Origin of the sequence: Microbacterium sp. NPDC089320, assembly GCF_040684875.1 — a bacterium.
GTDB lineage: Bacteria > Actinomycetota > Actinomycetes > Actinomycetales > Microbacteriaceae > Microbacterium.
The window spans coordinates 1-57,671 of sequence record NZ_JBFBGY010000004.1 but is presented as its reverse complement, the minus strand read 5'-3'; the positions used below and the strand labels follow the sequence as shown (position 1 = coordinate 57,671).

The following is a 57,671-nucleotide window of genomic DNA, read 5'->3' as shown; positions in this document are numbered from 1 at the left end:
CGATCGCGTAGGTGCGCGGCTCTCGCCAGGCCGACATCGCGACGTGCATCCGCTCACGCCAGTGCGCCTTCTCGGCGTCGTCGGCCGCGGGGTCGAGTGCCTCTTCGCGTCGGGGCACGTTCGCGATGCTGGCGATGCCGATGGCGGCGATCGCGACGGCGATGACGAGCGTGTGAGTGAAGACGTTGATGTGCAGCTGTGCGGCCAGGGCTCCCAGAGCTGCGCCGATCACGGTGCCGAAGCTGAAGAACGCGTGGAACAGCGGCAGGATCGTCTTGCCGGAGTGCTGTTCGATCGCGGTGGCCTCGACGTTCATCATCACGTCGACGCAGCCGTTGCCCAGCCCGAACAGCACGAGACCGATGAGCACCACCGGATATGAGCCGAGCACGTTGGCGCCGATGCCGATGAGGGCCACGCCCGAGGCGAAGGTGAAGATCGACACCATCATGCCCAGGCGTGCGCCGGTGCGGGCCATGATCGCCGGACTCGTCGAGATTCCGATGATCGAGGCGATGCCCGCCCCGAGCAGCAGCATGCCCACCTGGGCCTTGTCGACCTCGAGGGCGGTCTTGATGTCGGGGACACGCGACGCCCAGGTCGCGATCGAGAGGCCGCTGGCGAGGAAGATCGCGAAGATCGCGGTGCGCCAGCGCACATACTGCGATCGAGAAAGAGCCGTGTCCATATCGCTCAGCATATCGAATCGATTCGATGATCGGGAAGGCGGGGAGCTATCCTCGGAGTATGACGAGCCACGACAGCCCGCGTCGAGCGACGATCGCCGATGTCGCACGCGAAGCGGGAGTCGCCACGTCGACGGCATCCGTCGTCTTCAGCGGCAAGGCCAACGTCGCGCCGGCGACGCGCGAGCGGGTGCTCGCTGCAGCGGCGGCCCTCGGTTACGCCGGCCCGGACCCGCGCGCGGCCTCATTGCGGCGAGGACGCAGCGGCATCGTCGCCGTCGTGCTCGAGGGACACCTGCGTGCGGCATTCCTCGACCCGGTGGCCACCGCGATGATGGACGGACTGACCGACGGGATGGCCGACCTCAGCGCCGGCATCCTCCTGATGCGCGATGAGCCGGGAGACGACGGATCGTCGCTCTCGAACGCTCCCGTCGACGCGGTGGTGCTGATCGGGTGCTCCGGGCGCGCCAAGGCGTCGCTCGACATCGTGCGCAGTCGAGGTCTGCCGGTCGTCGTGATCGAGGGCGACGCCGGGGAAGGGATTCCGAAGATCCTGCTCGACAACGCCGCGGCGGCGGCGGACGTCGCGCGTCACCTGCGCGACCTGGGGCACCGAGACGTCGCACTCATCACCCTGCCGCTCGACACAGGTCGCGAGCGGGGGCCGGTCACGCCCGAGCGCATCGACGCGGCGACGGTGGATGTGACCATCGACCGCCTCGCAGGCATGCGCGAGATCTTCCCCGACGCGCCTGCGATCTCGGCGGGAGGCAGCTTCATCGACGAGGGGCTCCTCGCCGGGCGGCGCCTGCTGGCGGATGCCGAGACGCGGCCCACCGCGATCCTCGCGCAGAGCGATCTGCTCGCCGTCGGCATCATCCGTGCGGCGGAGGAGCTGGGCCTGCGGGTGCCCGAAGACCTCTCGGTCGCAGGATTCGACGGGATCGCAGCCGACGGGCTCGGGGACCTCGTGCTCACCACCAGCGTGCAGCCGGCGGTCGAGAAGGGGCGCGCCGCGGGCGAGCAGGTCGCACGGATGCTGCGGGGCGAGCCCGGCCTCACGCTGCATCTCACCTGCCGATTCCGCGCGGGCACGACCACCGCGGCGCCGGCTCGCTGAACCCCGCTCGCCGCGGGCCGGTCACCCGTGCTGCGGTCCCAGAGGCAGTGCCTGGCTGCCGAAGTCCAGGATCGTGTACCGGCCGCAATCGATGACACGCTCGGGGTCGACCGTCGGCGGCAGATCCCAGGGCACCGTCTGCGAATCCTCGACGAGGAACGACACCTCGCCGACGTCGAAGTCCGTGCGGTTCACCAGCCACGCGTAGCCGTTGAGCTGATGATCGACCTGGACGAGTCGCGAGGGGTCGGCGAGATGCAGCTTGGGCAGGCGGACCGTCCAGAACTGGCCGGCCCCCGTGCGATCCGAGGCGTCGACCCAGGCGGTCACGCACGCGAGATCGACGTCGGGGCGGTCGGCGGCAACCGCCAGGCGCGGGATGCTGAGCCCACCGACGAGGAGCAGCACGACGACGGTGAGTGCGGCGGCCGAACGGCGCAGACGCGCGGGGATCCCCCATACGCGCGGCGCCGCGACGAGCACGAGCACCGGGGCGAAGGCGAGAGGCTGGAGGTAGCGGGCGGCGTGCGTGCCCAGCGCGACGGACCCGACGACGACGACGAGCGGGGCCGCCCACGACATGGCGGCGACGAGACGGGCTCCGGGCTCGCCGCGTCGCACTGTTCGCACGATGGCGACGGCGACGAGAGCGAGGACGAGAAGCGTCCCGGCCGATCCGGGCAGGCTCTGACCGCGCTCGACCACCAGTCCTGCGTAGTAGACCACGGACTCGCGCCACTGGTCGGGGTGCACGTAGTCGATGCCCGTGTTGGTGATCCATGCCGCAAGAGGAATACGAGCCAGCAAGCCCGCGGCCGTGCCCGCGAGCAGCACAGTGATGAGGATCGGCACCGGCCTGCGCCGCGCGGGCGCGGCGGCGGCGCCGCCGGCTACGACGATCGCGAGCGGGATCGTCGCCCAGACCGCGTAGAGCGGGTTGGAGAGCGTCGATACGAGGGCGACAGCGCCGAGCCACAGCAGAGCCCAGACGCGGACGTCGTCGCTGTCGATCGCTCGCCGCACGATGCCGACGGTCGCGACGGTGCCGATCACGGTCGCGGAGTAGTAGGTGGTCGTCAGATGCAGTGAGGCGAGATCCAGCGCGTCCCGAGACGCCGAGAGATCAGTCATCGCGAGGACCGCGAACATCGCAAGCGCGGCCACCGACCAGGCGACAGGGGCCATGCCCTCTCGACGGCGGCCGGCGACCAGACGGATGGCTCCATAGAGGGCGAGCAGATTGACGAGCGCGCTGACCGCGAAGAGCCCGTTCGCGCTCACGGGCACCACTGCCCCGATCCCGGTGAACATCGCGGTCTCGGGCAGGAAGAGCACGCTCGACATCGCCCAGTCGAGGGGCTGGCCCGAGAGCACCGAGCGGGCGAGCATCGCGACGATCAGCGAATCGCCGTCACGGAAGAGCAGATCGGTGCGGGGCGACGAGGCGACGGCGGATGCGGCGACGATCGACACGGCGGCAGCGCTCAGCCAGCCGGCCAGCTCGCGCGCCCACGTCCGAGTCACGGGGCTACTCTGCCACGGCGCTCCCGGAAGGCCCGGACATCGGGACGGTCAGGAGACCTGCGAGCGCAGGTCCCAGATCTGCTCCAGGGGAGCGGTGCCCTCGGCGCCGTCGGCATCGCGGAAGAGCTCGACGAATCGGCCGATGTCGGCCTGCCAGGCGTGATCTGCCGGATCGTCCTTGAGCGCTGCGACTGCGGCATCCCAGTCGTCGCACTCGACCAGGTGGAAGAGGCGCCGGCCCGACCGCCAGATCGTCCAGTCGTGGATGCCGATGCGCGCGAAAGTCTCGGCGAGGGCATCCGGGATGCGGGCGTGGTTCGTGCGGTAGTCGTCGACCGCGCCGTCGCGGATCTCGGAGTGCAGTGCGATGCGCATGAGAGGCCTTTCTGAGGTCGGACAGGGACGGATCGCCGTCGCGACGGGCGTCGCGCCGTCACGTCCCTCTCACAGCATGGCACCGCGAGCCGGGCGGCGAACAACGCCTCCGAATGATCCGATCATCGGATTCGGATCGCGCAAAGTGCCCGAAAAACCGGGGGAAACCGACCATTCGCGCGATCCCAGGCCGACATCATCGGTCCGGAACCGCGAAATATCAAGGTAAACTCGATATCGACACCCGCCCGCCTGTGCCGCCCCGGCCGACGAGCCTCGAGGAGCCGCGTATATGCTGATGCTCCTCGCCGTGTTCCTCCTCGGGTCGATCCTGATGCCCGTTCTGGTGCGCTGGCTGGGATCTCAGGCATTCGCCATCGCTGCTCTCATTCCGGCTGCGGCATTCATCCACGCCCTCGTCCTCACCCCTCAGGTGCTCGACGGGCCGACGCCCTTCGAGTCGGTCCCGTGGATCCCGCAGCTCGGACTGGACCTGTCCATGAACATGGACGTCCTCGGCTGGGTGCTGACCCTCATCGTCACCGGTGTCGGTGCCCTCGTGCTGCTCTACTGCCGCTGGTACTTCCACGACGACTCCGCCGGCATCGGCCAGTTCGCGGGCGTCCTGCTCGGGTTCGCGGGTGCGATGTACGGCCTCGTCCTGACCGACGACCTCGTGATGCTCGTGATGTTCTGGGAGGTGACGAGCATCCTCTCGTACCTCCTCATCGGCCACTACCGGCGTCGCGCTGCCAGCCGACGAGCAGCGCTGCAGGCGCTGCTGGTCACCACTCTCGGCGGACTCGTGATGTTCGTCGGAGTCGTGCTGCTCGTGGTCGACGCCGGCACCTCGAGCATCCGCGAGATCCTCGAGATCGCGCCGACGGGGCCCATCGTCGATGCGGCCGTCGTGATGCTCCTGGTCGGCGCGATCAGCAAGTCCGCGATCTTCCCGTTCCACTTCTGGCTGCCCGGCGCCATGGCGGCTCCGACGCCGGTCAGCGCCTATCTGCACGCCGCGGCGATGGTGAAGGCGGGCATCTACCTGATCGCGCGCTTCGCTCCGATCTTCGCCTTCACGGGTCCCTGGCGACCGATCATCATCTCGCTCGGAATCGTCACGATGCTGCTCGGCGGGATCCAGGCCTTGCGCGAGACCGACCTCAAGCGCATCCTCGCCTTCGGCACCGTCAGCCAGCTGGGCTTCTTCTCTGTGGTGATCGGCTATGGCACGCAGGCGAGCGCCCTGGCGGGTCTCGCTCTCGTGATCGCGCACGCGCTGTTCAAGTCGGCGCTGTTCCTGATCGTCGGTGTGATCGACCGTCAATTGTCGACGCGTGACATCACCGAGCTGAGCGGCGTCGGGCGTCAGGCGCCCGTCATGGCGACAGCGGCATTCATCTCGATCGCGTCGATGGCCGGTGTGGCGCCGACCCTCGGGTTCGTCGCGAAGGAATCCACCCTCACCGCGCTCCTCGACGACGCGCTGCACGGATCACCGTGGGGACTCGTCGCCATCATCGGTGTCAGCCTCGGGTCTATGCTCACTGCGGCATATGGCATCCGCTTCCTGTGGGGAGCCTTCTGGACCAAGCGCGACGCAGCCGGCGATCGACTGCCGGACACGGCCTGGCCCGACCCGCCCGTCGGCTTCCTCTCGGCTCCGATCATCCTCGCGGGCCTCACGCTCGCGGCCGGCATCGGCGCCCCGGCCCTCGACGTCGCCCTGCAGGGATACGCGATCACCGCCACACCGGGTCTCGATGCCGAAGGCGTCGCGGCTGAGGGGCCCGGCCACCTCGCACTCTGGCACGGTCTCGAGCCGGCGTTGGGCATCTCGATCCTGTCGATCCTTCTCGGCGCCGCCGTGTTCCTCCTCACGCTGCGCACGGGATGGGACCGCAAGGCGCGGCTGATCCCGTTCACCGCTGCGGACGTCTACTACCTGGTCATGCGCGGCGTCGACCGCCTGTCTGTGATGAGCACGACGCTGACTCAGCGCGGCTCTCTGCCGGTCTACGTGGGCACCATCTTCGTGGTGTTCGTCGCCGCCGAGATCACGGCCCTCGTCGCCAGCGACGTCGATCGCTTCCAGCTGTCGGCGTGGCACACGCCCGCGCAGCTCGTGGTCGCGCCCATGATGGCCGCTGCCGGCGTCATGGCGGTGCGCGCGCAGAAGAGGTACACCGGGGTCGTGCTCGTCTCGATCACCGGGCTCGGCATGGTCGTGCTGTTCGCGACCAGCGGCGCTCCCGACCTGGCGCTCACTCAGATCCTGGTCGAGACCGTGACGATGGTGACCTTCGCCCTGGTGCTGCGCCGCCTGCCTGCCCGCATGGGCGAGCACAACGCCTCGGTCGGGCGGATCCCCCGCGCGCTGCTCGGCGTCGGAGTCGGGCTCACGATGGCGCTGGTCGCGGTCGTCGCGACGCAGTCGCGTGTCGCGGATCCGATCTCCGCCGCGTTCCCGAAGCTCGCCTACGAGATCGGCCACGGCAAGAACGTCGTCAACGTCGCTCTCGTCGACCTCCGCGGCTGGGACACCATGGGCGAGCTGTCGGTGCTGGTTCTCGCCGCCACCGGCGTCGCATCCCTGGTGTTCGTCACACACCGTGCCGACATGCTCGCTGCGACCAAGACGCTGCCCAAGGCCCGTCGTCGTCGCACGCTCAGCCGCCCCCTCGTCGAGACGACCGAGGGCGTGCGCTTCCAGACCGACGAGAACGAGAGCAGCCCCCGCGCCTGGCTCGTCGGCGGCCCGAAGATGAAGCCCGAGAACAGGTCGATCCTGCTCGAGGTGATCGTCCGCATCCTCTTCCACACCATCATCGTCGTGTCGATCTTCCTGCTGTTCGCCGGCCACAACCTGCCCGGAGGAGGCTTCGCCGGCGGGCTCGTCGCGGGCATGGCCCTCGTCATGCGCTACGTCGCGGGCGGTCGTTGGGAGCTCGGCGCGGCTGCGCCCACGGATGCCGGACGACTGCTCGGCGCCGGTCTGATCCTCGCCGTCGGCACGGCGGTCGTGCCGCTGTTCTTCGGCCTGTCTCCGCTCACCAGTCACTTCTGGGAGTGGGAGATCCCGGGGATCGGCCACATGGAGTTCGTGACCTCGACCATCTTCGACGTCGGCGTGTATCTCGTCGTGATCGGGCTCGTGCTCGACGTGCTGCGCAGCCTCGGAGCCGAGGTCGACCGTCAGGCGCAGGAGTTCCGCGAGCGGGGGGTGACCATCTGATGGATGTCTCACTGACCCTGATCGTGATCATGGCCGTGCTCTTCGCCTGCGGTGTCTACGCGATGCTCGAGCGCAGTCTCACCCGCGTGCTGATCGGCTTCCTGCTGCTCGGCAACGCCACGAACCTGCTGCTCCTCATCGTGATGGGCGTCCCCGGCAACGCGCCGTTCTTCGGCACCGAGGGAGAGCTCAGCGACCCGCTGCCCCAGGCGCTCACCCTGACCGCCATCGTCATCACCTTCGCCGTCTCGGCATTCCTGCTCGCGCTCATCTACCGCTCGTGGCAGCTGGGCCAGGCCGACACCGTGGAGGACGACGAGGCCGACATCGCACTCCGCGAGCGCACGGATGCCGACGAAGACCTCATGGACGACGAGGCCGACGCCGGCGACGACGAGGCCACGACCGACTTCGTGGGCGTGCAGACATCGCCGATCACCGTGCTGCACATGCGCGATCACCCGTCCATCCATGACGACGCGCCGACGGACCGGCCCACGACTCCGCGATCCGACCCGACCCCCGATGTGGATGCGGGTGAGGGGGAGCACGTCCTCGACGGCGAATCGGCCCCGCCCGACGAGGCCTCCGAGGACTCATCGCGCGACTCCGGATTCCGGACGGATGCCGACACCCACGCGTCCGAGGCCCACGAGACCGATGCGGCGGACGCCGCTCGAGATACGGCGGTCGACACGGCATCCGATGACAGCGCACCCGAGCACACCGACGATGGGGAGGACCGCCGATGAGCGCTCTCGTCCCCCTGCTCGTCGCGCTGCCGCTGCTCGGCGCCGCCGTGACCCTGATCTTCGGGCGCAATCCGCGCCTCCAGGCGTTCGTCACCGTCGCGACGCTCGCGATCGTCTCGCTCATCGCGGCCGTGCTGCTGGTGGTCGTCGATGCGGGCGAGCCCCTCGCGGTGTCGGTCGGCGGATGGCCCGTGCCGTTCGGCATCGTGCTCTATGTCGACAGGCTCGCCGCCCTTCTGGTGCTCATCTCGAGCATCGTGCTGCTCGCCGTGCTGCTCTTCTCGATCGGCCAGGGGGCCGCCGACGGCACCGATGAGACGCCGATCTCGATCTTCAACCCGTCATACCTGATCCTCGCCGCCGGAATCTTCAACGCGTTCATCGCGGGCGACCTGTTCAACCTCTATGTCGGATTCGAGATCCTGCTCGTGGCGTCGTATGTGCTGATAACGCTCGGCAGCACCGAGTCCCGCATCCGCACCGGCGCCGTCTACATCGTCGTCTCACTGGTCTCCTCGATCCTGTTCCTCGCCTCGATCGCGATGATCTACGGCGCCCTCGGCACCGTGAACATGGCCCAGATCGCCGAGCGCATGACCGAGCTCCCGCAGGAGACGCAGCTCGTGCTGCACCTCATGCTCGTGGTCGCCTTCGGCATCAAGGCCGCGATCTTCCCGGTGTCGTTCTGGCTGCCCGACTCGTACCCGACGGCCCCCGCGCCGGTCACCGCGGTGTTCGCGGGGTTGCTGACCAAGGTCGGCGTCTATGCGCTGATCCGCACCGAGACGCAGCTGTTCGCCGAGAACAGCATCGACACCCTGCTGCTGATCATCGCCCTCGCGACCATGGTCGTCGGCGTGCTCGGCGCCGTGGCGCAGGCCGAGCTCAAACGAATCCTGTCGTTCACGCTGGTCAGTCACGTCGGCTACATGATCTTCGGTCTCGCGATCGCGACCCCGGCGGCGATCGGCGCGACGGTCTACTACATCGTCCACCACATCATCGTGCAGACGACGCTGTTCCTCGCGGTCGGTCTGATCGAGCGCCGCGCGGGAAGCACGTCCATCCTGCGGGTGAAGGGTCTGCTCAAGGTCGCACCCGTCATCGCGGTGCTCTACTTCATCCCGGCTATCAACCTGGGCGGACTGCCGCCGTTCTCGGGGTTCATCGGCAAGTTCGCGCTCTTCGAGGCAGCGGCATCGGTGGGCACCCCGCTGATGCTGGTGCTGATCTTCGGCGGCATCGTCACGTCGCTCCTCACCCTGTATGCGCTGATGCGCGCCTGGAACCTCGCGTTCTGGCGCGAGGAGGAGGACTCGGCCGAGACCGAGGGACGCATCTCGTATCTCGGCAACGCGCCGGCGGCGGACGAGCAGCAGGAGCGCCGCCGCATCCCCCGGATCATGACCGTGGCCACCGCCGGAATGGTCGGCGTCACGATCGCGCTCACGGTGTTCGCCGGTCCGCTTTATGCGCTGTGCGATCGCATCGGTGCAGCGCTGCTCGACCCCGTCACCCTCGTGCAGCTGGAAGACGAGGTGGAAGCATGAGCCCCACCGAGACCGGCCGTCACTTCTGGCGCGACATCGGCGTGCAGCTGCCGTTCCTGGCATGGCTCGTGGTGCTGTGGATGCTGCTGTGGGGTCAGTTCACGGTGCTGGCGTTCGTCTCGGGCCTGGTCGTGGCGGTGTTCGTCACCCGTGTCTTCCGTCTGCCGACCGTCGAGCTCTCCGGGCGCGTCAACATCTGGTACGCCTTCCTGCTGATCGTGCAGTTCCTCTTCGCGATGCTGCGCGGTGCGCTCGCGGTGACGGCGCAGGTGTTCGACTTCCGGCGGCAGCCCGGCGCCGCGATCATCGCGGTGCCTCTCCGCTATGCCGATGACCTGATGATGACGCATGTCTCGGTCGTGTCGTCGCTCGTGCCCGGCTCGCTGATCGTCGAAGCGGATCGAGACCGACAGGTGCTCTACCTGCATGTGATCGGCGTCCGCTCGATCGACGACGTCGAGAAGCAGCGCGAAGTGGTGCTGCGGTGGGAGCGACGCGTGGTCCGTGCGCTCGGCGCCCCCGAGCAGTACCGTGCACTCAAGGCGGATCAGCGCGCGGAGCGCGCTGCGGCGACGAAGGGCGGTGTCCGATGAACATCCTGCTGCTCGTGATCATGGTGGTCTTCGGCATCGCAGCGATCCTCACGATCGTCCGCATCGTGAAGGGACCGTCGATCCTCGACCGCGCCGTCGCCTCGGATGTGCTGCTCACCGAGGTCATGTGCGTGCTGGGAGCCGAGATGGCCATCAACGGTCACACCCGCAGCATCCCGGTCATGCTGATCATCGCCGCGGTGGGTGTCTTCGGATCGATCTCGGTCGCCAGGTTCGTCGCGAGAAGGGACAACACGACGCCATGAACGTGTTCGGCCTGACCATTCCCGACGGCGTGATCGACATCGCCGTCCTCGTGCTCATCCTGCTCGGCGCGGTGCTGTGCCTCTCGGCCGCCGTGGGGCTGCTGCGCTTCCGCGATGTGCCGTCGCGCCTGCACGCCGCGACCAAACCGCAGGTGCTCGGCCTGGTGTTCATCTGTCTCGCGATCGCGCTCGCGCAGCGCACCGTCGGCGGGATCCTGTTCGGACTCGCGCTCGTCGCTCCGATCGTGCTCATGCAGTTCGCGACCGCGCCCCTGTCGGCGCACATCGTGGGTCGGCAGGCCTACCGGAACGGCACCACCGACGAGCGCAGCCTCGTCGTCGACGAGCTCGCGGAGTCGAAGCAGACTCCTCCAGCCGCGGGCTGAACGAGAGGGCGACGAGATGTCAGCACCGCAGGGATGGTACGACGCCGGCACGCCCGGCCGGCAGCGCTGGTGGGACGGCGTGCAGTGGACCGCGCACGAGCGGGAGACCGCGCCCACGTCGCCGGCGATGGGCTGGTATGAGGTGCCGGGTACGTCGGATGTGCGCTGGTGGGACGGCACGATGTGGGCGCCGTACCGCATCCGCGACGGCAGGCCGCGCCCGGACGTCTTGGCCGTCGAGCCTCCCGAGATGGGGTTCGTCCTCGGCATCGTGTTCTTCGTGCTCGCCATGCTGCAGCTGAGTGCGGCATTCGCCACTCGGAGCACCGGCAATCTCGTGCTGCCGGTGCTGCTGCTGGCGGCCGCGGTCATCTGGATCGTGGGAGCCGGGTACACCCGCGGACTGCGCCGGGTCGCCGCTCCGCAGACGGCGCCGGTCGTCGATCCGGTCGCCCGCCCGCTGCCCGGCGAGGTCGAGGGGCCGGACGCCGGCTGGTACCCGATGACGGGGCAGGTCAGCCGCTGGTGGACCGGGTCCCGGTGGAGCTGGTACATCGCGTCGAAGGTGGGCGCGCGTCCCGGGCACGCCGGACCCCGCGGCTACCTCGTCTCGATGATCGCGGGCTGGGTGATCGCGGCGATCGCGGTCGTCGGGCTGATCGTGGCCGTGGCGGGCGCCGTGATGGAGCAGGGGTGGTACTCGGGAGGCATGATCGCGATCGGCATCATCGTCGCCCTCATCTTCGGCGGTCTGGCGGCGTTCGCCCTGCTGCTGACCCGATCGCGCCGCAACGCGATGCTGCTTCCCTCGACACCGCCGCCCGTGCGCTGATCACTGCGGACGAAGGTCGCTCGCGACTCAGAGGCTGTCGGCGAAGCTCTGGATCAGCCGAGCCGCGGGCTCGGAGTCGCTGATCAACGTGCCGTGGCCGTGATCCGGAATGATCTGGAGGTCCGCCCCGGGGATCTCGTCGATGATCTCCTGGCACCAGCTCATCGGCGCCAGCGGGTCGTCTTCTCCGCGCAGCACGAGCACCGGCTGGTGAATCCTGGCGAACGCGTTCTCCGGCTTGTGCACGATGGTCGCGCGGATCTTGCGGATGAGATGCGGTCCGCCTCGGAGATACTCGCGCGCACCGCGCCAGATCACCAGCGGACGCTCGCCCACCAGGTCGCTCAGCAGGTATCGCGCCTGCGAGGCGACGTTGCGTGCGGCCTTGTTCACCGAGGGGCCGGCGAGGACCACGCCCTCGACGAGGGCGGGATGCCGTGCGGCGAGCTCCGCAGCGATCTGGCTGCCCATCGAGTGCCCGATCACGACGACCGGGCCCTCGCCGGCGTGCCGCAGATAGGCGGCGACGAGATCGGCGTGCCGTTCCATGGTGAAGGTGCGTGCGGGCTCGGGCGCCTCGCCGAAACCGGGAAGATCGAGGGCGATCACGCGGCCACGCAGGCGCTGTACGACGTCGAGGTAGACGCTGCGGCCCATGCCGATGCCGTGCAGCAGCAGGAACGTGCGCGGGCCCTCGCCGAAGGTCTCCGCGATCAGCGTCGCCCCCGCGTGCTCGAACTCGAGCAGGGTGACGGGGGTGCCCTTCGGGGCGAGATAGCTGGAGACCACCCACCAACGCTAGCCGAGACGGACGGATGCGGTCGACCGCGGGCCGGCGTCGCGTGCGGGCGCGGGTCGGGGAGCGTCGGTGACCCGTGTCAGGATGAAGGGTGACTTCGCCCCGCCCCGACCCGGATCCGATCGAGGCGTCGAAGCCGGGTCTGATCGGCCGACTCCGTGCGAGCCTGAGCGACCCGGTGCTGCGGGCGCTCGTCACCGCGACGGCGGTGTCGCGCATCGGCCGCGGCGTCTTCTTCGCCGTGACGGTGCTCTTCTTCACCCAGATCATCGGGCTCTCTCCGGCTCAGGCGGCGGTCGTGCTCGCGGTGTCGAGCGGGTGCGGTGTGATCGCGTCGTTCCTCGGGGGCTGGCTCGCCGACCGATGGAGTGCTCGCCGCCTCGCGTTCGGCTTCGAGGTGTGCGGCGGTCTGCTGCTGGCGTCGTACGCGTTCGTCGGGGATTTCGTGTCGGCGCTCGTGCTCGCGAGCCTGTCGGGCTTCTTCGACTCGCTCGGATACTCGTCGCGTTCGGCGATCATCGCCCGCGGGTTCGCCTCCGAGCGGCGGGTGCATGCGCGCGCGGTGCTCCGCACGGTCACGAACCTCTCGATCGCGGCCGGCTCCGGCCTCGGTGCCGTCGCCCTGGCGCTCGGGACGCCCGAGGCGTACAGAACGGTGATCGCTGTCGCCGGCATCCTCGGCGCACTCGGATCGCTGCCGCTGCTGCGACTCACCTCGGCCGTCGACGCACCCGCCCGCACGCCCGTCACCGGTCAGCTGACTCCGACCGGTTCGATCGACACCGAGGCCGCAACTGCCGCACTCGCGGAGCGCAGGGACTGGAGTCGACGGTCGCCGTGGCGCGACCCGAGATACCTCCTGCTGAGCGTCCTCTCGGCGGTCTTCGGGATGCAGTTCGGCGTCGCCGAGTTCGGCGTGCCCCTGTGGATCACGCAGAACACCAACGCCCCCGAGGTCATGGTGGCGGTGCTGCTGATCGTGAACACGACGCTGGTGGTGCTGTTCCAGGTGCGCGCATCGCGGGGCACGCACGACCTCGCCACGGCCGGGCGGGTCACCATGGTCGCGGGCTGGCTCATGGTCGCCGCGTGCCTGATCTACGCGCTGGCGGCCGGACTTCCGGCGTGGGCCGCGATCGTCATCCTCATCGCCGGAATGATCGCGCACACCTTCGCCGAGATCCTGTCGCAGGCCGGCGCCTGGGGGCTCAGCTTCGAGCTCGCCGACCCGGTGCGGGCGGGCGCCTATCAGGGCGTCTTCGGCATGGGCTTCTCGCTCGGAGCCCTCGCGTCGCCGATCGTCGTGAATGCCACGGCGATCACGTTCGGCCTCGCGGGGTGGGCCATGCTCGCGGCGATCTTCCTCGCCGCGGCGATCGGGATCTGGGCCATCGCACGCCGTGCCGCCACATCCGCCGCGGCATCCGCCCCCACGACAGCGACCGCCTGAGGCCGAGGCAACCCGTCGACGGCGCCACTCGCGAAGGCCGACCTATCCGCCGGGCGTCAGCACCAGCGTGTGTCGTGTCGCCGCATCGACTGCCTGGTCGGTGAAGGCCCACGGTCTCTGCACGCCGGCGGCCCAATCGGACGTCTGGTCGACGTAGTGCTCGTCGAACGCGTGTCCGGACGCGCCGGTGAGGTGGATCCACGTCGACGCGTCGAGGTCGGAGAGATCGACCACCATGCGCATGGACGGCACGGTCGTCGTGGCGTACGACGTGCCGAGTTCCCACCCGGTCGCGTTGACGACCGAGGCGCCGCCGCTCACGGGGTAGGGGCCCCGGTTGAAGAGCGCTTCGATCGGAGCGATACCGGAGGATCCGAGCGTGTCGCTCGTGAGGGTGATCGCGTGCAGGTCGCCCCACTTCCATGCCGTGACGACGTCGCCCTGCAGGGCAGAGAGCTCCTCGTAGGCGTCCTCTGCCGACCGGGCGAGCATCTCGTCCATGCCGGCGACGTCGATGCTCGGGTTGGTCCAGAGCGGGTCGTCGGGGTCGTCGAGCAGATCGGCGACGACGGTGAAGAGGCGCCCCTGGCCGTCGATCGGCAGAGGCTGGTCACGGTTCGCGAACAGGTTCTGCACAAGGTTCGACCACAGGACGTTCGCGTAGGCGGCTGCTGCCGAGTCCGCGTCGTTCTGGGCATCCCAGGTGCGCAGCAGCGCGACGGCATCCGCGGGCCCTGCGCCCGTCACCTCGACGTCCTCCATCGCGGATGCCAGGCGTTTGCCGATCCACATCTCGCTGTCCATCTGGATCTCCCGCATGTCATTCGCGGTGAGCGGCGCGGCGGCGGCGCGGCGCTCGATCAGGTGCGCGATGCGATCCGCCCGGTAGCCGTAGTCCCAGTCTCGCGAGAGGAAGAACGGGTAGTCGTCGGTGACGATCGCGTTGTTCGCGGTCACGATGTACCCGGATGCCGGGTTGTACGACACCGGGAGCTCGTCGAACGGGATGAAACCGGTCCAGTCGTAGCTGCTGTCCCAGCCCGGCTGCGGCATCCAGCCGTCGCCCGCTCCCCGCACAGGGAGGCGTCCGGGCGTCTGATAGCCGATGTTTCCCTCGACGTCTGCGTAGATGAGGTTCTGGGCCGGCACGTCGAACAGCGCGGCCGCCGCACGGAACTCCTCGAAGTCCTGGGCCGTCGACAGCGCGAAGATCGCGGTCGCGGCCGTGCCGGGATCGAGCGCCGTCCAGCGCAGGCTGACCGCGTACTCGGCGTCCTCGCCCTCCGGCGCGGCACCGGTGGGCGCCGGACCCATGGCGCCGCCGGCCGCGAGGCCCGGCTCAGGGTCGTCGGCGATGGCGGTGAAGTCGTCGGTGAGACCCGAGATGATCGGTCCGTGCGCCGTCGACCGGATCGTGAGGTCGATGTCGTCTCCGCCGGCCACCGTGATCGTCTCGGTGGTCTCGTCGATCGGCACCAGCGCGCCGTCGCGCCAGTACTGGTCGCCCTCGATCCGTTCGATGTAGAGGTCGGTGACGTCGGTGGTCAGGTTGGTGAAGCCCCAGGCGACCTGCTGGTTGTGGCCGATCACGATGCCGGGCAGCCCCGAGAACGAGAATCCGCCCATGTCGAACGGGCACTCGTCGGTGACCTCGCTGCACCGGAGCTGCACCTGGTACCAGACCGAGGGGAGTGATGCGCCCAGATGCGGGTCGTTGGCGAGCAGTGGCATTCCCGTCTCGGTGAGGTCGCCGGACACGACCCAGGAGTTCGACCCGATGCCCTCGCCGACATCGCCGACGAGCAGGCTCGCCGCCTCGATCACGTCCGATGCCTCCTGCCACTCGATCGTCGTGGCGGCCTGCTGCATCTCGCCGTCGTTCCCGTCGGTCGTGAACGCGGCGGGCTCGGCTCCGGACGCGAGGGCCGGAACGGTCGAGATCTCGGGCACGATGACCGGGTGATCCTCGAACGGGTACGGCGGGTACAGCTCGTCGAGTGTCGTGGTGATCTCGGCCGGGTCGGAGGCCTCCGACAGCTGCGCCGCCAGAAGCGAGCGTTCGACCTCGTCCTCGACGTTGCCACGGAGATCCCAGGCCATCGCCTTGAGCCATGCCACCGAATCGGCGGCTTCCCAGGGCTCGGGCGCATACTCGGGATTCTGTATTCCGAGAACGGCATACTCGAGCGACAGCTCGGCGCCCGAGCGCGACGAGAGGTAGGCGTTGACGCCGTCGGCATAGGCGTCGTAGTAACCGCGGGTGATGTCGTCCATGGCCTCGACCTCTGCCTCGGCGACCTTGCGCCAGCCGAGCGTGCGCAGGAACGCATCCGTCCCGGCCTGCGACTCACCGAACATCTCGGCCACGCGCCCCGCCGTCACGTGTCGCCGGAAGTCCATCTCGAAGAAGCGATCCTGCGCGTGCACGAAGCCCTCGGCGTAGAACAGATCGTGCGAAGAGTCGGCGGTGATCGTCGGGATGCCGCTGGCATCGCGCTGCACGGTGACGTCGCTCTGCAGCCCGTCGAGCGACAGGGTGCCGTCGGTCTGCGCGAACGAGCGCTGAATGGTCCAGGTCACGAAGAAGGCACCCGCCACCGCGACCACCACGATCGCGGCGACGACCAGGAAGACGATGCGGCCGATGCGCGCAGCCAGGGTGGGGCGCGACGGGTCGACGATCTCGGGCGAATGGGTTGTCATCTTCGAGAACTCTTTCGGGTGGCATGGCGGGACTCAGTCCCAGCGAGTCCCAGAGCGCGTCTCAGTGACGCTTCCGGAATACTACCCACAAAGCCGTCGCGGGCGGGGTGTTCTCGTCCCCGCCCGCGGTCTCAGCCGATCAGGCTCGGCTGCAGGTCACGAAGCGTGCGTCGGTGCGTCATGCGGGTGACTCCGACGGCAGCCAGCACCAGGGCGCCGACCAGCCAGATGCCCAGCACCACCAGATCCCAGCCGGCCCTGCCGAGGTTTCCTCCGTACATCAGCTGCCGCATGGCATCGACGACATAGCCGAGCGGCAGCACATGATGCAGCGCGGCGAGCGGGGCGGGGAGTGTCTGCCAGGGGAAGGTGCCACCCGCCGTGACGAGCTGCAGCACCATGAGCACGAGACCCAGGAATTGCCCGACTGATCCGAGCCAGACGTTGAGGGCGAGGATGATCGCCGCGAAGGTGGCCGACGCGAAGATCATGACACCCAGAGTGCCGATGGGGTTGTTGAAGGTGAAGCCCAGCGTGATCGCGAGGACGCCCATGAGCCCGAGCATCTGCACGGCACCCAGCATCGCCGGGGTGAGCCAGCCCGCGAGCGTCACTCGGATCGGAGAGTGCAGCGCGGTGACCGCGCGGCGGGAGATCGGCTTGACGATGAGGAACAGCGCGTAGATGCCGATCCAGGCCGACAACGCGGCGAAGAAGGGCGCGAGACCGGCGCCGTAGTCCTCGGCGGAGGCGACCTTGTCGCTCGAGACCTTCACCGGATCGGCGATCGTGTCGGCCTGCAGCGCGCGAAGGTCGGGCGTCGAGACGGGGATCTGCGCGACGCCGTCCGAGAGCCCGTCGCGCAGCTCGGCCGTGCCGGACGCCAGTGTGCCGAGCCCGTCGCGCAGCTGGGCTGCGCCGTCGTTCGCCGCCGCCGCACCCGTGGCCACGCTCTGCGCGCCGTCGGCGACGGTCTGCGCGCCGCCGGCGAGTTGCGAGGCGCCGGATGCCACCGACGCCGCTCCCGCGGCGAGCTGGTCGACCTTGTCGACCGCGTTCTGGACCGTCGAGTTGCCCTCCTGCAGTCGAGTCGCGAGCGGATCGAGGGTCGTGAGGACTCGATCGATCTCCTCCTGAGTCAGGCCCTGATCCGTGAGGACCGTCGCGATGTCCTGACGCGCCTGGGGCAGCGCATCCGTCGCCTGCTGCACGGCCGACCCGGCGCGGTCGGCGACGTCGGCGAGCTGCCGGTTGCCGTCGCTGACCTGCTGAGCACCTGACGCCAGAGTCGCTGCGCCACCCGCGAGCTCAGACGCCCCTCCGGCGAGCTGAGACGAGCCTGCGGCGAGCTGAGAGGTGCCGTCCGCGAGGGTGGCGCTGCCGGATGCCGCGCTGTTCGCGCCGTCGGTGAGCTGGCTCGCCCCGTCGACGGCGGTCACGAGATTGTCTCGCACGTCGCTCAGGCCCGTGAGCAGGCGCTCGGCGGCCTCGCTGCCGACCATCTCGGCCACCGAGCTGCGGATCTTCTCCACGGCCTGCGTGCCCATGGATGACGCGAGGTAGTTGTTCGCGTCGTTCGTCTCGAGCTCGATCCTCGCCTGGTGCGGGTCATCGCCCGCGGCGGAGGTCAACGCCGTCGAGAAGTCGGCGGGGATCGTGACGGTGAAGTCGACGGTTCCCTCGCGCAGTGCGTCGGCGGCCTCATCGGCAGACATCCGCTGCCAGTCGAAGGCGTTGCCCTCGATGAGGTTGTCGGCGACCTCCTCGCCGTAGTTCACGGTCTCGCCGGTCGCGGCATCCGTGCCTGTGGTGGGGGCGGGGGCTCCGCTGTCGTCGACGACCAGGGCCACCGGGACATCGGGGAACTTGGCATACGGGTCCTGGTTCGCCCACAGGTACAGGCCGCCGTAGAGGATCGGCACACACACGAGGGCGATCAGGGCGATGACGCCCATCTTGCTCGCGGTCAGGCGCCGCAGCTCGGCGGCGATCATGGCGGGAACCTTCATCGCTCGCCTCCGTTCTCTGTCGTGTTCGGGTCGGGTTCTGCGGGGTCTGCGGGTTCTGCGGATGGGTCTTCGCCGTCAGCCGGGGGAGAACCCAGAGCATCCGTCGCCTCATCGGCGTGTTCGGGGTCGGCGCGCCGTGTCTCGGGGCGATCGTCCGGGTTCTCCGCCGCGGGCTCAGCGTCGACGGGCCGGTCGAGCACGAGCGGCTCGACCGGGCCTGAGGCGTTGATCGCCTCGAGCTCGTGCATGCGCTCGAGGGCGACCGCTGCGGATCCGCCGATGACGACGAGCATCGCGTAGCCGCGATCGGCGAATTCCGAGGCGATGCGCCACCAGCCATCGGGGCTGCCGCCGTGACGGTCGGGCGAGACGAGCACGATGCCTTCGGTGCCCTCGCGCAGGATCGCGAGCTCGCAGAGGATGCGCACCCGCGCGGCGGGGTCGACGTTGCCGATCGGCACCCCGGAGAGCTCGCCGAAGCCGAGCTGATTCAGCCAGCGCCGTGCGTGCAGGGGGGTGGCGCCGACACCGGCGAACATGAGCTCTTCTCCCACCACGCCGGCGAGGGTGATGTCGGGGTGGGGATCGCTCACGTCGGGGGCGTCGACGAGAGCGATCGTGCGGCGCAGCGCTCGGTTGTTCGCGTCGCCGTCGATCGTCACGCGCCCGGTGTCGGGGCGCATCCGTCCGCTGGCGATCAGACCGAGCACCGTCGGGCGCTGCTCGGTCTCGGCGAGGGCGAAGCGCACGGCTCCGCTGTGGAACTCGAGGCTCGTCGCCGGCAGTGCCTGACCGCCGCGTCCCTTGCTCACGTCATGCAGGGTGACCCTCATGAGCTGACCTCCTGCGATTCGACGATGTCGGGGTGTGCGGTCAGCAGGTCATCGGCCTCGCGCCACGAGAGCCCCGCGATGCTGAGCAGAGTGCGCACGGCGAGATCGACGGCACCCGTGCTCGACGCGTCCGTGCGTGAGACGACCGTGCGCGCGACCTCTTCGATGAGGCGAGCGAGGGTGGGGGCGGTGAGATCGGTGCGGAAGCTGCCGTCCTCCTGCCCGCGACGCGCGAGGGCGGCGACGGTGCGGCGCAGCGGCGCGAGGGCATCAGCGGTGTGCTCGACATGGGCTTCGTCGAGCGCGAGCGCTGCCGCGACCTGGACGTGCGCCGCCTCACGCCAGAGCTGCGCGGCGAGACGGGCGAGGGCGAGGCGCGAGTCGGAGTCGGAGACCGATTCGGCGATCGCGTTGAAACGCTGTGCTCCGACCGAGATCAGCTCGCGGATCAAGGCCTCGCGGTCGTCGAAGTGGCCGTAGAGCGTGCGACGCGAGAGGCCGGCACTGCGGGCGATGACGTCGATGGACGCACGCGGGTCGGTGGCGAGGGTCGCTCGGGCCGCGTCGAGGATTCCGGCGCGGTTCTCGACGGAATCGCGGCGGGGGGCACGGGTGGTCATGTCTCCATGATACGTATTGTGCACAGCAGTGTGCAAGATAACTCGGTGGACTCACAGACACGAGAAAGGGGGCGGATGCCGCAGCATCCGCCCCCTTCCGCAGAACCGAGAACGTCAGTCAGTGCCGGAGTCGAAGGCCGCGCCCTCGGACGCGGTGTCGACCGCGTCGGCGAAGTTCTCGTCGACCTCTTCGACGGATCCCGTGATCTCACCGGACTCGCCCGCGGTGACGCGTCCGACGAGCTCGCCGGTCGCACCGCCGATGAGGCCGAGGCCCGCGTACTGCTCGAGGCGCGAGCGCGAGTCGGCGATGTCGAGGTTGCGCATCGTGAGCTGGCCGATGCGGTCGACCGGGCCGAAGGCGGCGTCGCCCACGCGCTCCATCGAGAGCTTCTCGGGTCCGTACGACAGGTTCGGCGACGTCGTGTCGAGGATCGTCCAGTCATCGCCGCGGCGCAGACGGATGGTGACCGTGCCCGAGATCGTGAGCCCGACCCAGCGCTGGATCGACTCGCGCAGCATGAGCGACTGCGGCTCGAGCCAGCGGCCCTCGTACATCAGGCGACCGAGACGGCGACCCTGCTCGTGGTACGTGGCGAGGGTGTCTTCGTTGAGGATGCCGTTGACCAGGCGCTCGTACGCGATGAACAGCAGAGCCATTCCCGGGGCCTCGTAGATGCCGCGGGACTTCGCCTCGATGATGCGGTTCTCGATCTGGTCGCTCATGCCGAGGCCGTGGCGTCCGCCGATCGTGTTGGCCTCCTGCACCAGCGACACCGGGTCGGTGTACTCGACGCCGTTGAGGGCGACCGGGCGTCCCGCCTCGAACGTGACGGAGACGTCTTCGGTCTCGATCGCGACCGAGGGATCCCAGAACTTCACGCCCATGATGGGATCGACGGTCTCGAGCGAGACGTCGAGGTGCTCGAGCGTCTTGGCCTCGTGCGTGGCGCCCCAGATGTTGGCGTCGGTGGAGTACGCCTTCTCGACCGAGTCGCGGTAGGGGAAGTCATGGGCGACGAGCCACTCGCTCATCTCCTTGCGGCCGCCGAGCTCGGTGACGAAGTCGGCGTCCAGCCACGGCTTGTAGACGCGCAGGCGCGGGTTGGCGAGCAGCCCGTAGCGGTAGAACCGCTCGATGTCGTTGCCCTTGTACGTCGAGCCGTCGCCCCAGATGTCGACGCCGTCCTCCTTCATGGCGCGCACCAACAGCGTGCCGGTGACGGCGCGGCCGAGAGGAGTGGTGTTGAAGTAGGTGCGCCCGCCCGAGCGGATGTGGAAGGCGCCGCACGAGAGGGCGACGAGACCCTCCTCGACCAGCGCCGTCTTGCAGTCGACCAGGCGCGAGGCCTCGGCGCCGTACTCGAGCGCGCGACCGGGGATCGACTCGATGTCGTCTTCGTCGTACTGCCCGAGATCACCGGTGTACGTGTAGGGGACGGCACCCTTGTCGCGCATCCACGCGACGGCGACGGAGGTGTCGAGTCCTCCGGAGAAGGCGATGCCGACGCGCTCGCCGACGGGAAGTGACTGGAGGACCTTGGACATGCTTCCCAGTCTATCGGCGGCGTGTCGGCTGTTTCGGACGGGGTGGCGAGTCAGCCGGCGACGACAGCGCCGAGGTCCTCGGGATGCGCGTCGAGTCGCGCGAGCTCGCGCCGTTGATGCGCGGCATAGCCCGCACCCCACCTCGTGAGAGCGTCGACGAGCGGCATCGATCCGCGACCGAGATCGCTCAGGCGATACTCGACCTTCGGGGGGACCTGTCGGTAGACCGTGCGCAGGAGCAGCCCGTCATCCTCCAGCTCCCGCAGCTGTCGGGTGAGCACGCGCGCGGTGGGCTCGTCGAGGAGTCGGCTGAGCTCGCCGAATCGCAGCACCTCGTGCTCGTCGAGCAGGCTGAGGATGCTGGGCTTCCACGCCCCGCCGAGCACCGCGATCGAGATCTCGGCGTCGCACGCGTCGCCCCACTCCCGGACGATCCGCTCGGTCTTCTCCCTCATGGCCTCCGCCTTCCGCTCGTGTCGCCATAGTATCCATTCGGTCACTATGTACCTCGAAGGACAGTACTTGTCTGAAGTGTACCGAGAGCACGAGACTGATGCGGTGACCTTCCCGATACAGACGGCATCCGTTCGGCCGCGCGCGACCCCGCATCCGTGGCTCGCCATGATCCCGCTGCTTCTCGGCATCCTGATCGGGGCTCTCGCGATCAGCAGCATGTCGACGGCCCTGCCGGCGATCCGCGGCGATCTCGTGCTCAGCGACAGCGGTGCGCTCTGGCTCGTCGACGTGTACGCGCTCTCGCTCGCGGCAACCCTGATCATCGCCGCGCGGATCGGTGATGCGTTCGGTCGCAAGCGCATCGTGCTCGTGGGCCTCGCCGGATTCGCCGTCCTCAATCTCGTCGGCGGTCTCGCGCAGGACGGCGTGCTGCTGATCGTCGTCCGTGCGCTCCTCGGCGTCGCCGAGGCGTTCGTCGTGGCGGGGGTCGTCGCCACGATCGGAGCGCACTATCACGCACGGCAGCGCGTGCTCGCCTACGGGCTGTGGACCGCGACGTTCGGCACAGGCAGCGCACTGGGGCCCGTGCTCGGCGGACTGGTGACCGAGGGGCCCGGCTGGCGTTGGCTGCTTCTCGGGAGCGTGCCGCTCGCGGTCGTCGCCGGCGTGCTGGCGATCTGGCTCGTGCCCGACTCCCGCAGCTCCCGGCGACCGTCGTGGGACGCCCTGAGCATCGTGTCGTCGATCGTCGCACTCGGGTCCCTCGTCTTCGCCCTGCACGAGGTGATGGCCGCTCCCGTCGCGGCGGCCGTCGCCGGGGTCATCGCGGTCGGGACGCTCGTGTTCTTCATCCGCCGCCAGCGGGCGCTGGCCGAACCGCTCATCGACATGCGGCTCTTCGCGGTTCCCGGTTTCAGCCCGGCGATCGTGCGTATCGTCGCGAGCAGCGGTGTCTCGTCGGCATCCGTGCTCCTCGTGAGCCTGCACCTGCAGGATGCCCGGGGGTTCAGCGCGGCCGAAGCCGGCATCGCGATCCTCCCGCAGGCGGTGGCGATCGCTCTCGGCGGGGTGCTTGCGCCTGTGCTGCTGCGGTGGCTGACCTCGCCCACGCTCACCGTGCTGGCCCTCGTGGTGCAGGGCGCGGGACTCGCCTGGCTGTCGACCGGTGTCGAGCCGGTCGCGATCCCCCTCGTGCTGGTCGGCGCGGGGTTCGGGGTCGCGGCGACGCTCGCGGCCACCACGCTCTTCGACGTGACGACCGACGATGACGCCGGTCAGGTGGGTGCGATCCAGGAGGTCGGGTTCGCCCTCGGCGGCGGCCTGGGCATCGCGGTGCTGGGCACGATCGCCTCGATCGCCGCGTCGCACGGGTACCTCGTCGCCCTGCTGGTCGCGACCGGCGCGGTCGTCGCCGCCGCGCTCCTTCCGCTGTCGAGACGATCCACGCCGAGCGCACCCGAGCGACCCGTCGACGACGCCCGCTGAAGAAAGGCCACCCGTGTCAGCATCACGCCCGACCGTCCACTGGATCTACGCTCACCCCCAGGAGAGCTCGTTCAACGCGCGACTATTCCGCGACGGAGTCGACGCGCTCGCGCGCGACCACGACATCGAGATCACCGATCTGTACGCTCAGGGCTTCGACCCCGTTCTCGCTGCACCGGATCTGGGCGAGCCTCTGGGGCGCACGGGCAGCGTCGTCGACCTGATGGGAGAGGCGTACGCCGCGGGACAGCTGGCCCCCGATGTGGCCGAGGAGCAGCGCAAGCTCGCGGCCGCCGACCTCGTCGTGCTCCAGTTCCCGCTGTGGTGGTACGGACCGCCGGCGATCCTCAAGGGCTGGTTCGACCGCGTGCTCACCAACGGCTTCGCCTACGGCACCTCGGATGCCGAGACGGGGCTGCCGCTGCGGTACGGAGAAGGCCCTCTCGCCGGACGTCGAGCGCTCGTGATCGTGACCGCGGGGGAGGACGAGCGCTCGATCGGAGAGCGGGGCATCAGCGGGGATCTGGACTCTCTTCTGTTCCCGCTCACCCACGGGACCCTCTGGTACACGGGCATCGAGCCGCTCGACCTGCACGTCGTGCACGACGCCGACGGACTGGATGCGGTCGGCGTCGAGCTCGAGAGCGCGAGACTGCTCGAACGGCTCTCGACGGTCGATCGGGAGTCTCCGAGCCGACGCTATCGCCGACTGCGCGACGGCGACTATCACGGCACCAGGGCGCTTCGATCGGACCTTCTTCCCGGGCGCATTGACCTCGGCATCCATCGCGTGGCGGCCGACTGAGCCCACGTGGGCGCCGACGCGCGCGGACGTGAGCCCGCACCTCTGCACGATCCGCTCCCGCCGGTGGCAGAGTGTCGGTGAAGGAGGACAGCATGGGTGGAGCGATCCTGTGGGGCGTGGTCGCCGCGTCGCCCCTCATCGTCGGCGCCGTTCTCGCCCTGTGGCGCACCTGGCCGCCGCGCTGGCTGGGCATCGTGCTGGGCTTCGGTGCCGGTGCCCTCATGGCATCGATCGCATTCGAGCTGTGGGAGGAGGGGCTGGATCTCGCAGGCCCCATCCCGCTGATCGTCGGCGTGGTCGCCGGCGCACTCGCGTACTTCATCGCAGACCGGATCCTCGAAGCGCGTGCCGCCAAGTCGAAGGATCAGGGAGCCGGCGTTCCCCTCGCGCTCGGAGCCCTGCTCGACGGCATCCCCGAGCAGCTGGTGCTGGGAATCGGGCTGGCATCCGGCGAACCGGTGAGCATCGCTCTCGTCGTGGCGATCGTCGTCTCGAACCTGCCCGAGTCGATCGGCTCGGCCGCAGACCTGCTGAAGGGCGGCATGTCGAAGTCGCGTGTGCTGATGCTGTGGGCCGGGATATCGATCATCTGTGCGCTCGCGACCGTCGCCGGCTTCGCGCTGGCCAGCAGCACGGGCGACGACTTCCGGGCCGGCGCGAGCGGTTTCGCGGCGGGCGCCCTGCTCGTGATGCTCGTCGACTCGATGGTGCCCGACGCCCAGCAGAAGGCCAAGCAGCTCACCGGACTGGCGACGGTGCTGGGGTTCGCGCTCGCCGCGGGACTCTCGCTCGCGAGCTGACTGCAGCACGCATCCAGGACCGGCTCGCCGCGGTGCAGATCGTGCTGGGCTACGACGTCGGAACCTCGGACGTCGCTCAGATGACCCGGACGTCCGCCTGCAGCGCCGCGTATGTCCCGAGCGCACGTCGGTCGCAGGTGAGCAGAGTGAGGCCGGCCGAGCGCGCGGCGAGTGCCACGAGCCCGTCGTACACGGCGCCCCCGGCCACCCCCGCCTCGGCCAGCTCGGTCACGGCGTGCACAGACTGATCCGCGGGCAACGCGACGGAGCGGGGGAACTCGTGGGCGATCACTCGGCTCGCGGCGGCGGGACTGAGGCGGCTCCCGCCCGGCAATCTCGTGAGCACGGAGTATGTCTCGAGCAGTGCGTGACCGGCGAGCCCGAGGACGAGTCCGACGCAGGCGTCGCGGACCTCGTCATGGACCGCGCTGTCCTGTGTGAGCAGTGAGATGGCCGCGCTCGTGTCGAGGAGCAGGTCAGCGCTGGTCGGCAAGACGAAGCTCCCGGATGTCGTCCGACGTGAGCGAGTTTCCTGTGCCTCGGATGACGAGGCGTCCGTCTTCCTCCACGAGGTCGTCGGCCGTTGCGACCTCGATGCGGATCCCGGTTCCGTCGATCATGATGTCCACGGGACCCGGAAGGATGCCGAGCCGCTCGCGGATCGACGCAGGGATCACGACTCGCCCCGCCTTGTCGATGGTCGTGTGCATGCCATCACGCTACCATCGCGATGGTACGCGCGACAGGACTCACTGGAATCCCGGGTACTCCTGCAGCTTCTGCTCGTACTCGGCCCGGTCGGCCTCGCTGAGCACGGCGCTCGCGATGACCACCATCTGCAGCCCCTCGAGCGGTTCTCCCGTGCGGGCGCTCTGCGCCTCCCGGGTCTTGAGGAAGTCGCCGGAGGGGTCGTTCGAGAGGTCGAAGATGTTCGCGTAGAACCTCATCGGATCGGGGTAGTTGTCGGTGGTGTACTCCCACGTGTGCTGCTCCCGGGGATCCTCGCTGCCGTAGAGCTTCGCGATCATCGCCGGATCGATGCCCGAGAACTCGCCGTTGAACGAGTACAGCGGAGGCAGCCCGTGCTCGGCGACGACCGAGTCGATCGTCGCCATCACGTCGAGCTTGGTGCTGTAGTCCTGGATCGGATCGGTGGTCGCCCAGCCGACGGAGGTGTACTCGATGAGCATCGACTCGCCCCCGTAGCCGTTGCGTTCGGGACGCAGATCCTCGTCGCCGACCTGCACCCAGTCGTATCCGTACTCGGCGGTGACGCGCGCGCGGATGTCGGCGAAAAGACTGTCGGCTTCTGCCTTCACCTCTTCGAGCGACTGCTGCCTCAGTGCGTCCTGAGGATCGGTGCCCTTGATGCCCGGGTACGCCTCTTCATGCTTCTGCTCGTCGGTCTTCATGCCGTCGTAGCTGCCCGACGCGGAGGTCTGCAGGGCGCCGATGCCGCCGACGGTGGCGACATTGAAGATCAGCGTGATCGCGAGGGCCACGGCGGCCAGGGTGCGACCTCGGGCGGTGAACAGAACGCCGATCACGACGGCGACCACCACGAGCTGCAGCGTCAGCATGGTCACGCCGTAGACCGCGTCGGTCGCGCCGATCGCGAGCATGATGAGGAGGATCAGGGCGAAGAGGATGCCGCAGACCAGGGCGACCCAGCCGAGCGCGTTCGCCGGCTTCTTCTCCTCCGATCCGGCCCCTGCTGCGGTCGCCGTGCCCGACATCGCGGGAGCCCCCGGATGCTGCACGGTGGGGCCGGCCTGACGACGCGCGTTGCGATAGCCGCCTGGGGGCGGAACGGGCGGCGCGCCCTCGGTGCCGGCGACGTATCGCGCCCGCTGCTTCTCGTGATCCATCACCATGGCTTGTCCGTCCCGGAGCCTCCGCCGTCGTCGCCCTGCTGCTGATCGCGCTCCTGCGTGCCCTGCTCGAGCTTGTCCTCGAGCTCGTCGAGCTGATCCTCCGAGGGCTGCGGCTTCTGCTCCTGCTGCTCCTCGGGTGGCAGCTGCTCGTTCTGCTGCTTCTGCTTCAGGCGGTCTTCGAGGTCTTCGCGGCTCTGCTGCATGTCGCGGTCGGGGTCGGACGACTGCTCCTGCGCCTGGTCGCTGTTGCACTCCTCGGGGGTCTCGGTCGTGACGGTGAGAGCCTCTCCGTAGAGTTCAGCGGCTGCCGCGCCGTCGCCGTCCGCGCGCGCGGCGTCACCCATGCGCTCGAGGACGATCGCGAGGTTGATGCGCACGGTGCACACCTCGAGGCCGGTCGCGAGGTCGAGGGATCCCTCGAGTTTCGCCCGTGCCTCGGGCAGCTTCTCGGCGCCGGCGAGCGCCGTGCCCACATTGAACGGCGCCTTGTACGGCTCGAACCAGTTGAGGAACTCCTGGCCGTGGGCGGACGCCTCCGACCCGGCATAGTCGTCGGCCACGTATGCGGTGATCGACTGGTGCGCGAACGCATACATGCTGAGGATCTTGCCGACGAACAGCAGCGCCGCCAGCGTGAGGGGCAGAGTGCCGATCGCGATCCACCGACGGATGCGCCGGCGGCGGCGATTCGAGGCGAGCAGCGCGGCGGCGGCCGACGCCTTCAGCTCATCGGGGCTGTCGGACGGCGTAGCGTTCACGCGGGTGGGCGGATCGGTCATGCGGCACCTCCGTCGGTCCTCTTGCGTGCGGGCGACGCGGTCGGCGCTCGCAGCAGGCGCAGCCGGGCGATGAGCATGCTCGCCCGCATGAGCTCCACTCCGAGCAGTGCCACGACGACGAGGGCGGCGATCCAGTACAGCTCGGTCACGGTGCCGACGGTTCCCGACTTCGCATACGTAGTCGTCGTCGAGGGCGCGTCGGGCAGGGAGAGCGCGGAATCGGCCGTGCGGTGCTGGTAGTCGACCCCGAGGTCCGAGGCGATCGCCTCGAGGTTCGTCTCGTCGATCACCGACAGCGCGTTCTCGCCCTCGTACTCGATGTACTCGCTCGACGAACCGTCGACGCCGCCGGTGGTGAGCTTCATGGGTCCGCCCTCTGCGGTGCCGTAGCCGAGCACGGCCCCCGCGTCCGTGAGGTCGGCGCTGCCGTCGAACGACTCGGGCGCAGAGGCGACCGTCTGCTCGCCGTCGCCGAAGTAGAACACCATGCGCGAACGGTCGGGCGACGACTCGGCCGCGGTCGACAGAGTGTCGGAGAGCAGCTGGTCGGCGATGCCGACGGAGCTGCCGCGCGACTGGCTCGTCACCTCGGGACGCAGCACCTCGAGCGACGAGATGAGCGCCGTGGTGTCGGTGGTGAGCGGCATCCGCAGATCGGCCGAGGCGTCGAACGTGATCAGGGCGAAGCGCGCACCGGGGTACTCGTCGACGATGGCCTGGACGTCGGCGCGCACGCCGTCGAGGCGCGGCTCATCGCCGTTCCAGTCCTCGGCGACGATGCTCGCCGTGGTGTCGACGACGAGCACGATGTCGGTGTCGGTCGCGAGCGTCTCGGTCGCACCGCCGCCGATCCCCGGGCGCAGCAGCATGAAGACGCAGGCGAGCAGCATGACGAGCCGCATGGCCCAGAGCGCCCTTCCGCGGCCCGTCGCCCTGACCAGTGCCATCACCGCGAGAGCGGCCACCGGCACGAAGAGCAGCGCGAGGAGGAAGACGTTCAGCACGGGCTGGAGGATCACAGTCTCACCCTCCACAGCACGACGATGAAGGAGAGCATCGAGATCATCAGCACCACGATCCACAGGTTCGGGGCGTCGGTCCAGACCACCTGGGCCTGGCCCTTCAGCGCCGTGGCCTCCTGCTCCTGCACCTGCGCGACGATGTCGCTCACGGTGGTCGTGTCGCGCAGGCCGTAGGCCTGGCCCCCGGTGGCCTCGGCAGCCCTGGCGAGCTCGGCGCTGACCTCGGCGTCCTTGCCCTGCACGGGATTGAGGGCGAACACGCGCACGTCGTTCGATGCCGCGTACGCGGCGGCCTCGTCGAGCGTCACGATCGAGGCGCCGTTGACCTCGTTGTCGGTGGCGAAGATGATCGAGCGCGACCGCTCGTCGTCGGGGTGGTCGAACGCCATCGCGCACGCCGCCAGGCCGTCGCCGATGAGCGAGGCGCCGTTGCCGTTGAGCGTGCCGACCCAGTGCTCGGGAACCGGCTCGCTGAACTCGAAGCTCTCGCGGATGCTCTGCAGGTGGCTTCGGATGAACTCGTAGTCATCGGTCAGGGGGAAGATCTGCACGGGAGAGCTGTTGAAGATCGTGAGGCCGATGCGCTCGCCCTCGAAGTCCTCGAGCAGCTCCTCGAAGACCGTGAGCACCTCGACGTCGACTTCGCTCATCGAGCCCGAGACGTCGAGGCACAGCATGATGTCGCGGCTCGTGTTGACGGGCTGGATCGTCTGCGACGCCATCGGGCGGGCCGAGACGACTCCCGCCGCCAGGGTCGCGATCACGCCGATCAGCAGGATGCTCGACAGTGCGAGCACCCGTCGGTTCAGTGCCTGCCGGAACGTGGGCAGCGCCCGCAGACGCTCGGCGCGGGCGACGCGAGCGCGCTCGTGCGCCTCGGTCTTCGCACCGCTGCGCAGTCCGACGACGATGCCGAGTGCGATCGCGATGACGACCACGATCGCGGCGACGAGGATGAGCCACCCGTTCGCTAGTGCCATGTGCGCACCACCGTTCGGGCGGCCTCGGCGCCGGCGATCGGGTCGATCGCGGGACCGGGTCGGAAGATGCTGGGGTAGTAGTGCCGACCCATGGCGTCGACGAGCGCGGGGTGGACCCCGCGGGAGACGAGGTCGTCGAGGGCGAGCACCGGGGCCTCGAGTCCGCTGTACTCGTTCACGAACGTGCGCACCGCGCGGCTGAGCTCGAGGTTCGCGTTGCGGGCAGACAGGGCACGCGCCCGGTAGTCGTCTTCGATGCGCTGGATCCGGTCGAAGTACTCCACCCGCAGCTGCGACAGCACGTCGGTCGTCAGAAGCGTCGGCGCCTGAGCGTCGCGCGTGATCGTGAGGTCGCGCCGCGGCCGGGTCAGTGCGACGACCACCCACGCTGCCGCGATCAGCAGCAGCAGGATGCCGAATGCGACCAGGATCCAGCCCCAGCCGTATTGGAAGGGCGGGTAGAGCTCATCAGAGTCGGGCATTCGACCTCCGATTCAGCAGCTGCAGCAGCTGCGAGACGGCGTCGTCCTGACCGGCGAGCACGCTGTGACTGATCTCCATGCGCTTGAGCAGCTCTGCCAGACGGACGGCGTCGGCCTCGGTCTGAGTCGCGAGCTCGCGGATGATGTCGGGGTCGCCCTGCACGAAGTCGGGAACCTCCCACAGGCTGTCGACGTCGCTGCGGATGGTGGCCGTCGCGTGGTCGAGCACCGGATCCGCGTCGCTCACGGTCAGCCACAGCACGTCGTGCTGCACGCGCAGCCGGCGCAGCATCCGTTCGGTCTCCGTCGTGACGGGCGCCTCGTCGGTGATGACCACGACGATCATGCGGCGCGAGATCGTGCGCGTGACGAACGACAGCAGCGCGTCGCGGTCACTCGCAGCCGTGCTCGTGTCGATCGCCTGGTCGATCGTGCGCAGGGCGTGCTCGAGGGCGCCCTCGCTGCGGCCGGGGGCACGTCGGCGGATGCGGTCGGAGTCGCCGTAGACGAGGGAGAAGTCGTCGCCGTGCCGCAGCGCCAGCACGCCGAGCACTCCGGTGGCGAGGATCGCGAGGTCCTTCTTCGACCTCTCGTCGTGCGCGAGGGCGCTCATCGATCGGCCCGTGTCGACGACGAAGAGGACGGTGTGCATGCGCATCGCGCGGTGCCGCTTCACCAGCGGTGTGCCGAGTCGGGCCGTGGCACGCCAGTCGATGTCGCGCACCTGATCGCCGTACTCGTATTTGCGCAGGTCCTCGAAGTCGAGGCTGCGGCCGTGCAGCAGCGACGCGTAGGCGCCGTCGAGCGCGTGCAGCGACTTGCGCGACGAGTGGATGAAGAGCTTGCTCTTCACCTGGGTGATCAGGCTGGCCATATCGGGTCAGGGCGTGGGGACGGACGCGAAGATCTGGTCGATGATCTCCTCGCTGCGGATGCCCTCGGCGTCGGCCTCGAACGTCAGCAGCACGCGGTGGCGCAGCACGAGGTGGCGCAGCGAGCGGATGTCCTCCGGGATCACGTGGCCGCGGCCGTTCAGCAGCGCCAGCGCCCGCGACGCCTGCAGGAACGCGATGCTCGCACGGGGGCTCGCGCCGTACTTGATGTAGCGGGCGCGCTCCTCGCCGATGTAGGGGGCGGGATTCCGGGTGACGTAGGCGATCGAGACGATGTAGTTGCGGATCGCGGGGTCGACGTAGATGCGGCTCGCGACGTCCTGGAGCATGTGCACGTCGTCGAGGCTGATCGCGCTCGACACGTGTCGGTCGGGGTCGAGCACGCCCGAGTCGATGCGGCCGAGGATCTCGAACTCCTCGGCGGGACTCGGGTACTCGACGATCTCCTTGAGCAGGAAGCGGTCCATCTGCGCCTCGGGCAGCTCGTAGGTGCCCTCCTGCTCGATCGGGTTCTGCGTCGCGATCACCAGGAAGGGCTTGGGCAGGTGGTGCACCTCGCCGCCGATCGTCGTCTGGTGCTCCTGCATCGCCTCGAGCATGGCGCTCTGGGTCTTCGCGCTCGAGCGGTTGATCTCGTCGAGCAGCACGAAGTTGGCGTGCACCGGGCCGAGCACCGTGCGGAACGAACCGGTCGCCGCATCGTAGATCTGGTTGCCGGTGATGTCGCTGGGCAGCAGGTCGGGGGTGCACTGGATGCGCTTGAACTGTGCCTTCACGGTGTCGGCGAGCGTGCTGGCCGCCGTGGTCTTCGCAAGGCCCGGGACGCTCTCGAGCAGGATGTGCCCGCCGGCGATCAGCGAGATCAGCAGGCTCATCCGCAGACGCTCCTGGCCGACCATCTTCGCGGAGTACGCGTCGGAGACGGTCTTGAGCACGGCGCTGGCGCGCTGGAGTTCAGCCTCAGAGGGGGCCTCGGACTTCGTGCTCGCTGATGTCGATGCGGAGGGAGCCGCGGCGGCTGCCTCGGCGCGCGTGGCGGGAGCGGGCGGAGGCGGCGGCACGGAGGGTCCGCCGGTCGGTGCAGGGAATGGCTGACTCATGAGTGTCTCCTCGCTGGCGCGGGGGAGGCGCGTCGCGCAGCCCCCCGGGAACAGCGTAACCGCACGGCGTGAGCGACCGGTCAGTGGGTCAGGCGGCCAGACCTCTCGTTCGAATCGCGCACTTTGCAACTTCCGTGGTGCGATTTCTGCAAAGTGCGCGATTCGAAACCCGGGGGTGGGGTCAGGAGAGGGGGGCGGCGGCAGCCGGTGTCGCGCGGCCGCGACGGCGACCGATCCAGACGACCAATGCCGCGACGCCGATGATCGCGACGGCGATGCCGAGGATGTACATCGCGACACCGAGGTACTCGCCGGGCACCCGGTGCGGGTTGAGGAAGGGGTACGGGTACCACCAGGCCTCGCCGGTGGCCGGGGCGATGATCAGGTTCGCGCGGATCATCGTGTAGACGGCCCAGACGATCGGGAAGATCGCGGCGACGAAGACGGTGCTCCACGGCAGCGGGCGCCGGCGAGGCGCGAACAGCACATCGGCCACCAGGAAGAGCGGGATGACGACGTGCAGCACTTCGTTCGACCACGGCACCGTCGAGCCCTGCGGAAGCGCGAACCCGCGCAGCAGCGTGTTGTACACGATGCCGGTGACGATCATGTAGGTGCTCGCGCAGACGAGCAGGATCGCGAACCACCGGGGTTCGGTCTCGGCGTCTCCGCGATGCCGCAGGGCCCAGACCGCCCCGATCGCGAGCACGACGGCAGCCAGCACATTCGAGTCGATCGTGAAGAAGCTGAAGAAGTTCCACCACACCGTCGGCAGGTGGCTTCCCCACGGCGTGGGGTCGGTGGCGGCGATCTGCACGGTGAGAGCGAGCTGTGCGACGATCGCCGCGATTCCCAGCGCGGCTGCCGCCAGTCGTGCGTAGGGCCACCAGGTCGTCATATTCGCCTCCGCGCACACTTTATCGGTCGCATCAGGCTCGGACGCCAGACCGAGATACCGGTGTGACGAAGGCGCTTCCGCTCCGGAATCAGCGCTGGCGGCCCCACTTCATCCGCGTGATGAGCACGCCGAGCAGGCATAGCGCGCCGCCGACGAACATCAGCAGCGTCGGGACCTCGCCCAGGATCGCCCACGACAGGAGGATCGCGAGGGCGGGCACGACATAGGTCGTCGCCGAGGTCTGGCCCGCTGTGCTGCGCTGCAGAACATAGGCCCAGGTCGTGAAGGCGATCGCGGTCGGGAAGATGCCGAGGTACACGACCCACAGCGTCGATCCGAGCGGCGCCGTCTGCAGCGCTCCGATCAGGCTGCCGACCCACGGGAGCAGCGCCACGGTGCCCGCGATCGCGCCGAGGAACGTCAGCGTGGTCGCATCCGACCCGGCGGTCAGCAGGTGCTTCTGCAGCAGGGTGCACCCGGCGTACATGACCGCCGCGAGCAGTGCGAGCAGCAGCCCGGTGATGTCGGGACCCTCGCTCGTCGACGAGTTCATGCCGATCAGCACCACGCCGAGGAAGGCGATCGGTGCTCCGACGATGAGCGGCTTCGGGAAGCCCTCGCGCAGGAACAGCCCGCTGAACACCACGACCATGAGCGGCGCGAGGTTGACCACCATCGCGGCGGTGCCCGCGTCGAGAGTGCGCTCGGCGGCGTTGAGCGCGAGGTTGTAGACGCAGAACCAGCCCACGCCCCAGACCGCCACGAGCCACCAGTGCCGACGCGCGGGAAGACGGATGCCGTGGCGCACCGCGATGATCGCGAGCACGGCGCTGCCCACCGCCATGCGCAGCAGCGCGAGCGCCCCTGGATCGAAGTGCGGGCCTGCGCCGCGGATGCCGATGAACGCCGACGCCCAGAGGACCACCGTCACCAGGGCGGCGACGAGTACCAGTGGCCCCTGTGATCTGGGCGTCGCGGGAGTCAGGGTGTCGTCGCGCGGGACGCGACCGGTCTTCGGCATCCTCCGATCGTGCCACCGGCCACCGACATCGGCGATGCGCCGGAGCGACATCATCCGCTCGTTTTCCGCCAGTGCGTCGCCGGCTCCGCTCGCAGGCGCGCGAATGCAGGACGCAGGCACGGATGCAGGACGAAACACCGACCTTCGACCTGCATCCGTGCATCGGTCCTGCATCCGTGCGGGGTCGCCCCCCCCGCAGACCGGAAAAGGCCCCGTAACACCCCTTCGGTAGGATGGAGTCGCCCGACAAGGGCCAGCTCATCAGCCGGTGCAAACCCGGCGAAAGCAAGGGGGATACCCATGCCAGGAATCGTTATCGTCGGCGTCCAGTGGGGCGATGAGGGCAAGGGCAAGGCCACCGACCTGCTCGGCGAGCGCACCGACTGGGTCGTCAAGTTCAACGGCGGCAACAACGCGGGCCACACCGTCGTGGTCGGCAACGAGAAGTACGCGCTGCACCTGCTGCCTTCCGGCATCCTGTCGCCCGGGGTCACGCCGGTGATCGGCAACGGCGTCGTGATCGACCTCGAGGTGCTCTTCAGCGAGCTCGAGGCGCTGGGCGGCCGCGGCATCGACGTCTCCCGCCTGAAGGTCAGCGCGAACGCGCACATCATCACGCAGTACCACCGCACGCTCGACAAGGTCACCGAGCGCTTCCTCGGCAAGCGCATGATCGGCACGACCGGCCGCGGCATCGGACCGGCCTACGCCGACAAGATCAACCGCGTCGGCATCCGCGTGCAGGACCTCTTCGACGAGAACATCCTGCGCCAGAAGGTCGAGGGCGCCCTCGACCAGAAGAACCACCTGCTGGTGAAGATCTTCAACCGTCGCGCGATCACGGCCGACGAGGTCGTCGAAGACCTGCTGTCGTACGCCGAGCGCCTGCGGCCGATGGTCGCCGACACCGGCCACCTGCTCGACGAGGCCCTGCGCCGCGACGAGGTCGTGGTGTTCGAAGGCGGTCAGGCCACCATGCTCGACGTCGACCACGGCACCTACCCGTTCGTCACCTCGTCGTCGGCCACCGCGGGCGGCGCCTCCACCGGCTCGGGCGTCGGCCCGGGTGCGCTCGACCGCATCGTCGGCATCGTCAAGGCCTACACGACCCGCGTCGGCTCTGGTCCGTTCCCCACCGAGCTGTTCGACGAGCAGGGCGAGTGGCTGCGGTCGCGCGGCTTCGAGTTCGGCACCACCACCGGGCGTCCGCGTCGGGTCGGCTGGTACGACGCCCCGATCACCCGCTACGCGACGCGGGTCAACGGCATCACCGACCTCGTGCTCACCAAGCTCGACATCCTCACCGGACTCGAGCAGATCCCGGTCTGCGTGGCGTATGACGTCGACGGTCAGCGCTTCGACGAGGTGCCGGTCAACCAGACCGATTTCCACCACGCGACGCCGATCCTCGAGTACTTCCCCGGGTGGAGCGAGGACATCTCGACCGCGCGCACGTTCGACGACCTGCCCCAGAACGCGCAGGACTACGTGCTCGCGCTCGAGGGCATGAGCAACACCCGCATCTCGGTCATCGGCGTCGGACCCGAGCGCGACCAGGTCATCGTGCGTCACGACCTGCTCGACTGAGCGCGCTGTGACCCGGTTCTGGCTCGGCGGGTACGGCCCGGCGATGGACGGCTCGGCCGACGGCATCGGTCTGCTCGCGGGCGATGAGAGCGCACCGACCGCACTCGAATACCGGGGCGCGGTCACGCAGACCCCCTCGCCGTCGTGGTTGGCCCCGCATCCGTCGCTCGACGTCGTCTACGCGGCGCTCGAAGGGGATGCCGCGGTGCAGGCGTTCGCCCGCAGCGGCGAGGCGACGCTGCGGCCGCTCGGCGAGCCGGTCGAGGCCGGCGATTCGGTCTGCCACCTGTCGGTCGCGCGCGACGGATCGTCCCTCATCGCGAGTTGCTACGGCGACGGCCGGGTCGTGCGCATCGGCATCGATGCTCACGGGGGCCTGGTGCCGGATGCAGTCAACAAGGCCGCCGAGTTGCGTGCAGCACTGCTCGGCGAAGCGATCGAGACGACCGCGCCGGCGGGTGTCGCCGCGGCAGCATCCGACCCTTACTCCGGAGAGCTCACGGCCGGCGGCGAAGCGCGCGTCTCGCACGCGCACGCGTCGGCGTTCCTGCCGGACGGGCGCATCGCCACGACCGACCTGGGCTTCGATCTGGTTCGGATCTGGCGCCAGGGCGCGGGTGGCCTCGTGCTCGACCACGAGGTCGTGCTGCCGGTCGGCACCGGCCCTCGGCACATGGTCGTGCACCCCAGCGGCCACCTGCACGTGGTGACCGAGTACTCCTGCGAGGTGTTCACTCTCGCCGCCGGTCGCGACGGCACCTGGGCTGTCGTGTCATCGGTGCTCACGAGCCCGATCGCCGAGATCGGCGTGGACTTCCCCGCCGAACTCGCCCGCAGCCGTGACGCGCAGTTCCTGTACACGGCCCTTCGGGGCAGCAACACGATCGCCGCGCTCCGCGTGCGTGGGAGCGGCGAAGCCCTCGAGCCGATCGCCCTCGCCGACTCGGGGGTCGACTGGCCGCGACATCACCTCGTGCATGAGGGCAAGCTGCTGGTCGCGGGGCAGCGCTCCGACACCGTCGCGCTGATCGACCTCGACGAGCGCACGGGCGCACCTCTCGGCATCCGTCACACTGCGCAGGCGCCGGCGCCGACGCACATCCTGCCGGTCCGCTGACTCGCTCGCGGGTACTCAGGGGCGGTGCGGCGAGGCAGGGTGGAGGTGCCCCGTCGGTACTCAACTCGCGCAGAACGGCTCGAACGCGGTCTTCCCCGGTGAGACCGTGAGGACACCCCTGGGAACCCCGACCCAGGGGTGAGCCGGCCAGCTGTGAGGCGCCGCCATTCGCCGTCCGTTCGTGACGGTCGACCCCTCCCCGGTCGATGGCGGCGTCCTCAGTGCCGCTGTGCAACGGGGAGGGCACGCGACGTGCATCCGGCGCTCGAACAGGGCGTCGACCAACGTATGTGATGTATCGGCCTTAACACGTCGCAGGCCGGCAGGGACGCTCCGCCGGCGCGGATAGCCTCCCCAGTGGCAGCGGACAGCGTTGCCGTGATACCGGAGGGAACATCGTGGGGTCTGCGACTGCTCATCGACCGATCTGGGACAGCTGTGGCCTGCCGCCGCCGGTCGAGGTGCGCGAGCCGTGAAGGGTGCAGTCGGTCGGGAACAGCGGATCTCGACGGTCGTCGCGTATCTCGCGCACGGTCTCGACGTGGATCTCGTCGGTCGACTCGGCAGCGGCCGCACGGTCTTCGTCACTCAGCTGGCCGACGCGCTGAGGGAGGCGGGGTGGCAGTGCCTGGTGCTGAGGCCGCCGGACACGGCTGAGGCGCAGCACGTCCACGCGCTGTCGGAGGCGCTGCGTGCGGCTCGCACGGCGGGGGGAGGCCAGGATCGACCTCGCTCGGAGATGTCGGCTGTGGAGAGCATGGTCGCAGCGCGGCAGACCGTCGTCCTCATCGACGACTGGTTTCGGCTGGACGTCGAGAGCTGGGCGGCTCTCAGCAGCGTCAGCGCTCGCTTCCGGGTGCCGTTCGTCGCGGTGCATGACCTTCTTCATCGCGGCACCCGGCCGAATGCTCGGCTGCCGCTGTCGCCGGGGAAGACCCCGGTGACCGTGCGCATTCCGCACTTCAGCATCGAAGAGACGCGCGAACTGGCCCACGAGCTGCTGGGAGCCGCGATGGAGCCGCGCACCGTGACCCGCTTCTATGCGAAATCCGGGGGGATGCCCGGAATCCTGACCACGATGATGATCGTCGCGCGTGTGGAGGGGCTGATCACCCTCCGTGACGGTGCATGGGTCGCGATCGCCGACCTGTGGAGTCCCTCGTTCGAGGGGATCGTACGGCGGCAGCTCGCGAGCCTGACCGCGGAGGAGAGCGATGCCCTGACCCTCGTCTCCACCTCCCGCGCGGTTCACCGGCAGGGCGCGTTGGAACTCGTTCCCGCGCGTGTGCTCGATGCCCTGGAATCCCGTGAGTTCGTTCGGGTCGAGGCACGGTCCGCGCGCGAGTGGCTGACCGTGCACCCTCCGCTGATCGCGGAGTATTTCCGACACGTCGATCGGCGCGCCCGACGAGACCCGATCGTGCTCGCGACAGCGCCCGAGGCGCGGGACCGGTCGGCGGCGATGCTGCAGCTGGAGCCCGTCGACCCGGTGTTCCTCAGGCTGATCGGAGAACGCGTGCAGGAGCGCGTTCAGGGCGCGCGGTCGGCCTGGGACGAGTCCCCGAGCGCAGAGACGGCACTGCGGTACCTCGAGGCGATGAGGGTCGACACCGGAGCGCACACCACGGTGGACTCCGTCGTGAACGATCCGCGCGCCCACTCGGGATCCGAACAGGCGGTCGCCGAGGTGCGCTCCTGGCAGGCGTGGTGGATGGCGAGCGTGCACGGGGACGTGCGGGCCGCGCTGGCTCTCCTCGACAGCGGTGCGACGGGGCACGGCGCGTATGAGCGACTCGCAGACGCGACCAGGGCGTTGCTGCTGGTCGACCTCGGGCGCATCGATGACGTGGACATGGGCACCCTGGGCGATCACGACCTGCTGCCGCCGCGGGTGCGCGCCGAGTTGGCGATCGCCCGGGGTGCCGTGCTCGCCGCCGGCGGGCTGTTCCCCGAGGCGCAGAGCGCACTCGGGTTCGCCCGTGAAGTCGACGTGACTCGTCAGGTCGCCCATGTCGCGGCGCTGACGGCGCTCGTCCACCTCGGCGAGGGTGACTTCGACGCGGCTGCGGACGTCGCGGTCGGGGAGTTCGAGCGGGCGAGAGAGGATCTGGACGTGCCTGCGCTCTGGGCGAGCGGATACATGGTCGGAGTCCTTCTGCACATCCGCGGATATCTGAGCCCGCTGCAGCACCTCGCGGACACATTCCAGGGAATCGGTCACACGCCCGCCTTTCCACGCTCGCCACGGTGCGGCCTCATGACGGCCCTGGCGCCTCTGTCGGCCGTGTCGGGGTGGTCGCCGGGGGACGGGAACGACGACGAGAGCCGAGACGGGGCCTTTCCCTTGATGTCCGCCGGGTGGGCGAGCGCGGAGATCATCGCGCGCGACGACCCGGGCGCAGCGTCAGAGATCCTCTGGGGGATCGCGGACACCGCACGCGATCGAGGGGCGACGTATCTGGCCTGCGCCGCGGGGCAGCGGGCCGTGCAGCTCGTCCCGGATGCCGCTCGGAGCGAACGACTCCGCGGGTGGGTCGCGGACACCGATTCGGCGTCGCTGCGTGCAGGGCAGGATCTCATCGACGCTCTCGCGTCGAAGGATGCGACAGCTCTCACCGACGCCGCCGAGGCCGTGATCGCCACCGGTCGCGTCACTCAGGCGCTGCACGCGCTGACCGTCGCCGCGCAACTCGTCGATGGGGCGGGCGATGGCCACGAGCGCGAGCGCATCGGTGCGCTGCGGGCGCGGTGGGAGACCCGCTTCGACGCGGGATCCTTCGACGATCAGGAGAGCGCCGGACTGTTCCGCAAGCTGACCGGACGGGAGCGCGAGGTCTCCGCGAACGTGGCGGAGGGGCTCACGAATCAGCAGATCGCAGAGCGCCTGCACCTGAGCGTGCGCACCGTCGAGAACCACATCCACCGTTCGATGCGCAAGGTGGGCGTCACGAGCAGGCAGCAGCTGGCTCGGCTGTTCGACTGAGCGGCGCTCACTCAGCGGCGCTCGCATCAGCACTCAACTCGCGATCACGCGCCACTCATGATCGCTCGCACCCGCTGTGCCCGCCGCCGTTCGGAGATGCGATGGATGCGTCAGCCATTCCTGGACATCGCCGCGCCACCGCGCAGTAGGGGAACTTTGAAGATGCGAACTCGTAGAACCGGCAGCGGGCGCCGCCACAGGGCCACCGCCGTGGGCGTGACGCTCGCCATCGCAGCGGGACTGCTCACGCCGATCGCGATCGCCGGCGCCGCTCACGCCGCGACCGAGTTATGGATCAACTCGGTGGGCCTGGAGAGAGCTGCCGGCTCCCTCACCGACGGCAGGTGCGAGTCCACCGTGGGGACGTGCACGCTGCGCGCGGCCATCGAGGAGTCCAACGCCCTGAACGCGCCCGCCGGAGAGGTGACCATCGGGGTCGATCCCGGTTTCGCGGGCGGCAACATCGCGATCGCGGACACCGCCGCTGCGCGGATGAGGAGCACGTCGCTCGCTGCGGCGAACGGTGGGGTGGCCGGAAACGTCGGCGGTGACAACGGTGCGAACTACGAGGTGACTGCGCCGGTGATCATCGATCTGGAGCACAAGGTCACCATCCACCCCGCCGGGGCTGGCGACGTCGGTGTGGTCCCGTTCCATCTCAACGGGCCCGACATCACCATCCGCGCCGTCGACGATGTGTGGGCGGGAGAGACCTCGTTCTACATCGGACCGATGGCCAAGCGCGTCACCCTCGACGACCTCGACATCCGCACCGTCACCTACTATCCCGAGCGCTTCTTCGTCGTGCGAGGCGGCGCTGAGGCGATCACGGTCTCGAACTCCACGATCAGCGGCTTCGCCTCCAACGAGAGGGACTGGAACTGGGGCGTCGTCGACGGCAGCAACGCGTCCTTCCCCGTGAAGGGCCTTACCGTCACCGGCAACACCTATCTCGCCAGCGACACCTCCGGCGCGTGCAACGGAAGCACCGCGGCAGGATGCACCTCGACGCCGGTCGAGGCCTACGAGCAGAACATCACGGAGCTCGTGTTCACCGACAACGTCGCCTCGAACATCAACCGCTCATCCGCCTCGGACGCTCGCGGGCTCGATCTCAGGTACGCCACGGTGGGAAAGCTGACGGTCAGTGGCAACACGTTCTCGGCCCCGTACTACCGCGCTCGTCAGGCGGTGGTGGATCTGGCCTACGCCAACCTCGGCACGTTCGAGATCGTCGGCAACGGCTTCACGCAGATGTCGGGCAACGGCGATGTGGAGGACTCCGCAGCGGCGATCGTGCTCCCCACGGACAAGCGCATCGGCACCCGCGGCACGATCGCCGACAACCAGTTCGTCGCGACGGGAACCATGAACACCCAGGCCGTCTATTGGGACGGTCTCGAGCCGACGGACTCCGCCACGAACCTCGCCGACTCGCACGTCTCGATCGTGGACAACCACGTCGACGGATTCTCGACCAGCGCATCCCGCTCCGGCATCCGGATGCTGCAGACCGGCGTCGTCGAGATCGCTCGCAACACGTTCGGCGCGCGCTCCGGAAGCCAGGTCAACACCGTCCTCGAGGAGTTCTCCGGCAACGGCTCTGTCGCGTCGACCCTCGTCAGCAACCTGAACGCGTCGGCGAACGCGAAGCTCAACACATGGTGGCCGACGGCGCGCAGCAGCGCGAACGTGCAGACCGCCCCGGTCACCGCGGCCGAGTGCATCGCGCCGCTCGAGGTCGCCCCACCCGCCGACGCCGCGAACACGACCGACTACACCGCGGGGCGCTATCCCGCCGTGCCTCTCGCCCTCGACGTCTACTGGACCCAGGGGAACGACGCAGAGGTCTATGTCGGCCGCTACGACGTCACAGCCGACGCGCGTCAGACGCTCCGGATCGCTCTGCCGATGCCCGGCGACGAGCGTCTCGCCACCAACAACGGTGTCGGCCCCGTCGACCCCGTCTCGGGCGCGGTGAAGGGCGCACTGCGGGTGCAGACCATCGAACCGCGCGGGGGCACGGCATCCGCATCCTCGCAGTATTCACGAGTGGCTGTCATCGACGGCAACTGCCGTCCCGAGCTCACCATCGCGCAGGCCACCACCCAGAACGAGGAGACGCACGCCCGCGACCTGCACTTCACGCTCACCTCGTCGATGCACCTCGATGCATCGACGGTGACCATCGATGACGTCGTCGTCGACGCGAAGCGCGCCACGTCCGAGGGCCTCGACGGTGTCGCCGCAGGCATCAGCACCATCGATGCCGCGCGGCTCAACCCCCGTGTCGTCTCGGTCACCGAGATCGCCGGAAGCTCGGCCACGCGGTTCGACGTGGTCGTGCGGGTCGACGACACCGCGCGTGTGAGCCTGTCGATCGGCGCCGGCACCGTCGCGATCCCCACCGGACTGACGAACATCGGCGCAGCGACCACGGGGAACGAGCGCGCCACCGACGACGTCGTGACGTTCGTGAATCCCATCACCGCTCAGCCGAGCAGGTTCGCGCTGGTGACCGGCGACCCCGTGGGCAAGTCGTTCCGCTACATGCTGGCCGCCGGTGCTCCCCTCCCGACGGAGCAGCTGAAGTTCGCGACGAGCGTCGATCAGCCCGAGGGGACGCCGAGGCTCTCGTTGAGCACCGCGGTGCCGGTGGTCGACGGCGGAGCGACCCAGTCGAAGGCCGTCGTCGTGACCGCGGCTGCGGGAGACGCGCCGGCGGGCACGATGACGACGATCGCGGCGACAGTCGTGACCGGCGACAGCAACTACGACGGCCTCCTCGTGCCCGACGTGAACCCCTACCTCTACTCGACCGATCCCATCATCCACATCGCGAAGCGCGCGTACGCCGACGTCGGCGATCCCTCCTCGGCTCAGCGGATCGAGGCCACGGGCACGCCCGTTCCGCGGGACAGTCGCCTCACCGACGGACAGCCGCTGTGCTTCGTGTACACCGTCAGCAACACGTCGGCAGACGACTGGCTCACGGTCCTCCGCGACGTCCAGGTGACCGACTCCGACGAGCGGCTCGGCAAGAGCGGGCTCATCGGCACCGTCCCGTCGCTCGGCATCGGCGACTCCGTGAAGCTGTTCTCGTGCGTCGCCCTCATTCCCGAGGACACCACGGCAGACGGCCCGCGCTCCGAGTCGGGTGGGACCCCGTGACCTCGCGTGAACGACGCATGCGGAGTCTCCGGAGACAGGCCTCCGTGGCCGCGGCTCCCCTCCTGGTCGGGCTGCTGCTCGCCGCCGCATCGGCGGGAGGCACGTCTGCCCTCTGGTCGGCCGGCACGACGGTCGGCGTCGGAGACATCACGAGTGGCAATCTCAGGCTGGTGTCGATGGACACCACCTGGCGTCAGGTCACCCCGGGGACCGGTGACACGGACGAGCGTCCGCTCACCGGAACGCCGGCCGACTTCCGAGCCATGCCCGGAGACGTCGTCACGATCACCCAGCACGTCGAGTCGTACCTCCAGGGAGACAACCTGCACGCGGGACTCGCGGTGGACTACGCGAGGGGGAGCGACGCTGCTCGGGCGGTCGCGGACGGACGGATCTCGCTGTCCTTCCACATCGAGGACGCCGAGGGCGTTCAGGTCGCACCCGAGAACGGGACCTCCCCCTTCGGAACGACGCTCGCGGTGGGCGGCCTGACCGGGACCGACGCAGGGGCGGTGGAGGAGTGGAGGGTCGTCGTCACGGCGAGGATCCTCGGCGACTACGACTGGGTCGACGGTGGATCCGTCGACGACGCCCCCGTCCCGTGGGCAGCCGGCACCATCGTGATCTCCCTCGAGCAGCTTCGCGACCACCCGGGCCACGTCGACGGAGGCACCCCATGAGCCGCAGGAGCGACCGCGCGGCGAGACGGCTGCGCACGCGCGGTCGTGGTCGCGCCTGTGCGAGGGCGGCGGTCGGTGGACTCGTTCTGGGGGCGCTCGCCGCCTCCGCGGCTCCGGCGGCGTACGCCCTGTGGGCGATGAACGACTCCGTCAGCATCGCGACGTTCGATCTCGGCCGCGTCGCCTTCGCGGCCGCTCCGACGGACGGTTCGGCGGGTCTCGTCCGCAGTGAGGACGGCGCCGCCGTCGAACTCACGCTGCCGGGCTCGAGGATGGCCGAGGTTCTGGGCCAGCGGACGCCGGACGCGGGGCCGATCATCTGGACCTTCGATGTCGCCGGGTGGGCGGATGGCATCACCGGCCTCGTCTACGACGTGTCGGTCACCTCGCAGGTCGCCGGCGACGGCTCCGTCCACGACCTCCGCTCAGGTGTCGGAGAAGAGAACACGCTCCTTCGGTATTCGACCCTCAAGGTGTACCCCTCTGACGCCGGGGGCGGCTGCGCCGACGTGCCCGAGACCCCGGAGACACCCGAAGGGGAGACACGGAAGAACGTCATGGTCTTCGACGGTCACGAGCATGAGCTCCAGGCGCCGGGAGCCAGGGGCACCGGCGGATCGACGCAGACCTGGTGCGCGGCGATGGCCTTCATCAACGCGCCCGACGGCGCCTACGTCAATGACGCGTACGCCCTGGCGACCGCCGAAGACGGAAAGGTCTACGCGGCGCTGGACACGTGGAACACCACCGTCGGCTTCCCGCCGTCATTGCCGTTGCTGGGCACCTACGTCAACGAGGTGGAGGCCACGGGCGTCGCGGAGGACCGCACACGTCCGCGTGACGTGGATGTCTGGAGTGCGGCGATCTACCCGGACCCGAGCAGCGAGCCGGACATCACCATCGTGGTCGACCCCGCGGTGACGAACCTCGACGCGGCAGTGGCGCAGCCCGTCGACCACTTCGCGCCCACGACTTCGGACGAGTGACACCGTTCGACACGAACCCCGACGGCCGCCTGGACGTCGGTCGGACCAGTCCTGCGCAGCGGGGCTGCAAGCAGAAAGTGAAACATGGACAACCACGCATCAACGATCGTTGTCACGGAGGAGCGTCCGCGTCGCCGCGGTCTGGTCTGGGTCGGTCTCGGAGCCGCCGCCCTTCTCGCCGGAGGATCGACGTTCGCGCTCTGGAGCGCTGACGACACTTTCGCCGGCGGCGACATCACGGCGGGCGACCTCAACCTCGTCCAGACGGCCGACACCTCGTTCTACGACGTCTCCGCCGACCGCGCGGACGCGACCGACACGCTCGTCGGCACCGACGGCAGCCAGCTCGGACACCTGATCGACGACGCGTCCTGGCGCGCCGTCCCGGGTGACAAGGTCGCCGCCGCGTTCTCCGCCGACGTCACGCTCGAGGGCGACAACCTCGTCGGCAGGCTCTCTGTCGCCGGCCTGGACGCGATGGTCGACGGCAACGCATCCATGACCTGGTCCTACGAGGTCTACAACCAGGGCGTGCTGCTCGTCTCCGAGACCGCCGTCCCCGCGGACAGCAGCCTGTTCTACCTGTCCGCACCCTCCACCGGCCAGGCCGACGGCGTCGACGACGGCGTCGCCATGGTCGCCACCGCGGGTGGCGCTGCCGAGTCGACCGTGTTCCAGATGACCGACACCTCCGAGGACGTCACCGTGGTCCTCTACGGCACGTTCGACAGCACGGCAGGCGACGCCGGCAAGGCCACGGTCGCCGCAGACGGCAGCTACGCGGATCAGACGGAGGCGGCCACGGGCACCCGCCAGGACGCCTTCACCGTCGACACCCTCGCCGAGCTGAAGCTGCAGCTCGACCAGGTCCGCGACACGGGCTCGCAGTTCGAGTAAGCAGATCCGAGCAGTGGGGCATCCGCGTCAGCGGGTGCCCCACGTCAAGGAGAAGAAGTGCCGCGCAACCGAATCAGGCATCCCCGGTTCTCGCCGGGTTCCGGACCCCGTCCGGCGTGGGCGACCCGCTCGCCGTGGCGGTCTTTCGGCGACGTCCTGGGGGCGATGGTCGTCGGCGTCGTCCTCGTCGGCGCCGCGGCCCTGTTCGTCATCCCCCGAATCCTCGGCGGAGACGGTCTCACCGTGCTGACCGGATCGATGGAACCCGCCCTCAGCCCCGGCGACGTGGTCGCACTGCGAGGGATCGCGCAGCAGGACGTCTGCGAGGACATCGCGATCGGGGACATCGTGACCTACCACCCCGCCCCGGATGACCCTGAGCTCATCACTCACCGCGTCACCGCCAAGACCGTCGGGAGCTACGACGACGGCACCTCCTGCCGCCTCATCCTGCAGGGCGACGCCAACTCGGCCCCCGACGAACCCGTCTCGCCGGAGCAGGTGCGTGGTGTCTTCATCTACGGCATCCCCGCCGTGGGCTGGGCGCGGAGCTGGGTCGCCGAGAACAGGATCCTCGTCCTGTCGATCTTCGCTCTCGCGGCAGCGGGGCTCTACGCACTCGATCGGGCACGTCCGCGCACCCGCATCCGCTCTGTCGCGCACGCCCCGACCGCGCCCGACAGCGATCCGTCTGCGCCCCACGAGAACCGGACCGCCGACGTCGACGCGTCGCTCCGAGCTCGCGAGCTGCATCTGCGGGAACGAGAGCTCGCGCTTCGCGAGCGCGAGGTCGCGCTCCTCGAACAGAACCTCCGCTCCACTGCACCCGTTTCACCGTCTCCGTGAGAGGAACACAATGAGCGCCTATGTCGACGCCGCCGGCGACAGCTATTCCCTGAAGCACCCATCGCGTCCGGCCCGCGCAGCACGATCGCTCGGCGCCATCGCCCTCGTGCTGGCTGCGCTCATCGGGCTGGGGTTCTCCGTGGCCCCCGCGAGCGCCACCCTCTTCGGCACCCGCGCTCCGAGCGAGGATGCTCGCGGCGAGTCCGCCGGGGCCGAGACCTACGTCGACGGAGCCGGGGATGCCACCTCGCGAGAAGCCACGCGCGCGGAACTGCTCTCGGGTCGCTGGGACGGCCGCACGGTTCACCTGGATTGGCGAGGCTCCGACTACGACACGGCTCAGGCGAGCTTCGTGGGCGAACGCGTGATCTCGCCGGGCGACCACGTCTTCCGCACTCTCGGCGTTCGCAATGACGGCCCCTCCGATGCAGTCATGAGCGTCGGTCTCGTGCTTGCCGAGACGGTGCCCGTCCTGGCCGTGAATCCGGAGCTCGGTGACGAGGTCACGCTGTTCTGGGACGTCGCCGGCGTGAGGGGATCAGCGCCCTTCTCCGACCTGATCGCTCTCGATGACGGTCGTCCCGAGCTCGTGCAGGTCCAGGTTCCGCGCGGTGCCGACGTCCCCGTGACGGTCGGCTTCGACGTGCCGGCAGTTCTGACCACCGAGATGAACGGCCGCGGTGAATCGAGCGCCCTGCGATTCGACGTCCGCGTGCAGATCGAAGGCGACTCGAGCACGATCCCTCCGACGCTGGCGGCGACGGGCGGCACCGCGGCTCTCGTGGCACTGCTCCTCGCCCTCGCGCTCGGCATCCTCGCTGCAGGGCTGCTCCTGCTCGCAGCCCGCCGTCGCCGTTGCGACGGTTGCGGCGGCTCGATCAGGGGCGGCGCACCATGGGTTGCCCGACGTGCGGCATCCGGCCGGCGACAGTCGCTGTGCCTCGGATGCGCGCCGGCACCCGTTCTCCTGCCGCTCGCCCTCCGGGTCTAGGACGACGGTTCGAGATCGCCGCAGACGTGTCCTGATCCTGCAGACGGACGGTCCGCCGGCGACCCGCCCGGGAGCGTCTTGCACAGCGCGCGTCGGAACACCACCCCGTGACTCGGCGTTGCTTCTGAGCAAGACTGGGCGGCGAACCCGGTGACGAGAGGTGCACGCATGACTGCCGACAAGAACGACGACTACGACCTGATCGTCCTGGGCGGAGGGCCGGTGGGCGAGAACGTCGCCGACCGTGCCGTGCAGAACGGACTCACCGCGATCATCGTGGAGAGCGAGCTGGTCGGCGGTGAGTGCTCGTACTGGGCGTGCATGCCGTCGAAGGCGCTGCTGCGCCCGGCTCAGGCGCTGCGGGCGGCGCAGAACGTCAAGGGCTCTGCCGAGGCGGTGACGGGCGCTCTCGACGTGCGCGCCGTGTTCGACCGTCGTGACTCGTTCACGAGCAACTGGTCGGACGACGGGCAGGTGAAGTGGCTCGAGTCGGCCGGTATCGACCTCGCGAGGGGGCACGGTCGGCTGTCGGGCGAGCGCGAGGTGACGGTGACGGATGCCGACGGCGGCACCCGCGTGCTCCGCGCCCGCCACGCCGTCGCGATCAGCACCGGGTCGGATGCCGTGATCCCGCCGATCGCGGGCCTCAGCGAATCATCTCCCTGGACCAGCCGCGAGGCGACGAGCGCCGAGGAGCTCCCCGAGTCGCTGGCGGTGATCGGCGGCGGCGTCGTCGCGGTCGAGATGGCCACGGCGTATGCGGCACTCGGCTCGACGGTCACGATCATCGCCCGCAGCGGCCTGCTCGGGTCGATGGAGCCGTTCGCCGGTGAGCGGGTCGCGGCAGGGCTGAAAGAGCTCGGAGTCGATGTGCGCACCGATACCGGCACGACCAGCGTGACCCGAGGCGATCAGGGAGTCTCGATCGTGCTCGACGACGGCTCGACGGTCACCGCCTCAGAGGTTCTCGTGGCGACGGGGCGGTCGCCGCGCAGTGGCGACATCGGCCTCGACCTCGTGGGCCTCGAGCCCGGCCGCTGGATCACGGTCGACGACACCATGCGCGTTCCCGGATCCGACTGGCTCTATGCGGTCGGCGACGTCAACGGTCGCGTGCTGCTGACGCATCAGGGCAAGTACCAGGCGCGGGCAGCCGGCGACGTGATCGCCGCCCGCGCGAAGGGCGAGGAGGTGGACGATGCTCCCTGGGGCCGCCACGTCGCCACCGCCGACAGCGCCGGTGCCCCGCAGGTGACCTTCTCGTTCCCCGAGGTCGCCTCGGTCGGGAAGACCGAAGCCGAGGCCCGCACGGCCGGCACAGACGTGGCCGTCGTCGACTACGACCTGGGTTCGGTCGCGGGTGCGAGCCTCTATGAAGACGGCTTCGAGGGTCAGGCCCGTCTCGTGATCGACAAGGAGCGCGACGTGATCATCGGAGCGACCTTCGTCGGCCCCGAGGTCGCCGAGCTCGTGCAGACGGCCACGGTGGCGATCGTCGGCGAGGTGCCCATCGCCCGGCTCTGGCACGCGGTTCCGGCGTATCCCACCATCAGCGAGATCTGGTTGCGCCTGCTCGAGTCCTACGGGCGGGACTCGGCGTGAGCGCACCGGGCGGATGCCGGGAACGGATGCCGTGCGTGGCCATCCGTTGCGGCGTCCGCTCCGAACAGCAGGGGACAGGCCTGGCGCGATCGGCGTGCCCGGAGCAGGATTGTTTCTCACATTGACGACCGGGACCACAACCCCCGGCCGAATGTCGCACACCTCTTATACGCTCGAACCCACATCCGAGGAGGCAGGACCATGAAGGCTGTACTCGCAGGAACCGTCATCGCCGAAGCCGACGAGAGCGATCTCGCGCGCATCGAGGGAAACTGGTATTTCCCGCCGGCGGCGATCACCGAGGGCGTGCTCGTCGAGAGCCCCACTCCGTACACGTGTCCGTGGAAGGGCGCGGCTCAGTACTTCTCCGTCCAGGCCGGTGGCGAGCTGCACACCGATTACGCCTGGTCGTATCCGACGCCGTACCCGAGCGCCTTCGACCGCGTGGGCAAGGACTTCTCGGGCTTCGTCGCCTTCGACCCGCGGGTCGAGGTCTCTGAGTGACCTCTGTATGCCGCAGTCGGGGCGCTGACGCGCGTCTCGTCGATCGATCGACCGGAGAGCAATCGTGATCGAGTTCCGCAACGTCACCAAGCAGTTCCCCGACGGCACGACCGCCGTGAAGGATTTCAGCCTGGTGCTGCCGTCGCGCAAGACGACGGTGTTCGTCGGATCCTCCGGGTGCGGCAAGACCACACTGCTGCGCATGATCAACCGCATGGTCGAGCCGACCTCGGGCGAGGTCGAGATCGACGGCGAGAGCGTGCTCGGCGGCGACCCGGTGGCTCTGCGCCGCCGCATCGGCTACGTCATGCAGAACTCCGGTCTGATGCCGCACTTCACCGTGATCGACAACGTCGCCACCGTGCTTCGACTGACCGGCGTGAAGAAGGGGCCGGCGCACGAGCGGGCTCGAGAGCTGCTCACGACGGTCGGACTCGACCAGTCCCTCGCCGATCGCTACCCCAGCCAGCTCTCGGGCGGCCAGCAGCAGCGCGTGGGCGTGGCCCGCGGCCTCGCGGCCGACCCGAACATCCTGCTGATGGACGAGCCGTTCGGCGCGGTCGACCCGATCGTGCGGGCCGACCTGCAGCAGGAGACGCTGCGACTGCAGCACGAACTCGACAAGACGGTCGTGTTCGTCACACACGACATCGACGAGGCGTTCCTGCTCGGCGACCAGGTCGTGATCCTCGACAAGGGTGCCCGCGTCGTGCAGGTGGGCAGCCCCAGCGAGATCATCGAGAACCCTGCCGACGACTTCGTCGCCTCCTTCATCGGAGCCGACCGCGGGCGCCGGGCGCTGCACCTCAAAGAGACTCCGCACGGCACCGTGGTGGTCGACTCCGAGGGGCGCACGCAGGGAGCGATCGTGTCGGCGCCCGAGACGGTCGACGGACCGCTCGGAGGGCCGGATGCCGCCGCCCTCGGCGCTGTGCAGGGCGAACGCGCGTGAACTGGGTCGCGAACAACCTCGGGTTGATCCTCGAGCTGACGGTCGTGCACCTGAGGCAGAGCATCATCCCGATCGTGCTCGGCTTCGTGCTCTCGCTGCCCCTCGGGTGGGTGGCCTGGCGTTTCCGGCTGGTGCGCGGGCCGATCATCGTGCTCACCGGGCTGCTCTACACGATCCCCTCGCTGGCCCTGCTCATCCTGCTTCCCTCCGTGGTGGGCTACTCGGCGCGCACCGAGCCCAACCTCATCGTCGCGTTGACCATCTACGCGATCGCGATCCTCGTGCGCGGCGTCTCCGACGGGCTGGACTCGGTCGACGACGACATCCGCCAAGCCGCGACGGCCACCGGGTTCGGACCCTTCCGCCGTTTCTGGGCGGTGGAGTTCCCGCTCGCCGGGCCCGTCATCCTCGCCAGCCTCAGAGTGACCGCGGTGAGCACGATCTCGCTCGCGACCGTCGGCATCCTGATCGGCATCACGAACCTCGGCTATCTCTTCACCAACGGCCTCGACCGGCGCATCATCGCCGAGGTGTTCGCCGGGATCATCGCCGTCGTCGTGATCGCCCTGGTCATCGACCTGCTTCTGCTCCTCCTCGGGCGGGCGCTCATGCCCTGGACGCGCGCCACCACGCGGGCGAGCGCGGTTCGTCCCGTGGCTGTGGGGGCTCCCGCATGAACCTGTTCCTCGAGGCCTTCGCCTGGATCGTGGCTCCCGCCCAGTGGACGGGCAACTACGCGCTGCCCAAACTGCTCGGCGAGCATCTGACGCTGACCGTGATCTCGGTGGTCATCGCGACGGTGATCGCCGTGCCGATCGGCTGGCTCATCGGCCACACCGGCAAGGGTCGCGAGATCGCGGTGGCCGTGTCGGGGGCCGCCCGAGCGATCCCCGCCTTCGGCCTCATGATCCTGCTGGTGCTGCTGCTGGGCGTGCTGCGCATCCCCGAGGCGGCCATCACGACGTTCGTCCTGCTGGCGATCCCTTCGCTTCTCGCGGGTGCCTACACCGGACTGGAAGCCATCGATCGCCGCGTGATCGACGCCGCGAAGGCCATGGGGATGACCGGCTGGCAGGTGTTCTGGAAGGTCGAGGTGCCGCTCGGTCTGCCGCTGCTGGTCGGCGGTCTCCGCGCGGCTCTGCTGCAGGTCATCGCCACCGTCACGATCGCGGCCTACGTCGGTCTGGGCGGCCTCGGCTACCCGATCATCCAGGGCATCCCGCTGCAGCGCTTCGATCAGGTGCTGGCGGGCGCGATCCTCGTGGCCGTCCTCGCGCTGATCGTCGATCTGCTGCTCGCCACCGCCCAGCACCTCGCCGTGCCGGCAGGGCTCCGCACGGGAGGCGGCGCCTCACGTCGGCGGTCGCGCCCACTGGCACCCGCCGCCGAGCCGTCGACATCCGACGCGGCTCCCTCCCCGACCGCCGCATCGCAGGCGGCGACCGTCTGACCCTCGCACACAGCATCCGCAACGCAGTCCCCCAGAGAAGAGGAAAGTCCATGTTCACAGCACGAGGAAAGCGCTCCGCAGCCGTCATCGGCCTCGTCGCAGCCGCCGCGCTCACCCTGTCCGCCTGCGGTTCGAGCGATTCGCTCGGCGAGTCCGGCGATTCGGGCGAGAGCTCGGGCGGCGGCGACACCATCGTCGTCGGCTCGCAGGCCTACTACTCCAACGAGATCATCGCCGAGATCTACGCCCAGGCGCTCGAGGGCGCCGGGCTCGAGGTCGATCGCCAGTTCAGCATCGGACAGCGTGACGCCTACATGCCCGACGTCGAGTCCGGCGACATCGACGTCTTCCCCGAGTACACGGGCAGCCTGCTCGAGTACATCTCGGACGACGAGGTCACCGTGACCAGCCCCGATGACGTCTTCGCAGCCCTGCAGGACGCCCTGCCCGACAGCCTGACGGCTCTCGACTTCGCCGAGGCATCCGACCAGGACTCCTACACGGTGCTGAAGAGCTTCGCCGAGGAGAACGGTCTGACGACCATCGGCGACCTGTCGAAGGTCACGTCACAGGTCACGATCGGCGCGGCACCTGAGTTCGAGCAGCGTCCGTACAGCCCGTCTGCGGCCAAGGAGGTCTACGGCGTCGACCTGGCGTTCTCGGCCACCGGCCCGACCACCCTCGAGTCGCTGCTCGCGGGCGAGATCCAGGTCGCTGACATCTACACCGCCGACCCGGCCTTCGAGACCGAGGAGATCGTCGCTCTCGAAGACCCCGAGAACCTCATCATCTCGTCGAACGTCGTGCCGATCGTCTCGAGCGACATCGCCGACGAGGTGTCCGACGTCCTCAACGCCATCAGCGCCAAGCTGACCGGTGAAGAGCTCGTCGCGCTCAACGTGCTGAGCACGGTCGACCAGCAGTCGTCTGCTGACATCGCGAAGAAGTGGCTGGCGGACAACGACCTCAGCTGATCCGACTCGTTCCACCACGATGCCCGGCCCCTCCTGGGGGGGCCGGGCATCTGTCGTCTCGCGCCGGAGGCGCTAGATCCGAGCGTCCTGTCGAGGGACGAGAACCTGTTTGATGATGATGAGGATGGATGCCGCGACCGGCACGGCCACGAGTGCACCGAGCAGACCGAGGAGCGTGCCGCCGGCCAGGGCTCCGATCACGACGAGCGCGCCGGGCACGGCGACAGCCTTGTTCATGACGCGCGGGGTGATCACGTACGCCTCGATCTGCATGTAGACGAGGTAGACGATCGCGAAGACGAGCGCCGCGATGGGGTTGGTGAAGAGGGCGAGGCTCGTGCCGATGATCCAGAAGATCACCGATCCGACGAGCGGGATCAGGGTGATGCAGAAGGCGACGGTCGCCATGAGCGGCGGGAACGGCAAGCCGAGGAACAGGTACAGCAGGAACGCGAGCAGGGCGTTGCAGAACGCGAGCACGACCATTCCCATGACGTAGGCGCCCACCGAGTCCGTGATCTGCTCGGTGATGTCGCTCGCGCGCTCGCGGTCGCGGGCGGGAGCGAGGCGCAGCAGGCCCGCCTTGATCGTCGGCAGGGTGGCGACGAAGTAGAGCGTGAGCACGAGCACCACGATGATGCCCGAGATGGCGTTGGCGATCGAGGCGCCGACCTGCAGCGCGCCTCCGCCGATCGCCGCGATGTTGCCGGGATCGGTGAGGAACTTCTGCACGTCGGCGACCAGATCCTGGAACTGGTCGCCGAACTGGTCGTCGAGGGTCGCGTAGATGTCGCTGCGGGTGAAATCCTGGATCATCCCGGGCACCGACCGCACGAAGCTCGCGATCTGGTCGATCACGACGGGCAGCACCATCCACACCACCAGCCCCGCCACGACGATGAGCCCGAGGATCGCGACAACCACCGAGATCGCGCGCGAGAGGCCGCGGCGCTCGAGGAAGCGCACCGTCGGGTCGAGTCCGAGGGCCGCGAACAGTGCGAGTGCGATGTAGATGAGCACGGTCGAGAGGTTCGCGATCGCCAGGCCGAGGACGATCGCCGCGAGACCGCCGAGTGTCACGAGGAAGCCGAACACGAAGGGGCGATCGATGCGGGTCCAGAACGAGCGGCTCGGCGTCATCGGCTCGACGACGCCGTGATGAGCGGCCGGGGCGTGCGGGGCGTGCGGGGTGGGCGACGCGTGCGGGGTGGTCGTCGCAGCCGGGGCGTGCGGGGTGGTCGTCGCGACGGAGGCGTCCGTCGAGGGAAAGCTCGTCGAGGCCGCGATGTCGGGTGCCGAGGAGGGTTCGGATGCGGCAGCAGACGCGGGCTTCGACGGTTCCTGCTCTTCTCGGCTCATGTGCTCACGATAGCGGCCGAGCGCGGGTCCTTCCGGGAGGCATCCCCCCTTCGGGGTGGGGTCGTTCTGCCCCGTGTTTCCGTAGAGTAGGGGGCATGACCGCCGCCGAAGACCCTCGAGCTGAACTCCTCCGACTGCGCTCGAGCATCGACAACATCGACGCCGCACTCATCTTCATGCTCGCCGAGCGCTTCCGCGCCACGCAGCAGGTCGGACAGCTGAAGGCCGAGCACGAGATGCCGGCATCCGATCCGGGGCGCGAGGAGCAGCAGGTCGCACGTCTGAAGTCGCTCGCCGAAGAGGCGCACCTCGACCCGGAGTTCGCAGAGAAGTGGTTCAACTTCGTCGTGGCTGAAGTGATCCGCCATCACACCGAAGCCGCCGAAGGCCGATGATCCGGCCTTCCGAGCGAGTGACAGTGTGTGCAGCACTCACTCGCCCGGGGACCGAACTAAGTTTATTGAATAAACTATGACCGAGCGTACGCAGAACCACCAGCACTGTCAACCGATTCCTCACCCGGAGCCGGCCCCATGCTGAACGGCGATGACGCACTCGACACCCAGGCGTCGGTTCGCCGGGCCAACCTCCGCCGAGCGCTGCAGCTGGTGTTCCGCAGCCCCGGCTCGGAGACGAGGGCGGGGATCGCCCGAGCCACAGGACTCACGGCGGCCACCGCGTCGTCGCTCGTCGCCGAGCTCATCGAGCTGCACCTGGTCGTCGACGGCGAGCAGGCGGCCAGCACGGGAGGCAAGCGGGCGACCACGCTGAGCATCGACGCTGCGCATCACCTCATTCTCGTGCTCGTGCTCCGACCGACCGACGCGCGCATCGCGCTGGTCGCTCTCGACGGCACCGAGGTCGAGACCCGCCAGGTCGCCTTCTCCGACGAGTCGCGGGTGCGGATGCTCGACTCCGCGCTGACCGATATCGCGACCGAGCACGCCGGCCGTCTGCTCGTCGCGGGGGTGCAGCTTCCGGGAACCACGGACGGCCGCCGCGTGTTCGAGAGCGTGCAGCTCGGATGGACGGACGTTCCCCTGGCCGACCGCTTCGAACGTCTGCTCTCGGTTCCCGTGCTTCTTGTGAACGACGTCGACGCGGAGGCGATCGCCGAAGCGGCCCGCGAAGACGAGTCATCCGGCTATCGGCTGTTCATCCACATCGGCACCGGGATCGGTGCGGCAGTGACTCTCGATGGCGAACTCGCACCGGGCCCACGAGACCGCGCGGGAGAGATCGGCCACGTGCAGGTGCAGTTCGGCGACGACGCGCGCGCGTGTCGATGCGGACGTCAGGGATGCCTGGAGTCGGCGTCATCCATGACGGCGATGCTGGGCGACGACTTCGATGACGCGATGGATGACGAGGCCATCACCGCGCTGGCGGCGTCGGCCGATGAGAACAAGCTGGCAGAGGGCGCTCGCGCGCTCGCACGCACCATCAAGCTCATCGCGGCCGTGCTCGACGCAGCCGAGGTCGTCATCGGGGGTCCGGCGCGAGCGCTCGGCGACCCCTTCCTCCGACTCGTCCAGGCCGAGATCGACTACACCGCGACGGGCACCGCCGACGTTCCCGTGCGGTTCGCCGATGCTGACGCCTCGATCTCGACCGGAGTCGGGCAAGTGGCGCTGTCGAACGCACTCGGGGTGCGCTGGAGTCCGGCGCAGCTGCGCGCAGCATCCGCCCCTCCGCGCTCCTGACTCCACGCGCTTCGAATCGCTCACTTTGCAGAAAAGCGGCTGCCGAAACTGCAAAGCAAGCGATTCGAAAGGGGTTATTTCACCGAACCGGCGGTCAGGCCGCCCACGAGGCGCTTCTCGATCAGCATGAACAGGATGACGACGGGCAGGATCGCGACGATCGAGACACCGAACACGTACTGCCAGCTCGTCTCGTACTGACCGACGAACTTCGTCAGCGCGACAGAGAGCGGCTGGTTCTTGTCGGTCGAGAGGATCACGAGCGATGCGGCGAACTCGTTCCAGCAGGCGACGAACGTGAAGACGATCGCGGTCACGATTCCCGGCCACACCAGCGGCAGGTTGATCTTGAACAGCACGGTGAAGCGGCCCGCTCCGTCGATCTGCGCGGCCTCGTCGATCTCCTTCGGGATGCCGGCGAAGAAGGAGTGCATGATCCACACGGCGAACGAGAGGTTGAACGCGGCATTGATGAAGATCATCGCCGCCCAGGTGTCGCCGAGGCCGAGCGTGGTGAACTGACGGAACAGACCCGAGGTGAGCACCGCGGGCTGCAGCATCTGCGTCACGATCACCAGGAACAGGAACACCATGCGGCCCGGGAATTTGAACCGCGCGGTGTAGTACGCAGCGGGGAGCGAGACCAGCAGCACGAGCAGCGTCGCGAACACGGCGATGATGATCGTCGAGATGAGGTTGTACGGCAGCGGCGTCTCGGGAGTCGACCACATCGAGATGTAGTTCTCCCAGTGCCACTCGACCGGCAGGTAGGTCGGGTCGACCGAGCGGATCTGCGACTTCGTCTTCACGGAGCCGAAGAACATGATCAGGTACGGCAGAACGAAGATCGCGAGCACCAGGATGCCGGCGGCCATGCGCAGGATCACCCGCGGCAGGGTGACCTGGTCTTCGGTGTAGCGACGCTTGCGTCCGGGGATGCGGGGGGCGGCGTCGTCGCCGGCGGTCGTGACGAGGGCGGTCTCGGTCAGGGTCATGATCAGACCTCCTTCATGGGCTTGACGGCCTTGACGTAGATCGCGACGATCACGATCACGATGAGGAAGGCCACGACCGAGAGCGCGCTCGCGACGTCGACCTTCTTCTGCAGCTCGATGTACTTGAAGATCATCGTCATGATCGTGTCGGCCCCGTAGCCGGGGATCGACCCGGTCATCACCTTGAGGATCGGCAGCGAGTTGAACACGTTGATGATGTTGATGAGCACGGCGACCGCAAGGGCGCTGCGCAGCTGGGGGAGGATGATCGTCCAATAGGTGCGAGTCGCTCCGGCGCCGTCCATCTTCGCGGCCTCGAGGGTGTCGGCCGGAACCGTCTGAAGCCCCGCGAGGATCGTGTAGGTGGTGAAGGGCAGCGAGACGAAGATCGCGATCACGATCGACCAGGCGAAGGCGGTGGTCGGGTTCTTGGTCCAGCCGTAGCCGACCGCGTCGTCTGCGAGTCCGATGTCGTAGAGGAACTTGTTGAACACCCCGAAGTACGGCTCGAGGCTGTAGTAGAAGACCATGGTCGTCATCACGACGGATGCCGCCCACGGCACGATGACCGCCATGCGGACGATCTGGCGACCGGGGAAGGCCTTGTTGAGGATCTGCGCGAGCCCGAGCGAGATCAGCACCGTGAAGGCGACCACCACGACGACCCAGACGATCGTGCGGAAGATGATCGGCCAGAACTCGGCGAACGTGAACACCGTCACGAAGTTGTCGAAGCCGACCGAGCCCTTGTCGAGACCCGAGAGCGAGATGTCGCGGGTGGAGTTGAAGAACATCACCCCGGCGGGGAACAGCACCACGCCGATGATGAGGAGGAGGGCGGGAGCGATCCAGGGCAGCGCCTGGAGCAGGTCCTTGCCGCCGGGCTTGCCGCGGGCAGCGCCCGCTCGGCGACCCGGGGTGGGGGGGGGGGCGGGGGGCGCCCCCCCCCGGGTGGGGGGGTGTTGTGTGGGGGGGCAGGGGGTTACCCCAACGCG

Annotated in this window: 52 protein-coding genes and 1 pseudogene (1 of these 53 running past the window's edge); 29 read left to right on the top strand and 24 right to left on the bottom strand. The window is 69.0% G+C overall.

Features of this window, described 5'->3' with window-relative positions; genetic code table 11:
- Positions 1-688, bottom strand: partial view of an MFS transporter gene (locus AB0N61_RS12030; RefSeq protein ID WP_363364333.1) — the 5' portion only. It extends 563 nt beyond the left edge of the window; the window shows 688 of its 1,251 coding nt (coding positions 1-688); the start codon lies at positions 686-688; its stop codon lies beyond the left edge, outside the window.
- A 59-nt stretch (positions 689-747) separates the two neighbouring features.
- On the opposite strand from AB0N61_RS12030, the gene AB0N61_RS12025 reads away from it, so the two are divergent.
- Complete coding sequence (locus tag AB0N61_RS12025; protein WP_363364331.1) at positions 748-1,809, top strand: LacI family DNA-binding transcriptional regulator; 1,062 nt, start codon at positions 748-750, stop codon at positions 1,807-1,809.
- A 21-nt stretch (positions 1,810-1,830) separates the two neighbouring features.
- On the opposite strand, the gene AB0N61_RS12020 is transcribed toward AB0N61_RS12025, so the two are convergent.
- Together AB0N61_RS12020 and AB0N61_RS12015 are read right to left on the bottom strand one after the other, a co-directional pair.
- Entirely contained in the window at positions 1,831-3,333 is a 1,503-nt protein-coding gene (locus tag AB0N61_RS12020) for a hypothetical protein (RefSeq protein WP_363364329.1), read from the bottom strand.
- 48 nt (positions 3,334-3,381) lie between these two features.
- Positions 3,382-3,708 (bottom strand): L-rhamnose mutarotase, encoded by a 327-nt coding sequence (locus tag AB0N61_RS12015; RefSeq protein ID WP_167947419.1) that lies wholly within the window; start codon positions 3,706-3,708, stop codon positions 3,382-3,384.
- Positions 3,709-4,000: 292 nt separating this feature from the next.
- On the opposite strand from AB0N61_RS12015, the gene AB0N61_RS12010 reads away from it, so the two are divergent.
- From AB0N61_RS12010 to AB0N61_RS11980, 7 genes and pseudogenes are all read left to right on the top strand, one after another.
- The gene (locus tag AB0N61_RS12010) at positions 4,001-6,943 is read left to right on the top strand and encodes a Na+/H+ antiporter subunit A (protein ID WP_363364327.1); all 2,943 of its coding nucleotides are present in this window, start codon (positions 4,001-4,003) and stop codon (positions 6,941-6,943) included.
- Positions 6,943-7,443: pseudogene (locus AB0N61_RS12005) on the top strand (Na(+)/H(+) antiporter subunit C); the annotation flags it as partial. The gene AB0N61_RS12010 and the pseudogene AB0N61_RS12005, both read left to right, overlap by 1 nt.
- A 248-nt stretch (positions 7,444-7,691) precedes the next feature.
- On the top strand, positions 7,692-9,245 hold the full coding sequence (locus AB0N61_RS12000) for a Na+/H+ antiporter subunit D (protein ID WP_363364325.1): 1,554 nt from the start codon (positions 7,692-7,694) through the stop codon (positions 9,243-9,245).
- Positions 9,242-9,838, top strand: coding sequence for a Na+/H+ antiporter subunit E (locus tag AB0N61_RS11995; protein WP_363364323.1), 597 nt, complete (start codon positions 9,242-9,244; stop codon positions 9,836-9,838). Before AB0N61_RS12000 ends, AB0N61_RS11995 begins: the two co-directional genes overlap by 4 nt.
- Complete coding sequence (locus tag AB0N61_RS11990) at positions 9,835-10,104, top strand: monovalent cation/H+ antiporter complex subunit F (protein ID WP_167947411.1); 270 nt, start codon at positions 9,835-9,837, stop codon at positions 10,102-10,104. Before AB0N61_RS11995 ends, AB0N61_RS11990 begins: the two co-directional genes overlap by 4 nt.
- Positions 10,101-10,490 (top strand): monovalent cation/H(+) antiporter subunit G, encoded by a 390-nt coding sequence (gene mnhG / locus AB0N61_RS11985; protein ID WP_363364321.1) that lies wholly within the window; start codon positions 10,101-10,103, stop codon positions 10,488-10,490. The genes AB0N61_RS11990 and mnhG overlap by 4 nt, the downstream gene beginning before the upstream one ends.
- Positions 10,491-10,506: 16 nt before the next feature.
- A complete protein-coding gene (locus AB0N61_RS11980; protein WP_363364319.1) occupies positions 10,507-11,322 on the top strand; it encodes a DUF2510 domain-containing protein in 816 nt (271 codons plus the stop codon).
- A 27-nt stretch (positions 11,323-11,349) separates the two neighbouring features.
- Here AB0N61_RS11980 and AB0N61_RS11975 read toward each other — a convergent pair whose 3' ends face one another.
- Entirely contained in the window at positions 11,350-12,111 is a 762-nt protein-coding gene (locus AB0N61_RS11975) for an alpha/beta hydrolase (RefSeq protein ID WP_363364318.1), read from the bottom strand.
- A 101-nt stretch (positions 12,112-12,212) separates the two neighbouring features.
- On the opposite strand from AB0N61_RS11975, the gene AB0N61_RS11970 reads away from it, so the two are divergent.
- Positions 12,213-13,571 carry an MFS transporter gene (locus AB0N61_RS11970; RefSeq protein WP_363364316.1) on the top strand — a complete coding sequence of 453 codons (1,359 nt, stop codon included), beginning with the start codon at positions 12,213-12,215 and terminating at the stop codon, positions 13,569-13,571.
- 42 nt (positions 13,572-13,613) lie between these two features.
- Here AB0N61_RS11970 and AB0N61_RS11965 read toward each other — a convergent pair whose 3' ends face one another.
- From AB0N61_RS11965 to AB0N61_RS11940, 6 genes are all read right to left on the bottom strand, one after another.
- Positions 13,614-16,274 (bottom strand): penicillin acylase family protein, encoded by a 2,661-nt coding sequence (locus AB0N61_RS11965; RefSeq protein ID WP_363364314.1) that lies wholly within the window; start codon positions 16,272-16,274, stop codon positions 13,614-13,616.
- 131 nt (positions 16,275-16,405) lie between these two features.
- Positions 16,406-18,283: a YhgE/Pip domain-containing protein gene (locus AB0N61_RS11960; protein WP_363364312.1), complete on the bottom strand. Its 1,878-nt coding sequence runs from the start codon at positions 18,281-18,283 to the stop codon at positions 16,406-16,408.
- Positions 18,280-19,095, bottom strand: a complete 816-nt coding sequence (locus tag AB0N61_RS11955) for a hypothetical protein (protein ID WP_363364311.1) — start codon at positions 19,093-19,095, stop codon at positions 18,280-18,282. Before AB0N61_RS11955 ends, AB0N61_RS11960 begins: the two co-directional genes overlap by 4 nt.
- A gap of 17 nt (positions 19,096-19,112) precedes the next feature.
- Positions 19,113-19,736 carry a helix-turn-helix domain-containing protein gene (locus AB0N61_RS11950; RefSeq protein WP_363364309.1) on the bottom strand — a complete coding sequence of 208 codons (624 nt, stop codon included), beginning with the start codon at positions 19,734-19,736 and terminating at the stop codon, positions 19,113-19,115.
- Between the two features lie 114 nt (positions 19,737-19,850).
- Positions 19,851-21,284, bottom strand: a complete 1,434-nt coding sequence (argG, locus tag AB0N61_RS11945; RefSeq protein WP_363364307.1) for an argininosuccinate synthase — start codon at positions 21,282-21,284, stop codon at positions 19,851-19,853.
- Positions 21,285-21,334: 50 nt separating this feature from the next.
- The gene (locus AB0N61_RS11940) at positions 21,335-21,739 is read right to left on the bottom strand and encodes a helix-turn-helix domain-containing protein (protein WP_167947397.1); all 405 of its coding nucleotides are present in this window, start codon (positions 21,737-21,739) and stop codon (positions 21,335-21,337) included.
- A gap of 103 nt (positions 21,740-21,842) precedes the next feature.
- Between AB0N61_RS11940 and AB0N61_RS11935 the strand changes: the two genes are divergently transcribed.
- The 3 genes from AB0N61_RS11935 to AB0N61_RS11925 all read left to right on the top strand — a co-directional run bounded on the left by AB0N61_RS11935 (position 21,843) and on the right by AB0N61_RS11925 (position 24,830).
- Complete coding sequence (locus tag AB0N61_RS11935; RefSeq protein ID WP_363364304.1) at positions 21,843-23,225, top strand: MFS transporter; 1,383 nt, start codon at positions 21,843-21,845, stop codon at positions 23,223-23,225.
- 13 nt (positions 23,226-23,238) lie between these two features.
- Positions 23,239-24,030, top strand: a complete 792-nt coding sequence (locus tag AB0N61_RS11930; RefSeq protein ID WP_363364303.1) for an NAD(P)H-dependent oxidoreductase — start codon at positions 23,239-23,241, stop codon at positions 24,028-24,030.
- Positions 24,031-24,122: 92 nt separating this feature from the next.
- Positions 24,123-24,830: a hypothetical protein gene (locus AB0N61_RS11925; RefSeq protein WP_167947393.1), complete on the top strand. Its 708-nt coding sequence runs from the start codon at positions 24,123-24,125 to the stop codon at positions 24,828-24,830.
- A gap of 76 nt (positions 24,831-24,906) precedes the next feature.
- On the opposite strand, the gene AB0N61_RS11920 is transcribed toward AB0N61_RS11925, so the two are convergent.
- The 11 genes from AB0N61_RS11920 to AB0N61_RS11870 form a co-directional block, all read right to left on the bottom strand.
- Entirely contained in the window at positions 24,907-25,323 is a 417-nt protein-coding gene (locus tag AB0N61_RS11920) for a PIN domain-containing protein (RefSeq protein WP_363364301.1), read from the bottom strand.
- The gene (locus tag AB0N61_RS11915; RefSeq protein WP_363364299.1) at positions 25,307-25,540 is read right to left on the bottom strand and encodes an AbrB/MazE/SpoVT family DNA-binding domain-containing protein; all 234 of its coding nucleotides are present in this window, start codon (positions 25,538-25,540) and stop codon (positions 25,307-25,309) included. Before AB0N61_RS11915 ends, AB0N61_RS11920 begins: the two co-directional genes overlap by 17 nt.
- 39 nt (positions 25,541-25,579) lie before the next feature.
- Complete coding sequence (locus AB0N61_RS11910) at positions 25,580-26,698, bottom strand: hypothetical protein (protein ID WP_363364296.1); 1,119 nt, start codon at positions 26,696-26,698, stop codon at positions 25,580-25,582.
- Positions 26,698-27,483, bottom strand: a complete 786-nt coding sequence (locus AB0N61_RS11905; RefSeq protein WP_363364294.1) for a hypothetical protein — start codon at positions 27,481-27,483, stop codon at positions 26,698-26,700. Before AB0N61_RS11905 ends, AB0N61_RS11910 begins: the two co-directional genes overlap by 1 nt.
- Positions 27,480-28,502, bottom strand: a complete 1,023-nt coding sequence (locus AB0N61_RS11900) for a VWA domain-containing protein (RefSeq protein WP_363364293.1) — start codon at positions 28,500-28,502, stop codon at positions 27,480-27,482. Before AB0N61_RS11900 ends, AB0N61_RS11905 begins: the two co-directional genes overlap by 4 nt.
- Positions 28,499-29,485 carry a VWA domain-containing protein gene (locus AB0N61_RS11895; protein ID WP_363364291.1) on the bottom strand — a complete coding sequence of 329 codons (987 nt, stop codon included), beginning with the start codon at positions 29,483-29,485 and terminating at the stop codon, positions 28,499-28,501. The genes AB0N61_RS11900 and AB0N61_RS11895 overlap by 4 nt, the downstream gene beginning before the upstream one ends.
- Entirely contained in the window at positions 29,476-29,967 is a 492-nt protein-coding gene (locus tag AB0N61_RS11890; RefSeq protein WP_167947383.1) for a hypothetical protein, read from the bottom strand. The genes AB0N61_RS11895 and AB0N61_RS11890 overlap by 10 nt, the downstream gene beginning before the upstream one ends.
- Complete coding sequence (locus tag AB0N61_RS11885) at positions 29,954-30,841, bottom strand: DUF58 domain-containing protein (protein WP_167947381.1); 888 nt, start codon at positions 30,839-30,841, stop codon at positions 29,954-29,956. The genes AB0N61_RS11890 and AB0N61_RS11885 overlap by 14 nt, the downstream gene beginning before the upstream one ends.
- Before the next feature lie 6 nt (positions 30,842-30,847).
- Positions 30,848-31,960: a MoxR family ATPase gene (locus tag AB0N61_RS11880; protein ID WP_363364288.1), complete on the bottom strand. Its 1,113-nt coding sequence runs from the start codon at positions 31,958-31,960 to the stop codon at positions 30,848-30,850.
- A 181-nt stretch (positions 31,961-32,141) separates the two neighbouring features.
- A complete protein-coding gene (locus AB0N61_RS11875; protein WP_363364286.1) occupies positions 32,142-32,858 on the bottom strand; it encodes a Pr6Pr family membrane protein in 717 nt (238 codons plus the stop codon).
- 88 nt (positions 32,859-32,946) lie between these two features.
- Entirely contained in the window at positions 32,947-33,879 is a 933-nt protein-coding gene (locus tag AB0N61_RS11870) for a DMT family transporter (protein WP_363364284.1), read from the bottom strand.
- Between the two features lie 300 nt (positions 33,880-34,179).
- On the opposite strand from AB0N61_RS11870, the gene AB0N61_RS11865 reads away from it, so the two are divergent.
- The 15 genes from AB0N61_RS11865 (at position 34,180) to AB0N61_RS11795 (ending at position 52,619) form a co-directional block, all read left to right on the top strand.
- A complete protein-coding gene (locus tag AB0N61_RS11865) occupies positions 34,180-35,466 on the top strand; it encodes an adenylosuccinate synthase (RefSeq protein ID WP_167947375.1) in 1,287 nt (428 codons plus the stop codon).
- A 7-nt stretch (positions 35,467-35,473) separates the two neighbouring features.
- Positions 35,474-36,583, top strand: a complete 1,110-nt coding sequence (locus AB0N61_RS11860; protein ID WP_363364282.1) for a beta-propeller fold lactonase family protein — start codon at positions 35,474-35,476, stop codon at positions 36,581-36,583.
- Between the two features lie 472 nt (positions 36,584-37,055).
- Positions 37,056-39,566, top strand: a complete 2,511-nt coding sequence (locus tag AB0N61_RS11855; RefSeq protein ID WP_363364280.1) for a LuxR C-terminal-related transcriptional regulator — start codon at positions 37,056-37,058, stop codon at positions 39,564-39,566.
- A gap of 216 nt (positions 39,567-39,782) precedes the next feature.
- Positions 39,783-42,737 (top strand): hypothetical protein, encoded by a 2,955-nt coding sequence (locus tag AB0N61_RS11850; protein WP_363364278.1) that lies wholly within the window; start codon positions 39,783-39,785, stop codon positions 42,735-42,737.
- Positions 42,738-42,781: 44 nt separating this feature from the next.
- Entirely contained in the window at positions 42,782-43,417 is a 636-nt protein-coding gene (locus AB0N61_RS11845; protein ID WP_363364277.1) for an alternate-type signal peptide domain-containing protein, read from the top strand.
- On the top strand, positions 43,414-44,403 hold the full coding sequence (locus tag AB0N61_RS11840) for a hypothetical protein (protein ID WP_363364275.1): 990 nt from the start codon (positions 43,414-43,416) through the stop codon (positions 44,401-44,403). The genes AB0N61_RS11845 and AB0N61_RS11840 overlap by 4 nt, the downstream gene beginning before the upstream one ends.
- 84 nt (positions 44,404-44,487) lie before the next feature.
- Positions 44,488-45,300, top strand: coding sequence for a SipW-dependent-type signal peptide-containing protein (locus tag AB0N61_RS11835; RefSeq protein ID WP_363364274.1), 813 nt, complete (start codon positions 44,488-44,490; stop codon positions 45,298-45,300).
- A gap of 57 nt (positions 45,301-45,357) precedes the next feature.
- Positions 45,358-46,146 carry a signal peptidase I gene (locus AB0N61_RS11830; RefSeq protein ID WP_363364271.1) on the top strand — a complete coding sequence of 263 codons (789 nt, stop codon included), beginning with the start codon at positions 45,358-45,360 and terminating at the stop codon, positions 46,144-46,146.
- A gap of 10 nt (positions 46,147-46,156) precedes the next feature.
- Positions 46,157-47,137: a hypothetical protein gene (locus AB0N61_RS11825; protein ID WP_363364270.1), complete on the top strand. Its 981-nt coding sequence runs from the start codon at positions 46,157-46,159 to the stop codon at positions 47,135-47,137.
- A 168-nt stretch (positions 47,138-47,305) separates the two neighbouring features.
- Positions 47,306-48,739: an NAD(P)/FAD-dependent oxidoreductase gene (locus AB0N61_RS11820; RefSeq protein WP_363364267.1), complete on the top strand. Its 1,434-nt coding sequence runs from the start codon at positions 47,306-47,308 to the stop codon at positions 48,737-48,739.
- 201 nt (positions 48,740-48,940) lie between these two features.
- The gene (locus AB0N61_RS11815; protein ID WP_167947355.1) at positions 48,941-49,243 is read left to right on the top strand and encodes a DUF427 domain-containing protein; all 303 of its coding nucleotides are present in this window, start codon (positions 48,941-48,943) and stop codon (positions 49,241-49,243) included.
- A gap of 64 nt (positions 49,244-49,307) precedes the next feature.
- Positions 49,308-50,195, top strand: coding sequence for an ATP-binding cassette domain-containing protein (locus AB0N61_RS11810; protein WP_363364265.1), 888 nt, complete (start codon positions 49,308-49,310; stop codon positions 50,193-50,195).
- Positions 50,192-50,872 (top strand): ABC transporter permease, encoded by a 681-nt coding sequence (locus tag AB0N61_RS11805; protein WP_363364263.1) that lies wholly within the window; start codon positions 50,192-50,194, stop codon positions 50,870-50,872. The genes AB0N61_RS11810 and AB0N61_RS11805 overlap by 4 nt, the downstream gene beginning before the upstream one ends.
- Positions 50,869-51,645 (top strand): ABC transporter permease, encoded by a 777-nt coding sequence (locus AB0N61_RS11800; protein WP_363364262.1) that lies wholly within the window; start codon positions 50,869-50,871, stop codon positions 51,643-51,645. The genes AB0N61_RS11805 and AB0N61_RS11800 overlap by 4 nt, the downstream gene beginning before the upstream one ends.
- Positions 51,646-51,695: 50 nt before the next feature.
- On the top strand, positions 51,696-52,619 hold the full coding sequence (locus AB0N61_RS11795) for an ABC transporter substrate-binding protein (protein WP_167947349.1): 924 nt from the start codon (positions 51,696-51,698) through the stop codon (positions 52,617-52,619).
- A gap of 72 nt (positions 52,620-52,691) precedes the next feature.
- Here the strand turns inward: AB0N61_RS11795 and AB0N61_RS11790 are convergent, their stop codons facing one another.
- Positions 52,692-53,978: an AI-2E family transporter gene (locus AB0N61_RS11790; RefSeq protein ID WP_363364260.1), complete on the bottom strand. Its 1,287-nt coding sequence runs from the start codon at positions 53,976-53,978 to the stop codon at positions 52,692-52,694.
- Between the two features lie 95 nt (positions 53,979-54,073).
- Here AB0N61_RS11790 and AB0N61_RS11785 point away from each other — a divergent pair, with 95 nt between their 5' ends.
- Together AB0N61_RS11785 and AB0N61_RS11780 are read left to right on the top strand one after the other, a co-directional pair.
- The gene (locus AB0N61_RS11785) at positions 54,074-54,373 is read left to right on the top strand and encodes a chorismate mutase (protein WP_363364258.1); all 300 of its coding nucleotides are present in this window, start codon (positions 54,074-54,076) and stop codon (positions 54,371-54,373) included.
- Positions 54,374-54,511: 138 nt separating this feature from the next.
- On the top strand, positions 54,512-55,681 hold the full coding sequence (locus AB0N61_RS11780) for an ROK family protein (protein ID WP_363364257.1): 1,170 nt from the start codon (positions 54,512-54,514) through the stop codon (positions 55,679-55,681).
- Between the two features lie 74 nt (positions 55,682-55,755).
- On the opposite strand, the gene AB0N61_RS11775 is transcribed toward AB0N61_RS11780, so the two are convergent.
- Together AB0N61_RS11775 and AB0N61_RS11770 are read right to left on the bottom strand one after the other, a co-directional pair.
- Complete coding sequence (locus tag AB0N61_RS11775; protein WP_363364256.1) at positions 55,756-56,676, bottom strand: carbohydrate ABC transporter permease; 921 nt, start codon at positions 56,674-56,676, stop codon at positions 55,756-55,758.
- Between the two features lie 2 nt (positions 56,677-56,678).
- The gene (locus AB0N61_RS11770) at positions 56,679-57,491 is read right to left on the bottom strand and encodes a sugar ABC transporter permease (RefSeq protein ID WP_363364255.1); all 813 of its coding nucleotides are present in this window, start codon (positions 57,489-57,491) and stop codon (positions 56,679-56,681) included.
- Between the last annotated feature and the right edge of the window lie 180 nt (positions 57,492-57,671).

Bases quoted from the DNA above. Each gene is read 5' to 3' on its own strand.
- AB0N61_RS12025 (WP_363364331.1), top strand. From the start codon at position 748: ATGACGAGCCACGACAGCCCGCGTCGAGCGACGATCGCCGATGTCGCA.
- AB0N61_RS12015 (WP_167947419.1), bottom strand. From the start codon at position 3,708: ATGCGCATCGCACTGCACTCCGAGATCCGCGACGGCGCGGTCGACGAC.
- AB0N61_RS12010 (WP_363364327.1), top strand. From the start codon at position 4,001: ATGCTGATGCTCCTCGCCGTGTTCCTCCTCGGGTCGATCCTGATGCCC.
- AB0N61_RS12000 (WP_363364325.1), top strand. From the start codon at position 7,692: ATGAGCGCTCTCGTCCCCCTGCTCGTCGCGCTGCCGCTGCTCGGCGCC.
- AB0N61_RS11995 (WP_363364323.1), top strand. From the start codon at position 9,242: ATGAGCCCCACCGAGACCGGCCGTCACTTCTGGCGCGACATCGGCGTG.
- AB0N61_RS11990 (WP_167947411.1), top strand. From the start codon at position 9,835: ATGAACATCCTGCTGCTCGTGATCATGGTGGTCTTCGGCATCGCAGCG.
- mnhG (WP_363364321.1), top strand. From the start codon at position 10,101: ATGAACGTGTTCGGCCTGACCATTCCCGACGGCGTGATCGACATCGCC.
- AB0N61_RS11980 (WP_363364319.1), top strand. From the start codon at position 10,507: ATGTCAGCACCGCAGGGATGGTACGACGCCGGCACGCCCGGCCGGCAG.
- AB0N61_RS11965 (WP_363364314.1), bottom strand. From the start codon at position 16,274: ATGACAACCCATTCGCCCGAGATCGTCGACCCGTCGCGCCCCACCCTG.
- AB0N61_RS11960 (WP_363364312.1), bottom strand. From the start codon at position 18,283: ATGAAGGTTCCCGCCATGATCGCCGCCGAGCTGCGGCGCCTGACCGCG.
- AB0N61_RS11950 (WP_363364309.1), bottom strand. From the start codon at position 19,736: ATGACCACCCGTGCCCCCCGCCGCGATTCCGTCGAGAACCGCGCCGGA.
- argG (WP_363364307.1), bottom strand. From the start codon at position 21,284: ATGTCCAAGGTCCTCCAGTCACTTCCCGTCGGCGAGCGCGTCGGCATC.
- AB0N61_RS11940 (WP_167947397.1), bottom strand. From the start codon at position 21,739: ATGAGGGAGAAGACCGAGCGGATCGTCCGGGAGTGGGGCGACGCGTGC.
- AB0N61_RS11925 (WP_167947393.1), top strand. From the start codon at position 24,123: ATGGGTGGAGCGATCCTGTGGGGCGTGGTCGCCGCGTCGCCCCTCATC.
- AB0N61_RS11915 (WP_363364299.1), bottom strand. From the start codon at position 25,540: ATGCACACGACCATCGACAAGGCGGGGCGAGTCGTGATCCCTGCGTCG.
- AB0N61_RS11910 (WP_363364296.1), bottom strand. From the start codon at position 26,698: ATGGATCACGAGAAGCAGCGGGCGCGATACGTCGCCGGCACCGAGGGC.
- AB0N61_RS11905 (WP_363364294.1), bottom strand. From the start codon at position 27,483: ATGACCGATCCGCCCACCCGCGTGAACGCTACGCCGTCCGACAGCCCC.
- AB0N61_RS11895 (WP_363364291.1), bottom strand. From the start codon at position 29,485: ATGGCACTAGCGAACGGGTGGCTCATCCTCGTCGCCGCGATCGTGGTC.
- AB0N61_RS11890 (WP_167947383.1), bottom strand. From the start codon at position 29,967: ATGCCCGACTCTGATGAGCTCTACCCGCCCTTCCAATACGGCTGGGGC.
- AB0N61_RS11885 (WP_167947381.1), bottom strand. From the start codon at position 30,841: ATGGCCAGCCTGATCACCCAGGTGAAGAGCAAGCTCTTCATCCACTCG.
- AB0N61_RS11880 (WP_363364288.1), bottom strand. From the start codon at position 31,960: ATGAGTCAGCCATTCCCTGCACCGACCGGCGGACCCTCCGTGCCGCCG.
- AB0N61_RS11875 (WP_363364286.1), bottom strand. From the start codon at position 32,858: ATGACGACCTGGTGGCCCTACGCACGACTGGCGGCAGCCGCGCTGGGA.
- AB0N61_RS11870 (WP_363364284.1), bottom strand. From the start codon at position 33,879: ATGCCGAAGACCGGTCGCGTCCCGCGCGACGACACCCTGACTCCCGCG.
- AB0N61_RS11865 (WP_167947375.1), top strand. From the start codon at position 34,180: ATGCCAGGAATCGTTATCGTCGGCGTCCAGTGGGGCGATGAGGGCAAG.
- AB0N61_RS11840 (WP_363364275.1), top strand. From the start codon at position 43,414: ATGAGCCGCAGGAGCGACCGCGCGGCGAGACGGCTGCGCACGCGCGGT.
- AB0N61_RS11835 (WP_363364274.1), top strand. From the start codon at position 44,488: ATGGACAACCACGCATCAACGATCGTTGTCACGGAGGAGCGTCCGCGT.
- AB0N61_RS11825 (WP_363364270.1), top strand. From the start codon at position 46,157: ATGAGCGCCTATGTCGACGCCGCCGGCGACAGCTATTCCCTGAAGCAC.
- AB0N61_RS11820 (WP_363364267.1), top strand. From the start codon at position 47,306: ATGACTGCCGACAAGAACGACGACTACGACCTGATCGTCCTGGGCGGA.
- AB0N61_RS11815 (WP_167947355.1), top strand. From the start codon at position 48,941: ATGAAGGCTGTACTCGCAGGAACCGTCATCGCCGAAGCCGACGAGAGC.
- AB0N61_RS11800 (WP_363364262.1), top strand. From the start codon at position 50,869: ATGAACCTGTTCCTCGAGGCCTTCGCCTGGATCGTGGCTCCCGCCCAG.
- AB0N61_RS11795 (WP_167947349.1), top strand. From the start codon at position 51,696: ATGTTCACAGCACGAGGAAAGCGCTCCGCAGCCGTCATCGGCCTCGTC.
- AB0N61_RS11790 (WP_363364260.1), bottom strand. From the start codon at position 53,978: ATGAGCCGAGAAGAGCAGGAACCGTCGAAGCCCGCGTCTGCTGCCGCA.
- AB0N61_RS11785 (WP_363364258.1), top strand. From the start codon at position 54,074: ATGACCGCCGCCGAAGACCCTCGAGCTGAACTCCTCCGACTGCGCTCG.
- AB0N61_RS11780 (WP_363364257.1), top strand. From the start codon at position 54,512: ATGCTGAACGGCGATGACGCACTCGACACCCAGGCGTCGGTTCGCCGG.
- AB0N61_RS11775 (WP_363364256.1), bottom strand. From the start codon at position 56,676: ATGACCCTGACCGAGACCGCCCTCGTCACGACCGCCGGCGACGACGCC.